Below are 56739 nucleotides of genomic sequence, written 5' to 3'. Positions count from 1 at the left end.
GCTGTACCAGCCTTTCCATATAGGCTATATCCTTGGGTTCGATAGAAAAGGCGAATTCCACCCAATCTTCGGTGATATCCATCAGCTCTGCCCGCGTCAGCTGCAATACTCGCTGACGCGCCTTTAACATCGCTCTGACGCCGTTGAGTTTCGGTTTCATCGTGTCGATAAAGGTGCGGGTAGTCTGGTAGCCCTCGCCCGGCTGGAACAGCCGATCGACCAACCCTCGCGTTTCGAACCATTCCGCCGAATGCGACTCTCCTTCGCAGATCAGCTCTTCCGCCAGCTTCATGCCCGAACGCCGGGCCACCAGCGAATAGCCGCCCATGCCCGGAAACAGGTTGAACGCAATTTCCGGGAAGCCCATGCGCGCCGTGTCCTGCGCCAGGATAAAGTGGTGCGCCAGCGCGGCCTCAAAGCCGCCGCCCAGCGCGCTGCCCTCGATCATGGCGATGGTCACCGCGCCGGTATCAAACCCGCGCGCCGCCGCATGAATGCAGTCCACGCAGGCGCGCGCGTAGGCCCGCAGCGCTTCACGACGCCCGTTTTTAATGCATTCCACAAAAAATCCGAGGTCGCCGCCCGCATTAAACATCGTCGGCACCAGCGAGCCGGTTACCCAAAAGTCGATGGGCAAGCCGGAACGCTGCGCGGCATAGCTAAGGTTCATTATCTCTTCGATAAGCTCATGGTTAAAGCTGGGGCGCGGCTGCGCGCGTAGCATCATCCATAACGTGCGTCGTCCTTCTTCGTAGTAGGCGGAAAGCTGAGTGGTTTGTCCAGCTTCGCTAAACAGCCGGCAGGTGGTCTGATTAATTACGGTCATATTCTCATCCTCTGTTTATGGGTGCGCTTAAGCGCGCTCCAAGCGTAATGCAGAGTGCGAGACGGCTGTACTTTCGTTTGATTTTAAAGGTAAATTATTTTCACCCCGCTGGCCTGAAAGCCAGCGAGGCGCTAATAACTGACGGTTTTTACCGCAAAGACCGGTGGAGGGAAATAACGTTATGATTTCTGATTAAATTATTTTATCTGACCATACCAGGCATTGCTACCGTGCTTGCGTAAATAATGGCAGTCCAGCAGCGGCTGCTGAATGGCGGGCAGCGACGGCGTTAACAGCTGGCTGTAAATGCCCATATAGGCGACTTCTTCCAGCACGACCGCCGAATGCACGGCTTTTTCCGGCGTTTTTCCCCAGCAAAACGGGCCGTGGGAATTGACCAGAACGGCCGGCACAGCCAGCGGATCCAGATCTTTTTCACGGAAAGTTTCGATAATCACCTGCCCCGTTTCCCACTCATAGCGGGAGCCGATTTCTTCCGGCGTCATCTGGCGACTACAGGGAATGGCGCCGTAAAAATCATCGGCGTGGGTAGTGCCCCAGGCGGGGATCTCTCTGCCCGCCTGCGCCCAAATGGTGGCATGGCGGGAATGCGTATGGACAATGCTGCCTACCTCAGGCCAGGCCAGATAGAGCGCGCGGTGCGTGTCGGTATCGGAAGAAGGCCGCATATTGCCTTCCCGCACCTCGCCGCTGTGCAGATCGACCACGACCATATCTTCGCGTTTCATCGCCTCATAGCTGACCCCGGAAGGTTTAATCACTATCAGGCCCTGCTCACGATCGACCGCGCTTACGTTACCCCAGGTGAACACCACCAGACCGTGGCGAGGCAGCGCCAGATTGGCTTCCAACACCTGTTGTTTCAGTTCTTCCAGCATTTGGTTTCTCCCACTTTTTTCTACATTGTCCCCGCTGGCCAGCCATCAGGGTATGGAGGCAATCGCTGGATGCGTGGCAGAAATTAGCTGGGTGACGGTAAAAAGCGTGGGAAATTAAGATTTTTTACCTGTGAAGACGATCGTCTATGCTTAGAATACGTGCCAGCAATACCTTTACAGAAATAAGTCTGAAACTTAACAAATGTGTAAGTGTTGCTTCACGAGTACGGTAAGAACGACGTGATATATGATGGCAATGTTTTATTTACGTGAGATAAATCGCTAAGAAACGGGCGTATCCGGGCCAAAAGGCAAGGTAAACCTCTATACTTATAGCGTTATTCCTGCAGCAGCAATGATGGAGAAGTGACTATGTCAGTAACAATTAAACGTATTACCGCTGGCCTGCTGGCCGCCACTCTGGTGCTTTCCTTAAGCGGATGCTCAAACTGGTCGAAACGCGATCGCAATACCGCTATCGGCGCGGGCGCGGGTGCTATCGGCGGGTCTATTCTTTCTAACGGCAGCGGTCTGGGCACCGTCGGCGGTGCCGCTGTGGGCGGGATCATCGGTCATCAGATCAGCCGTTAACGGCTGACCGTTAAGCAAAGAAAGCACAAGGCCGCGACAAAACGCGGCCTTTTTGCTTCAGCCGCCCGCCAGCTTCACTTTCAGTCCTTTAGCTTCCAGCAGCGTTTTCAGCAGATCGCGCTTGTCGCCCTGAATTTCAATCACGCCCTCTTTAACCGATCCGCCGCAGCCGCATTTTTTCTTCAGCTCGGCCGCCAGCTTTTCCAGACCGGCATCCGGCAGATCGACGCCCGTGACCAGGCATACGCCCTTGCCTTTACGGCCGCTGGTTTGCCGCTGTATGCGCACGATGCCGTCACCTTTTGGCCGCTGTACCGCCGCTTTGGGTTCATCGATGCGTCCGGTTTCGGTGGAATAGACCAGACGGCTGTTGTTATCGGCCATTATGCCTCCTGAAGTGATGCGATGATGTTATTCAACGCGGCTGCCGGGTCAGCGGCCTGGGTGACGGGACGACCAATCACCATATAATCCACCCCGGCCTGTAGCGCCTGCTGCGGAGTCATAATGCGCCGCTGATCGCCCGCCTCGCTGCCCGCAGGACGAATGCCCGGCGTGACCAATTTAAAGTCGCTGCCCAGCGTCTGTTTGAAGCGCGCCGCTTCCTGCGCTGAGCATACCACCCCGTCCAGGCCGCACTGCTGCGTGAGCCGCGCCAGCCTTTCAGCATGCTCCGCTGGCGAAAGCTCGATGCCAATCCCGCGCAGATCCTCCGCTTCCATACTGGTCAGTACGGTCACGGCGATCAGCAACGGCGCGTCTTTACCAAAGGGCTTTAGCGCCTCACGAGCGGCCGTCATCATTCGCGCGCCGCCGCTGGCGTGGACGTTAACCATCCAGACGCCCAAATCGGCCGCCGCCGCAACGGCATGTGCGGTAGTATTGGGGATGTCATGGAATTTCAGGTCCAGAAACACCTCAAAGCCGCGCTGCTGTAGATCCCGCACCAGCTGGGGGCCAAACAGCGTAAACATCTCTTTGCCGATTTTCAGGCGGCAGCTGCGCGGATCGATACGGTCAACAAAGGCCATGGCGCTGGTATGATTAGCGTAGTCCAGCGCCACCAGGATCCGGGAGCCGTGAGATGATTGCATGTTGAAACCCTCTGAAATAGCGCACCGCAGGGTGCAGGAGATAAACGGCAAGCATTCTACCTGCGACGTCGTTAAATTCACAGTTTAGCGGCAAGTTTTCCCTTTTCGCCTGCCAGACCATGCGGCTCTCATTGCTGCTGAAACCCTGATATGAAGTTTACTCATTAGTATGTTGTAACTATTTTTCACCTGTTAAAAAAGCCAGCGCTCCACAACAGGAGCCGCTGGCCGGTTTATTGCCCGTCCAGGCCGCGGATAGGTTTAACCGAGGACCAGGCGCGACAGGAAGGACAGTGCCAGTAAAGCGCATGGGCGGTAAAGCCGCACTTGTGGCAGCGGTAGCGCGGCTTGGTGCGGATCTGTTCGCCGACCATATCCCGCAGCACCATCAGGCTCTCTTTTGCCCTACCGTCTTCCGCTTCATGCAGGTGGTAATCCATCAGGCGATGGAAAACGCGCATGGTAGGATGGCGCTGCAGCTGGCGATTAATATAGATCTGCGCCACTTCGCCGCCCTCGTCTTTTTCAATGACGTCAGAGAGGTAAAGCTCGGCCGCCGCGCCGGTATTTTCCTCAACGCAGCGCTTCAGATACTCGGCCCAGGCGTTGGGCTGTTGCAGCTGTTGATAGCAGGTTTCCAGCATCGCCAGCGTTTCGCTGACCAGCTCTTTATCCTGTTCTATCACGCGCTGTAAAAACCCAACCGCTTTTGCATAGTCGCCTTTCGCCATGTGGATACGCCCCATCATGATCGAGACGCGGGCGCTCTGCCTGTCGGCGGATTCGCCTTTTTTCAGCAGGCCCATAGCGCGATCCAGATCGTCGCTGCCCATCGCCTGGAGCGCCAGCTCGCAGTAGAAATGCGCAATTTCCATACGCTGCTTTTCTTTGCCCAGCTTTACCAGCCGTTCGGCCACCTCGATGGCTTTTGGCCAGTCGCTGGTCGCCTGATGAATAAGCAGCAGCTGCTGCAGCGCGCCGACGCGGAAGTCCGTCTCATCGGTCAGCTGGCTGAACATTTCTTCCGCCCGATCGTAAAAACCCGCGGCCATATAGTCGCGGCCCAGCTGCTGCACGGCCAGCAGGCGCTGATCGTAGGTCAGCGAAGCGCTTTCCATCAGGGCCTGATGAATGCGGATAGCCCGGTCAACCTCGCCTCGCGAGCGAAACAGGTTACCCAACGTCAGATGCGCCTCTACCGTGCCGCTGTCTTCCTTCAGCATATCCAGAAAGAGATCGACCGCTTTATCCTGCTGATTGGACAGCAGGAAATTGACGCCGGCGACGTAATCGCGCGACAGGCGGCTCGCTTCCTGTTGCTTATCCTGCTGCGCGCTCCTGCGCCCCATATACCAACCATAGGCAGCGGCAACAGGCAGCAACAGAAACAGCAGTTCCAACATAGGGGATTATTCCTTAACGGCAGGCACGGCTGGCTGAGCCGCCGCTTCTTCTGCCTGCCCCAGCTTCTGCTGGAGACGTTTCAGTTTACGCTGGGAATTAGCCAGCGCCACGCGCAGACGGAGCCAGAACAGACCGCAAATCGCCCAGCCGATTAAAAAACCCGCAGCGAACAGCGTAGCCAACAGCGTCGAAACGCGATATTCGCCCTGCGCCAGCAGATAGTTAAAGGTAACCACCTGATCGTTATGCGCGCCAAGCGTAATAGAGATAATGAAAATCACTAAAACCAGTAAAAAAATCAGCAAGTATTTCACAGTCCGTCCCATAGTCTGGTGATAACCAGATGAATTATGCCAAAAAATTAGCCCTGTTGCTTGCCTGATGCGCGCAGGGCGCATGAAATGCCTGCCCAATCCTCAGGTTATGGGGGCAAACGGCGCGAACACAATCACGCCTCGTCGCGTTCGCTTATTTCCTGCTCTTCCGCCGGCGGAACGGTGAGCGGCCCGCTGTAGCGCTGCACCAGCCAGGTCGCCAGCGTGACCAGCACCCAGCTGATAAGCGTCGAGGTGATCAGGTCGCGCGGCCAGTGCATTCCCAGCACCAGACGGCTTGCCATCACGCCAATCGCCCAGGCCACCAGCACGCACAGCGTGACGATACGGCGGCGAGGCCATAACAGCCCTACCGCCAGCAGCGCCCAGCTGGCTGCAAACATGGTATGACCAGAAGGGAAAGCATAGCCGGTTTCAAATTCCCAGTGCGCCTTCAGCCAGTCAGGCAGGCGAGGATCTTCCGCAATCGCTTCCCGCACCATTACGCTGCGCTGCTTGCGGGTCTGCTCGTAAAAGTATTTTTCATCAAGCCCGTGGTTTTGCTCCAGCCACAGCACATAAGGGCGCGGCTCGCGTACCTGATCTTTAATAAACGTTTTGGTGTACTGCCCGAGCAGGATTGCCGACACCACGATCAGCAACAGAATAATTGCCGACTTAAGGCGATAGCGCAGGCACCACAGGAACCACGCGCAGAGGATCACGCTGGTTAAGGTTCCCCATGGACTGGTCACGGTTTCGGTCAGCCAGAACAGCAGCTGATGGCCCCACCCTGTTTCCACCGGCTGCCAGCGCCAGCCGGACAGCAGCACGCCGAACGGCATAATCAACAGCAACAGAGCACCCAGCGTGGTGCGTTTGGCGATCTCAAACATGGCTTTCCCCGGCGATTCAGTAAGGCATTGATTTATTTCTGATGACAACGTGATAAAAAATAATAACATATTGATTGAGATGGCGATAATTGTGCGGTATTAAAACAATCGCTCGAAGAGGTTAACCGCCCGACGCCCGATTGTGGCAAAATAGCTATTATGAATGGTCGGCGCAAAGGTTAGCGCAGCCCCTGATGTATCTGGAGAGTCACATGCAGCTTAAACGGGTAGCAGAAGCCAAACTGCCCACGCCGTGGGGAGATTTCCTCATGGTTGGTTTTGAAGAACTGGCAACCGGTCACGACCATGTGGCGCTGGTTTATGGCGATATAACGAACAGCGAGGCGGTGCTGGCGCGCGTGCATTCCGAGTGCCTGACGGGCGATGCTCTGTTCAGCCTGCGCTGCGACTGCGGTTTCCAGCTGGAGGCGGCGCTGAACCATATCGCGGAAGAAGGCCGCGGCGTTCTGCTTTATCACCGTCAGGAAGGCCGCAATATCGGTCTGCTGAATAAAATCCGCGCCTATGCCCTGCAGGATAAAGGCTACGATACCGTTGAGGCTAACCACCAGCTTGGCTTTGCGGCCGACGAGCGCGATTTTACCCTTTGCGCGGACATGTTTAAGCTGCTGGGCGTTAATGAAGTGCGTTTGCTGACCAACAATCCGCGTAAGGTCGAGATCCTTAGCGAGGCGGGGATTAATATCATCGAGCGCGTGCCGCTGATTGTCGGGCGCAATCCTGAAAACGCGCACTACCTTGATACCAAAGCCGAGAAGATGGGTCATCTCTTGCCAAAAGAGTAACGGATACGGGGCCGACAGCGTCCCGTTTTGTTTTTCCGCGCGGCGCTTTCCCCCTTCCGCGCAAAAAAATGCCCCTGAAAAGGGGCATTTGAGGTCGTTGACAAACTCATTCTCCGCCATCAAGTCGCTTTCAGGCCGGTGAAAAGCAGCAGAGGCAGATCGGAACACGGACACGCCGTGAATCCGTCCATGGAGGCTCGTTTCGCGCGTCCATGCGCGAAAACGGTCCGCTTATCCGCTCTGCCTCTGCCGCCGAGAAACAGCTGAGTTGCTGTAAAACGCCAGTATGCCTCGGCTATTTAGGTTCGTCAGCAGTCTGAAGGCCCCTGAAAAGGGGCATTTTTGTTTTAGCTCTCGACCAGCATGTTACGTATAACGTAGTGCAGGATGCCGTCGTTGCGGTAGTAGGTCAGCTCGTTGCCGGTATCGATACGGCAGCGCGTTTGCAGCGTTTCCTGACTGCCGTCCGCACGGGTCAGCGTGACTTTCACCGTGCCGCCGGGCTTCAGCTGGCTCAGGTTTTCCACGTCGATCTGCTCGTCACCGGTCAGCCCCAGCGTTTTACGCGTTACGCCTTCCGGGAACTCCAGCGGCAGTATGCCCATCCCAATCAGATTTGAACGGTGGATACGCTCAAAAGATTCGGCGATGACCACGCGCACCCCCAGCAGGCGCGGGCCTTTAGCCGCCCAGTCGCGGCTGGAGCCGGAGCCATATTCTTTCCCGGCGATCACCGCCAGCGGCGTCCCCTGCTGCTGATATTTCATCGCCGCATCGTAGATCGCCAGCTGCTCGTCGCCGGGCACGAAACGCGTCATGCCGCCTTCCACGCCCGGCACCATTTCGTTGCGGATGCGAATGTTGGCAAAGGTACCGCGCATCATCACTTCATGGTTGCCGCGTCGCGAGCCGTAAGAGTTAAAATCGCCCCGCTCGACGCCATGAGCAAGCAGATAGCGCCCGGCCGGGCTTTCCGCTTTGATACTGCCGGCAGGCGAAATATGGTCGGTAGTGACCGAGTCGCCCAGCATCGCGAGGATCCTGGCGCCCTTGATATCAACAACCGGCTTCGGCTCTTTTTCCATATCATCAAAGAACGGTGAAAGGCGAATATAGGTAGATCCTTCGTCCCAGTCGTAGGTGGCCGCTTCGCTAACGCTGATGGCCTGCCAGTCCGGCGTGCCTTCAAACACTTCCGCGTACTCTTTATGGAACATATCGGTGGAAACCAGCTGTACCGCTTCCGCAATCGCTTCTGGTGACGGCCAGATATCTTTCAGATATACCGGCTTGCCGGTCTTGTCAGTACCAAGCGGATCCGTTTCCAGATTAACATTCATATTGCCAGCCAGCGCATAGGCCACCACCAACGGCGGCGAAGCAAGCCAGTTGGTTTTGACATAAGGATGGATTCGGCCTTCAAAGTTGCGGTTGCCGGAAAGCACCGCGCCAACCGTCAGGTCGCCTTTTTTAATCGCGCTCTCGATAGCGTCAGGCAGCGGGCCGGAGTTACCGATACAGGTAGTACAGCCGTAGCCAACAAGGTTAAAGCCCAGCTTGTCCAGATAAGGCGTCAGTCGCGCCGCCGCCAGATAGTCGGAAACCACTTTGGATCCCGGCGCCAGCGACGCTTTTACCCACGGCTTGCGGTCCAGGCCAAGCATTACCGCGTTTTTCGCCAGCAGGCCCGCCGCCATCAGGATACTGGCATTGGAGGTATTGGTGCAGGAAGTAATGGCTGAAATCACTACTGCGCCATCTTCCAGCTGATGCTCCTTGCCCGTGGCGCTGTCGCGATAGCTGACCGACTGGTGCTGTTTCTGCGCCCGATTGACTTCCAGCTCGTTACTGGCCTGGAAAGCCTGCGGCACTTCGCCCAGCGAAACGCGATCCTGCGGCCGTTTCGGCCCGGCCACGCTCGCTTCAACGGTAGCCATATCCAGCGCCAGTGAACTGGTAAATACCGGCTCATCGCCGGGATTACGCCACAGCCCCTGCGCTTTGGCGTAGGCTTCCACCAGCGCCACCTGTTCACTGCTGCGGCCGGTAAGTTTCATATAGCCCAGCGTGACGTCGTCCAGGGGGAAAAAGCCGCAGGTTGCGCCATATTCCGGCGCCATATTGGCGATGGTAGCGCGATCCGCCAGCGGCAGGTCAGCCAGGCCATCACCATAGAATTCAACGAATTTCCCTACCACGCCGTGTTTACGCAGCATCTGGGTCACGGTCAGCACTAAATCCGTGGCGGTAATGCCAGGATTGAGTTTACCGTTAAGCTTGAAGCCAACCACGTCAGGGATAAGCATTGACACCGGCTGCCCCAGCATAGCGGCTTCCGCCTCGATACCGCCCACGCCCCAGCCCAAGACGCCCAGCGCGTTAATCATGGTAGTGTGCGAGTCCGTGCCAACAAGCGTGTCGGGATAGGCAACTTCCTCACCGTCCTGCATTTCATGCCATACCGCCTGGCCGAGATATTCCAGGTTGACCTGGTGGCAAATCCCGGTGCCCGGCGGCACCACGCTAAAACGGTTAAAGGCTTTCTGCCCCCAGCGCAAAAAGACGTAGCGCTCATGGTTACGCTCCATCTCCAGACGCACGTTTTCTTCAAAGGCGTCGTCGTCGCCGAAACGGTCAACGGTAACCGAGTGGTCGATAACCAGATCGACTGGCGAAAGCGGATTCACTTTAGCCACGTCCCCGCCCAGTCTTTTCACCGCTTCGCGCATAGCGGCCAGATCGACCACCGCGGGCACGCCGGTAAAGTCCTGCATCAGCACGCGGGCGGGCCGATAGGCGATCTCGCGGTCGGCATGCGCCTGAGCCAGCCAGCCTGCCAGCGCGCGGATGTCCTCATCGGTAACGGAATCTTCATCCTGCCAGCGCAGCAAGTTTTCCAGCAGCACTTTCAGGGATTTGGGCATACGGGAGAGATCGCCAAGCTGCCCGGCGGCTTTGGCCAGGCTGTAATAGTGATAACGTTGACCTTTAACTTCCAGCGCGTCTTTTGTTATTTCACGTAGGGTAGACGACATTACTCCTCCTTCGTTTATCTTCGCATAACCTGAATAAAAGCAGGGTTTGATTTAAAGATAGTACAAAGTTGGCGTAACGTTTTGATAACATCGATGAAGCATAAAAGAAAAACGCCCCGCTGATTGCTCAGCGAGGCGTCGTTAATATCTGTTTAAATATGCTTTATTAATGCATGACCATGCTCAGCCAGAGCAGGCTAGCCCAGAATAAGGCTGAAAACGTCCAGGCACTGAACCATGTCATTTGAGTTAAATTCATTTTTGCCCTCACTCAGGTCTTATAAGACCAAACGTATTACTTCAAAACCTCACGCCTTTGCGAGCAGGTTTTACCGTTTATCAATGGGTTGCCATTGTGGTTTCCCATCGTTGGGCCGACAGCGTGCCCTGACCAGAAATAGCTGGTCCGTTAAATAATGTTAATATTTATATTTGTCATGGTTAAAACAAAGAGTGAATATAAGCGTAAGGCTTAAGCTTTATTCGTTTTATCCGTCATAAAATCAATAAAGTTACGTTGCACTTCGCTCAGCCCCCAGCTTTCCGGGATGATGCTCTCTCTCGCTTTGCTTTTACACTCTACTTTTTTCAACTTAACAGCTTGCTGTGGTTTTTGATCCGAATACTGCAGGTGCATCGCTACCCCCATATCTGCCAAATCACGACTGCAACAGCTCCCCAAAACAGCGCCGATGCGGCGAATACCGCTAACCAGGCCTTGCGTCTCAGATTGCTGTTACGCTGAACCTTCAGAGCTTTGTGACCGAAGTCGGTTTCTACAGAAATTCTGCTAGCCATAGTTTTTGATAATCACTCTCATTGAAACGATTGTTTTGAGCAATCAGAAATTAGGAGGAATCCTAAACATTTTATGGCGTGAAATCCAGCTATTTTTATTACGCCGAACGATTAATAGTATTCATTAAAGTTTATGAAATCTATTGATCGTACTTAACCAAACTCGCGTTAACAAATTACCCTTTAAGCCAAATTTACTGACAATAGCTGTTTTTTCGCACCATTGATAAATCAGCATTTATTGAAACCTCCTTGCCGTTCGCGCCCTGTCGCGCCTTGATAACCAGAGTATGAGAATCATCCTGGAGGTGCGCAAAGATGCCCGCTGAAAAATGTGTACTGTTTCTCATTTAATGAATAACTTTGGAAAAACATGTGATGGGGGCGGCATTTACGTAAAAAGAATAAAAAGATTTTATCAATTGCAGTAACAGGCAGGACCAATGATTATCGCAGAGCCGCGTCGCGGCTCTGAATAGGGATGCAGGGGCGAAAAATTATTTGGCGGGTAATTTAATATCTTTAAACATTGCTTCAATATCTTCGTTCGAGCGCAGCCCCACGGCCGTATCGACGACGTCACGGGTCAGGTGCGGCGCGAAACGCTGAATAAAATCATACATGTAACTGCGCAAAAAGGTGCTGCGGCGGAAGCCGATTTTGGTGGTGCTGAAGCTAAAGACGTCCGTAGCTTCTATTCTGACCAGATCCGGATCCGAGACCGGATCGACCGCCATGCTGGCGATGACACCCACGCCCAATCCTAAACGTACGTAGGTTTTAATCACGTCCGCATCCGTCGCGGTGAAAACGATACGCGGCGTCAGGCCAGCCCGATTAAACGCCGTATCCAGCTCTGAACGTCCGGTAAAGCCGAAGGTATAGGTAACCAGCGGATACTCGGCTAACTCTTCGATAGAGACTTTTTCTTTGCCTGCCAGCGGATGATCCGGCGTCACCACGATGGCGCGATTCCAGTGATAGCAAGGCAACATAACCAGATCGTCATAAAGATGCAGCGCTTCGGTAGCGATAGCAAAATCCGCGTTGCCTTTAGACACCGCTTCTGCAATTTGCGTAGGCGAGCCCTGATGCATATGCAGCGAAACGCGAGGATAGCGTTCGATAAAGCCTTTAATCACGTTGGGCAGCGCGTAGCGGGCCTGCGTGTGCGTTGTAGCAACATACAGCGAGCCTTTATCCGGCCAGGTATGTTCCCCGGCGACTGATTTGATGGCTTCGACTTTTGACAGCACTTCGCGGGCGATACGGATAATTTCCTGGCCTGCGGGCGTGACCTGCGTCAGATGCTTGCCGCTGCGGGCAAAGATCTGGATACCCAACTCGTCTTCCAGCATACGTACTTGCTTACTGATCCCGGGTTGCGATGTATAAAGCCCCTCAGCCGTTGAAGAGACGTTCAGATTGTGATTGACCACTTCAACGATGTAACGCAGCTGCTGCAATTTCATGTTTGATCCGTCCAGTTTGGCGCCGCGCGCCGACGGGCTGTGCTGACAGAGCACAACGTATCGGCCTAATGCGATTTTATAATAAGGAAAGGTATATCTATAACAATCATATCAAAGATGGGTGGAATGTATAGCAGGGCTGAAGCCGCAGGAGAAAAACGGGCCAGCTGAAACGCCGGCCCGACAGGTTATTTCTTACTGGCTTTCGCCGCTTTTTCGGTGACGGCCCATTTGCCGTCGACGTAGAACGCCGTCCAGCCTGTAGCCTTACCTTCTTTTTCCGTACTGACGTACTGCTGCTTCGTTTTGCGGCTGAAGCGCACTACCGTCTTGTTGCCTTCATCATCGGCAACCGGCGCGTCGGCCAGATAGCGCAGCTTTTCCGGCAGGCGATCGCGGAAGCGTTGCAGCTCTTCCACCAGCGGCGCGCGCGTTTCCCTGGATTTAGGGAAGGTGTTAGCCGCCAGGAAAACGCCTGCCGCGCCGTCGCGCAGTACAAAGTAAGCATCCGATTTTTCGCACTGCAGCTCCGGCAGCGGAACCGGATCTTCTTTCGGCGGCGCAACATCGCCGTTACGCAGGATCTTACGGGTATTTTTACAGTCGTCGTTGGTGCAGGCCATGTACTTGCCGAAACGCCCCATTTTCAGGTGCATCTCCGCGCCACACTTTTCGCACTCTACGATCGGCCCGTCATAGCCTTTGATACGGAATTCGCCCTGCTCGATTTCGTAACCGTCGCAGCTTGGGTTGTTGCCGCACACGTGCAGTTTGCGCTGGTTATCGATCAGATAGCTGTCCATCGCCGTGCCGCATTTGCCGCAGCGACGGCGCGCGCGCAGCGCGTTGGTTTCCGCATCTTCGCCTTCGAGAATATTCAGTACTTCATTCTCTGGGATCAGATTGATGGTTTGTTTGCAGCGCTCTTTCGGCGGCAGCGCATAGCCCGAGCAGCCGAGGAACACGCCGGTGCTGGCGGTACGGATACCCATCTTACGCCCGCAGGTTGGGCAATCGATGGTGGTCAGCACCATCTGGTTCGGCTGCATGCCGCCCTCTTCCGGATCTTTATCCGCCTTTTCCAGCTGCTGGCTGAAGTCGGCGAAAAATTTATCCAGCACGCCTTTCCACTGCGCTTCGTTGTTGGCAACCTGATCCAGGCTGTTTTCCATATGCGCGGTGAAGTCGTAGTTCATCAGCTCGCGGAAGTTTTCTTCCAGCCGGTCGGTAACGATTTCGCCCATCTTTTCCGCATAGAAGCGACGGCTTTCCACGCGCACGTAGCCGCGATCCTGAATGGTCGAGATAATCGAGGCGTAGGTAGAAGGACGACCGATGCCGCGTTTTTCCAGCTCGCGCACCAGCGAGGCTTCGCTGAAGCGTGCCGGCGGTTTGGTAAAGTGCTGGCTTGGCTTCAGCTGCTGCAGCGCCAGCTCTTTACCCACTTCAACCGGCGGCAGCGTGCGATCTTCATCGCCCTTGCGCAGCGCAGGCATCACGCGGGTCCAGCCGTCAAAGCGCAGCGTGCGCCCTTTCGCCTTGAGTTTAAACTCGCCGGCGCTGACGGTCAGCGTCGTGGAGTCATACTGCGCCGGCATCATCTGACAGGCAACGAACTGACGCCAGATTAGCTGATACAGCTTCTGCGCGTCGGCTTCCATATCCTTCAGCTGCTCGGCCAGGACGGCGACGTCCGAAGGACGGATCGCTTCGTGCGCTTCCTGCGAGTTATCTTTGCTGGCATAGGCATTGGCGGCCTTCGGCAAATATTTTTCGCCAAATTCGTTTTCAATATAGCCGCGCACCATGCTGACCGCATCCTGACTCAGATTGGTCGAGTCAGTACGCATATAGGTAATGTGGCCCGCTTCATAGAGGCGCTGTGCCATCATCATGGTTTTTTTCACGCCGTAGCCCAGACGGGTACTGGCCGCCTGTTGCAGCGTTGAGGTAATAAACGGCGCGCCGGGCTTGCTGCTGGTCGGCTTATCTTCACGGTCGGTAACCTGATAGCGCGCTTTTTCCAGCAGGCTGACGGCGGCCTGGGTCTGCTCGCCGTTAACCGGACGGAAAGGCTTGTCGTGCTGATGAGTCACTTCCATCGGCAGCAGCGTGCCTTCCGGCGTATTCAGATCGGCATGCAGTTCCCAATACTCTTCCGGCACGAACGCTTTGATTTCGCGCTCGCGCTCCACCACCAGCCGCACGGCGACCGACTGCACGCGCCCGGCGGACAGTCCGCGAGCGATTTTCTTCCACAGCAGCGGCGAAACCATATAGCCCACCACGCGGTCCATAAAGCGGCGCGCCTGCTGAGCGTTAACCCGATTGATATTCAGTTCGCCCGGCTTGTCGAAAGCCTGACGAATAGCATTTTTGGTGATTTCGTTAAACACCACGCGGCTGAAGCGCGAATCATCACCGCCGATCACTTCCCGCAGGTGCCAGGCAATGGCTTCCCCTTCGCGGTCAAGGTCGGTTGCGAGATAGATGTGGTCGGCATTTTGCGCCAGCGCTTTCAGCTCGGAGACCACTTTCTCCTTGCCGGGAAGGATCTGATAGTTCGCTTCCCAGCCGTGATAAGGATCGACGCCCATCCGGCTGACCAGCGCGGCCTTCTCGTCCTTTTTCACCTTTTTGGTGGTCTTACTGGTTGTAGAGTCAGCGCTCTTTTTAACTGTTGATCCACTGGTCGGCAAATCGCGGATATGACCGACGCTGGATTTCACCACGTAGTCGTTTCCGAGATATTTATTGATTGTTTTGGCTTTTGCCGGGGACTCAACTATTACGAGAGCTTTGCCCATATTTACCTTTACCTGATTAAAACATCCGAGAGTAAATTGTGCCGAAAGCCTGCGGGCAATCCAGCGCGTTAAAACCTTCATGGCCGACGGCAGAATCCGGCACTTTCCCTGTTAACGCTTCCCGCTCAGGAAGCCAACTCACTGATTAACGACACCTTTTACAAACTGTTAAGCGCATCACTAACAAAGCGTAAAGCCAGTTTTACGCCCGGAACCCGAAACGCCCACACTCTACCTGATAAAATCTGTTACGCAACTTAATTAGCATCCACAACGGATTTACGCCAGAAAGTCATAAAAAAGCGTGCGGGCAGGCAAGCGCCCATCGGCATTGAGTTTTTGCGGCAGCGCGGCGTAATATACTGCTCATCTGCCGTCTCTATAAAGGAGAGAATTCTGTGAAGCATACCCAGGCTATTGATAAATCCGCACTCCTGCAAAAGGCGAACGAGCTCATCGCGGAGCACAAGGATTTTTTTCCCGGACTGAGCGCCACCGACGTGGAGCAGAAAGGCGACGTGCTGGTTTTTTGCGGCGACTATTTTCTGGACGAGCAAGGCTTGCCCGGCAGTAAAAGCACGGTGGTGTTTAACGTTTTTAAGTTTCTGGCCACGGAGCTGTCGCCGCTTTATCACTTGCAGGAATAGCGCCCGCCAGGCAGGCGCTAACAGGACTACAGCAGCGGCTTCTCGCCACGCTGCCACAGGCGCAGCAGCAGGCGTTCGACGCTGACGCTGGCGCTTTGCGTAAAGCGATCCATCATTTTTTTGCGCTTCACGTAGTGCACCGCAACCACTTCCCGCGCCTGCATCTGGTCGATAATCAGATCGTCGCTGGTGCCGATAGCGTCAACCAGGCCTTTTTCCAGCGCCTGGGTGCCGAACCAGTGTTCGCCCGTCGCCACGCTGTCGATGTCCAGCGTCGGACGCATCTGATGCACAAACTCTTTAAACAGCTGATGCGTCTCGTTGAGATCCTCGCGGAATTTTTCGCGGCCCTGCTCGGTGTTTTCGCCAAACAGCGTCAGCGTGCGCTTGTACTCTCCGGCCGTATGCAGCTCTACGTCAATTTCATTGCGCTTCAGCAGGCGGTTGAAGTTAGGGATCTGGGCAACCACGCCGATCGAGCCAATGATAGAAAACGGTGCAGCCACGATGCGATCGGCCACGCAGGCCATCATATAGCCGCCGCTCGCCGCTACCTTATCCACCGCCACGGTCAAACGGATGTTCTTATCGCGCAGCCGCTGAAGCTGGGAAGAGGCCAGCCCGTAGCCGTGCACCACGCCACCCGGACTTTCCAGACGCAGCAGCACTTCATCCTGCGGTCTGGCGACGGCCATAACCGCCGAGATCTCTTCACGCAGCGAGGCGACCTCGTGCGCGTCCATGCTGCCTTTAAAATCCATCACGTACAGCGTGGGTTTGCTTTCGGCTGGCTTAATACCTTGTTTCGCCTCGGCTTTAGCGGTTTTCGCCTCCAGCTTGTCCTTTTTTTTCTGCTCTTTATACCAGCGTTTTTTGTCATGCGGCTTCATGCTCGCCAGGCGCATTTCATCCTTTATCTCCTGATACGCCTCATTCAGCCGCGTCAGGCGCAGCTGGCCGCCCTGAGCGCGTTTACGCATGGCCAGATGCGTAATCAAAATAGCAATGGCCGCGATCGCCACGACCACCGTGACCGTCTTGGCCAGAAAAAGTCCGTAGTAAGAGAGTAGTTCCACGCATTCCGCCTTATTTAACATCCAATTAGATCAGCAGCTAGTGTAGCCGAGTCGCTGCCCGTCGTCGCCCGGATCCGTTGAGTACGCAAAGATAGCGCTGCGCAGAGACCAGGCATTCGGGCGGTTTACTGTTGCGGTCAATGGATTAGCGGCGTTACCCTGTTTCCCTTCCGCACTAAGCATCACCAGAGGCGCATCAATGAATTATCAACCTGCCAGTCAATTGCTCAACGATCGTATTATTCTTGTTACCGGCGCCAGCGACGGCATTGGCCGCGAGGCTGCTGTCACCTACGCTCGCTATGGCGCGCAGGTTATTTTGCTGGGACGCAACGCGCAGAAGCTGCAAAGCGTGGCGGATGAAATCGCCGCTGTCGGCAAGCCTTCGCCGCTTTTCTTTACGCTGGATTTGGACAGCGCCACGCCCGAAGCGTGCCGTCAGCTGGCCGATGAAATTTCCCGTCATGTCTCCAGGCTGGACGGCGTGCTGCATAACGCGGGCCTGCTGGGCGACGTGGTGCCCATGACCGAGCAGGATCCCGCCGTCTGGCAGCAGGTGATGCGCGTAAACGTTGACGCCACTTTCTTCCTGACTCAGGCGCTGCTGCCGCTGCTGCTGAAGTCACAGGCCGGCTCGCTGGTGTTTACCTCTTCCAGCGTGGGCCGCCAGGGACGCGCGGGCTGGGGCGCCTACTCCGTCTCTAAATTCGCCACCGAAGGCATGATGCAGGTGCTGGCTGAAGAGTATCGCGGCCAGCTGCGCGTCAACTGCATTAACCCCGGCGGCACACGCACCAAAATGCGCGCCAGCGCCTTCCCGCAGGAGAACGCAGGCAAGCTGAAAACCCCGGCGGATATTATGCCCACTTACCTTTACGTGATGGGCGATGACTGCACGGAAAGCGGCGTCAGCTTCGATGCGCAGCCAGGACGCAAACCGGGAGCAGCGGAATAATGGCCGACGATCGCCACCAGCAGCGTCAACAAAAGCTGAAGGAAAAAGTTGACGCGCGCATTGCCGCCGCGACCGAAACGCGCGGCATTCTGATGGTGTTTACCGGTAACGGCAAAGGCAAGACCACGGCCGCTTTCGGCACTGCCGCCCGTGCGGTGGGCCATCAAAAGCGCGTGGGCGTCATTCAGTTTATTAAGGGCGAATGGCCAAACGGCGAACGCAATTTGCTGGAGCCGCACGGCGTGGAGTTTCAGGTGATGGCCACCGGCTTCACCTGGGATACGCAGAACCGCGAAACTGATACCGCCGCCTGCCTTGAAGTCTGGCAGCACGGCAAACGGATGTTGCAGGATGCGTCGCTGGATCTGGTGGTGATGGATGAGCTGACCTATATGGTGAGCTTTGACTATCTGCCGCTGGAAGAGGTCATGGCGGCGCTGCGCGCCCGTCCGCCTCAGCAGAGCGTTATCATTACCGGCCGGGGCTGTCATCGCGATTTGCTGGCGCTGGCGGATACCGTAACCGAAATGCGTCCGGTTAAACACGCTTTTGATGCGGGGATCCAGGCGCAGCAGGGTATCGACTGGTAACAGGCCAAAAAAAAGGGCGAATCGCTTCGCCCTTTTCTGTTAACGCTTGCTGGTCGTACGGCGGTTGCCGCTGACCTGAGTGTGGCGCTTGACGGCGCGACGGATCTGATTGGCCTTGGTACGGCGACGATCTTTTTCCAACGCCACTTTGCTGGTGGTTTCCGGCGGCAGCCCAACCAGCTCGCGCAGATAGTTGGTCGGCGGCAGATCCAGCTCCGTCCAGCCGCCGCGCGGCAGCCCTTTCGGCAGCGTGATGTCGCCGTAGCGGGTACGGATCAGACGGCTGACCTGCACGCCTACCGATTCCCACAGGCGACGCACTTCGCGGTTGCGGCCTTCGGTCAGCGTAACGCTATACCACTGGTTGATGCCTTCGCCGCCGGTAAACTTCAGCGTTTTAAACGACGCCGGGCCATCTTCCAGCTGTACGCCACGGCTCAGCTGCTTCAGCTTATCGTCATCGACCTGCCCAAACACGCGTACGGCGTATTCCCTTTCCACTTCCCGGCTTGGGTGCATCAAACGGTTAGCCAGCTCGCCATCCGTTGTGAACAGCAGCAGGCCGCAGGTGTTAACGTCCAGACGCCCTACGGCGATCCAGCGTGCGCCACGCAGCTTGGGTAAACGGTCGAATACGGTAGGACGGCCTTCGGGATCGTTACGGGTGCAGAGTTCGCCTTCCGGTTTGTAATAGGCCAGCACGCGGCAAACTTCATTAGTGGATTCCGCTACCGAAACCAGATGGCCGTCGATACGGATTTTTAATGCTTTACTCGGCTCTACGCGGTCGCCCAGCGTGGCCATTTTGCCGTCCACGCTAACGCGTCCGGCAGAAATCATGGTTTCAATTTCGCGGCGGGAACCATGCCCGGCGCGCGCTAAGACTTTCTGTAATTTTTCGCTCATGGCGCTGCCTCTTTGTCGCCTTCCCAGGCGTCATAAAATGAATGGGCCGTTACTCAGGAGGCGGGGCTTTTTGTGGCTGAATGCACGCGACGCCCGCCCCATTTTCAGGGGAAGCGCATTCTACACTAAGTTATCGGCTATTGATAACGCTACCGGGCCGTTTGCCAGGGAAAAGATGCGCCATCCTGAAAAGCGGCAGCGTCGCCCGCTATCGACGGACGGTCACTCATTCCCTGCGCTTACCAAAGCGGTCGCCCTAAGCCAATTTAACGCCGGGCCGCGCCGCGTTATTTAAGGCAAATGTTATCGCCTTGTTGATATATATTTAGTTATTTTAAGTTAAATTAAAGTTAATGTATTTTCTGCCGATACTGCGCCGCGCCTGAATTTCACCCTGATTAAACCCAAATAGCCGCCTCAGCAGAAGGTGAATCCATTAAGCAAAATGTTTCTCCGATGTTAAAACCACTTTTTTACGCCAGGTCAGTGATTAAAGCTGACTTAACACAAATGACCAACGCAAATACTAAAGCCATCTCCAAACAAATAGCTTATCGCCATTTTAGATTGAGTTAATTCATCGTAATTGCGGTTTTAATTATTTTCGGCTGTTTATTTATTTGATCCACTAATTAGTTTGTGTAGAATTCACTCAGGCCAAAAAGAGCCTGCACAGTGAACTGTTAAACAGTCACAATAAAAATTTTAGTTAAGTCGTAAATTATTTTGCAGTAAACGTCAGTTAAAAAACAGAGGGGAGCACGACTCCCTGTATAACGCCGATTTCAATCGGCATCGGCCTTGCACGTCGTCAATCTTCACCAGGGATTTACTGACGTGTCCGACAAAGTGTAACTATTATGAAAAGAATAATGCCCCTCGCGGCGTTGGCTTTGCTGACGCTGACCGGCTGCTCTGTAGGTAAATATGAGTACAGCAGAGAAGCACTGAAACGTGTCGATATGAACTTTACCGGCATTCCTACCGTGCTGGGCGTAGGCTCGCTGGGTACCAGCATTCCGATTACGCCCGAGTACAGCCTGACTGCCGCTCACGTGGCTAAACTCTCCGTACAGCGCGTTAAGGCTTATCATCCTTACTGCGACCTGGCGATTATCTATCATAAAAACGACATGAAAACCCTGCCAAAATTCCGCCAGGGTGAAATTGGCGCGCCGGTAAAAATGTACGGCTACAGCTTTATTACCGCCATGCCGGTGGAATCTTCCGGCGTTAACCTGGCGCGGACCGGTATTCGCAACGAATGGAATAAACGTCCCTGCGTAGCGATGGCTTCCAATGCGGGCGTGGTGAAAGGCATGTCGGGCGGCGCGGTCTATAACGGCGATGATACAATCGGCGGCGTGATAGTCGGTTTTACCAATCAGATTAAGAGGCATAAGGCCGGTAGCGGACCGTTGAAAGATGTGTCACTTTATATTCCTTATGCGGACTTTAAAGACTGGCTGCAAAAAACAACGTCGTGAGAATAATATGCTCGCGTATTAATATCTGAAAAGTAATTATCTATGTTTATTTATTAAGGCTCGCCTTTTTGACGAGCCTGATATTATTCAGAGAAAAGGTTTAACGTCGCCTGCGCCTTCGCGCACGACCTGCGGCGTACTTTCGGTTAAATCGATAACCGTAGTAGGTTGCTGTCCCAGATAGCCGCCGTGAATAATTAAATCAACCTGCTTGCCGATCGTCTCCTGAATCGCTTCCGGATCGGATTCGGTAAAATCGTTGCCCGGCAGCATCAGCGAAGTGGACATCAAGGGTTCGTTCAGCGCCTCCAGCAGCGCCAGCGCCACCGGATTGGAAGGCACACGCAGACCAATCGTCTTACGCTTATCGCTCATCAGACGGCGCGGCACCTCTTTGGTCGCCTTCAAAATAAACGTGTAGTTGCCTGGCGTATTATTTTTAATCAGGCGAAACGCGGTATTGTCCACGTACGCATAGGTAGACAGCTCTGAAAGATCGCGGCAGACCAGCGTAAAGTTATGGTCGCTGTCCAGCTGCCTGATGCGACAGATGCGCTCCATCGCGTTTTTATCTTCCAGCCTGCAGCCCAGCGCATAGCCCGAGTCCGTAGGATAAACGATGACCGACCCTTTATGCAGCAGCTCTACGGCCTGTTTGATCAGCCGGGGCTGGGGGTTTTCCGGGTGTATATAAAAGAACTGACTCATAATCGACCTCATGCCTGTCGCGCGACGGGCGAACAGGATCAAATTTCAGGAAAGCGCAGCCAGACGGCTTCCACACCGGCCGGAAGCCATAATTTTTTTCCCAGCTCTATCCACGGACAGGGCTGATGGAAATCAGATCCCTGCGACGCGGCCAGCTGGTAGTCCTGCGCGTAACGCGCCAGCTGCGTGCGCTCGTTGGGCGCCTGCTGGCACTGTGCGACCTCCATTGCATCCCCCCCTTCTTCTTTAAAGTGGGCGATTAAACGCTTCAACCATTTTGCGGAAAGGCCGTAGCGGCCCGGATGAGCCAACACGGCACGCCCGCCAGAATGATGAATAGCATCAATGGCTTGTTTAATTGTACACCACTGTGGCGGCACGTAGCCGGTTTTGCCGCGCGCCAGGTAATTTTTAAAGACCTGCGCCATATTATCGGCCTTGCCCTGCGCAATTAAGAAGCGGGCAAAATGGCCTCGGGTGATCGCGCCGCCGTCGGCCAGCGCCAGCGCGCCTTCCAGCGCACCGGGAATGCGCGCTTTCTCCAGCCGTTCAGCTATCAGCTGCGCGCGAACCATTCGACGATCGCTCTGTGCCTGCAGAAACTGCTTCAGCACGGGATGCTCTTCTTCCACGCCCAGTCCGACAATATGAATTTCGTGATTTTCCCATAGCGAAGAAACTTCGACGCCCGCTATCAGCCGCAGCGGCAGCTGGTGTCTGGCGATGGCTTCGCGGGCAGGCTGCACGCCGTCAACCGAATCGTGATCGGTGATAGCAAGGACGCCGACGCGTTGCTCCACGGCTCTGAGCACCAGTTCTTCAGGCGTTAACAGGCCGTCAGAGGCGCGGGTATGGCTGTGTAAATCGTAGATGGGCCAGGGATTAAGCGGGGTTGCAGACAAAACGACTCCGGAAAGCGCTAAAAAGGTCGCTGCATGATACCCGCAATTGCGGGCAAGAGAAAAAGAGTATTGACATTTCCGCCACGAACCAGTTAACTAGTACGCAAGTTCACACACAAGGTAGCGAAAAATGAAAAACACAATGACAACGAACGGCTGGTGGCGTACTTCTTCCTGAACGGGCGGAGAAGTCGTGCACGCAGCTGTCGCTGTAACGCTACCCAGGCCCGCCGCAAGCGGGCCTTTTTTTTAGCCAAATTTGAGAACTGACCTTATGCAAACGCAAACTACAGTGAAGTTGATTACCGGCGCCGCGCCCTACCGTGAGGATCCGGCCGCGCTCTTCCACCAGCTCTGCGGCGCGCGTCCCGCTACGCTGCTGCTGGAGTCGGCGGACATTGACAGCAAACGCAACCTGAAAAGCCTGCTGATTATCGACAGCGCGCTGCGCATTAAGGCGCTGGACGATACCGTTACCGTCCAGGCGCTGTCGGAGAATGGCCGCGCGCTGCTGCCGCTGCTGGATGCCGCGCTGCCGGAGTCGGTTATCAATACCGTACGTCCCGACGGCCGCGAGCTGCGTTTTCCGCAGGATAATGCGGTGCAGGATGAGGATTCCCGTCTGAAGACGCTGTCGGTGTTCGACGCGCTGCGCCTGATCCCGCATTTGCTGAAAAGCCCGGCGGACGAGCGCGAGGCGATGCTGCTTGGCGGCCTGTTCGCTTACGACCTGGTGGCAGGATTTGAAGATCTGCCCGCGCTGGACAACGACCAGCGCTGTCCCGATTACTGCTTTTATCTGGCCGAAACGTTACTGGTGATCGACCATCAGAGCCAGAGCGCACGCTTACAGGCCAGCCTGTTTACGGCAGCGCCCGGCGAATTTTTACGCCTGCAGCGCCGTATCGAACAGCTGCACGGCCAGATGCTGCAGCCCGCGTCCGCTATTCCGGTGCAGCCGCTGGAGACAATGTCGCTTGCCGTCAGCCAGAACGACGAAGAGTATTGCGCCGTGGTGCGCAAGATGCAGGAAGCCATCCGCAGCGGCGAAATCTTCCAGGTGGTGCCGTCGCGCCGCTTCTCGCTGCCCTGCCCGTCGCCGCTGGCCGCCTACGACACGCTGAAGAACAGCAACCCCAGCCCCTATATGTTTTTTATGCAGGATCAGGATTTCAGCCTGTTCGGCGCCTCGCCGGAAAGCTCGCTGAAGTATTCGGCCGACAGCCGCCAGATCGAAATTTATCCGATTGCCGGAACCCGCCCGCGCGGTCGTCATGCCGACGGCTCGCTGGATCGCGATCTCGACAGCCGTATCGAGCTGGAAATGCGTACCGACCATAAAGAACTGGCCGAGCACCTGATGCTGGTCGACCTGGCGCGTAACGATCTGGCGCGCATCTGCGAGCCGGGCAGCCGCTACGTGGCCGATTTAACCAAGGTCGACCGCTACTCTTTTGTGATGCACCTGGTTTCCCGCGTGGTAGGCAAACTGCGTGAGGATCTGGATGTGCTGCATGCCTACCGCGCCTGTATGAATATGGGCACGCTGAGCGGCGCGCCGAAAGTTCGCGCCATGCGCCTGATCGCCGAGGCGGAAGGCACCCGGCGCGGCAGCTACGGCGGCGCGGTCGGCTACTTTACCGCCAGCGGCGATCTGGATACCTGCATCGTGATCCGCTCAGCCTACGTCGAGGACGGCGTCGCTACCGTTCAGGCCGGCGCGGGCGTGGTGCTGGATTCCAACCCGCAGGCGGAAGCCGATGAGAGCCGCAATAAAGCCCGCGCGGTGCTGCGCGCCATCGCCACTGCCCATCATTGCAAGGAGATTTTCTGATGGCTGATATTCTGCTGCTCGACAATATCGACTCTTTTACCTGGAACCTCGTCGACCAGGTGCGCGCTTTCGGTCATAACGTAGTGATCTACCGCAATAACGTGCCTGCCGACACGCTGATCGCCCGTTTGCAGGAGATGGACAATCCGGTGCTGCTGCTGTCGCCAGGCCCTGGCGCGCCGTCCGATGCGGGCTGTATGCCGGAACTGCTGCGGCGCCTGCGCGGACAGCTGCCGATTATCGGGATCTGCCTGGGCCATCAGGCAATTGTGGAAGCCTACGGCGGCCACGTCGGCCAGGCGGGCGAGATCCTGCACGGTAAAGCCTCAGCCATCGCCCATGACGAGTCGGCCATGTTCGCCGGGCTGAGCAATCCGCTGCCCGTGGCACGCTACCACTCGCTGGTCGGCAGCAACGTACCGATTGAGCTAACAATTAACGCGACTTTTAACGGCATGGTGATGGCGGTGCGTCACGACGCCGACCGCGTCTGCGGTTTCCAGTTTCACCCGGAATCGATTCTGACCAGTCAGGGCGCACGCCTGCTGGAGCAGACCCTGGCCTGGGCGCTGGCGAAATAAGGAGAGCATGATGAACGCAATACTGGAAAAACTGTACCAGGCGCAGACCCTGACCCGCGACGAGAGCCACCAGCTGTTCTCCGCCATTGTCACCGGACAGCTGGAGCCAACCCAGCTGGCCGGCGCGCTGATCGCCATGAAGATCCGCGGCGAACGGCCTGAAGAGATCGCCGGGGCCGCCACGGCGCTGCTGGCGGACGCCAAACCCTTTCCGCGCCCGGAGTACGCCTTTGCCGATATCGTTGGCACCGGCGGCGACGGCAGCAACAGCATCAATATTTCTACCGCCAGCGCCTTTGTGGCGGCGGCCTGCGGGCTGAAGGTGGCAAAACATGGCAACCGCAGCGTCTCCAGCAAATCCGGATCTTCCGATCTGCTGGCAGCATTCGGCATCAATCTGGCTATGCCAGCCGAACAGGCGCGCCAGGCGCTGGACGATCTTAACGTCTGCTTCCTGTTTGCGCCGCAGTACCATACCGGGTTCCGCCACGCGATGCCGGTGCGCCAGCAGCTGAAGACCCGCACGCTGTTCAACGTGCTTGGCCCGCTAATCAACCCGGCGCGGCCGCCGCTGGCGGTGATCGGCGTTTACAGCCCGGAGCTGGTGCTGCCGATTGCCCAGACGCTGAAAGTGCTGGGCTATCAGCGCGCGGCGGTGGTGCACGGCGGCGGCATGGACGAAGTGGCGTTGCACAGCACGACGCAGGTGGCGGAGCTGCGTGACGGCGAAATCACCAGCTATCAGCTGACGCCAGAAGATTTTGGCCTGAGCTATCATCCCCAGGAGGCGCTGGCGGGCGGCTCGCCGGAAGAAAACCGTGACATTCTGACGCGATTGCTCCAGGGTAAAGGCGAGCAGGCGCACGAAGAGGCCGTGGCCGTTAACGTCGCGCTGCTGCTGAAGATTTTCGGCCAGGAAGACTTACGGGAAAATGCGCAAAAGGCGCTGAAAGCGATCCGCAGCGGCCAGGCCTATGAGCGCGTGGTCGCGCTGGCAGCAAGAGGATAATATGGAAACCGTACTGAACAAAATTGTGCAGGATAAGGCGATTTGGCTGGCCGAGCGCCAGCAGCGCCAGCCGCTGGCCTCGTTTCAGAACGAGATCGAACCGGCGACCCGCAGCTTTTATCATGCGCTGTCAGGCGCCAGAACCGTTTTTATTCTGGAATGCAAAAAGGCCTCGCCCTCAAAAGGCGTGATCCGGGAAGATTTCGATCCGGCCGCCATTGCGGGCGTTTATAAAGATCACGCTTCGGCCGTTTCGGTACTGACCGACGAAAAATATTTCCAGGGCAGCTTCGATTTTCTGCCGGTGGTCAGCGCCGCCATTACCCAGCCCGTGCTGTGCAAAGATTTTATTATTGATCCGTATCAAATTTATCTGGCGCGCTACTACCAGGCAGACGCGATCCTGCTGATGCTTTCCGTAGTGAATGACGAGCAGTATCGCCAGCTGGCCGCCGTGGCGCACAGCCTGAATATGGGCGTACTGACTGAGGTGATCAGCGACGAAGAGCTGGCGCGCGCCACCGCGCTGGGCGCCAAAGTGGTTGGCATCAATAACCGCGACCTGCGCGATCTCTCTATCGATCTCGACCGCACGCGTCGTCTTGCGCCTAAAGTTGCCCATGGCGTAACGGTGATCAGCGAATCAGGCATCAATAACTATGCTCAGGTTCGCGAGCTGAGCCACTTCGCCAACGGCTTTTTAATCGGCTCCGCCCTGATGTCGGAGGCGGATCTTTCCGCCGCCGTGCGTCGGGTCATTATTGGCGATAACAAAGTGTGCGGCCTGACCCGCGCCGGGGATGCGCGGAGCGCGCTGGAAGCCGGGGCGGTCTACGGCGGCCTGATTTTCGCCGAAGGCTCGCCACGCAAAGTGACGCCGGAGCAGTCGAAAACAGTGATGGCGGGCGGCGCGCTGAAATACGTCGGCGTGTTCCGTAACAACTCCCTTAGTGACGTTGTCACTATCAGCCGCGAGCTGGGCCTTTCTGCCGTACAGCTGCATGGTGATGAAGATCGGGATTTTGTCGCCGAGCTACGCCGTCAGCTGCCGGATGAGGTAAAAATCTGGAAGGCGTTCAGCATTCGTTCCGCGCTGCCTGCCCGCGACTGGCCGCACGTCGATCGCTACGTCTTTGACAACGGCAGCGGCGGCACCGGCAACCGTTTCGACTGGGCACTGCTGGAAGGCGAAAAGCTGGATAACGTGCTGCTGGCGGGCGGCCTGGGCGCCGACAACTGCGTCAGCGCCGCCCGGCTTGGCTGCGCCGGCCTGGATTTTAACTCCGGCGTCGAAAGTGCACCCGGCCTGAAGGATGCGGACAAAATCGCCTCGGTGTTTCAAACGCTGAGAGCCTACTGACCGTCTGGCGTCGCTACGGCGGCGCAACTGCGAATAAGGAAGCGAAATGACTTTATTAAATCCCTGGTTTGGCGAGTTCGGCGGTATGTACGTGCCGCAGATCCTGATGCCCGCGCTGCAACAGCTGGAAGAGGCCTTTGTCAGCGCCCAGCGCGATCCTGAGTTTCAGGCGGAATTCGTCGGCCTGCTGAAAAATTACGCCGGTCGCCCCACTGCGCTGACGCTGTGTAAGAACCTGACCAAAGGCACCAAAACCCGTCTTTACCTGAAGCGTGAAGATCTGCTGCACGGCGGCGCGCACAAAACCAATCAGGTGCTGGGCCAGGCGCTGCTGGCGAAGCGCATGGGCAAAACCGAAATTATCGCGGAAACCGGCGCGGGCCAGCACGGCGTCGCTTCGGCGCTCGCCAGCGCCCTGCTGGGTCTGAAGTGCCGCATCTATATGGGCGCCAAGGATATCGAGCGCCAGTCGCCCAACGTGTTCCGCATGAAGCTGATGGGCGCAGAGGTGATCCCAGTGCACAGCGGCTCCGCCACGCTGAAAGATGCCTGTAACGAGGCGCTGCGTGACTGGTCGGGCAGCTATGAAAACGCCCACTATATGTTAGGCACGGCGGCGGGCCCGCATCCTTTCCCGACTATAGTGCGCGAATTCCAGCGCATGATCGGTGAAGAAACTAAAGTGCAGATCCAGGAGCAGGAAGGTCGCCTGCCGGATGCGATTATCGCCTGCGTGGGCGGCGGCTCCAACGCTATCGGCATGTTCGCGGACTTTATCGATGAGGCTTCCGTCGGGCTGATTGGCGTGGAGCCTGCCGGTCACGGTATTGAAACCGGCGAGCACGGCGCGCCGCTGAAGCATGGCCGCGTCGGCATCTATTTCGGCATGAAAGCGCCGATGATGCAGACGGAAGAGGGTCAGATTGAGGAGTCCTATTCGATTTCCGCCGGTCTGGATTTCCCTTCCGTGGGGCCGCAGCACGCGCATCTGAACAGCATCGGCCGCGCCGACTACGTTTCCATTACCGATGACGAAGCGCTGGACGCGTTTAAAACCCTTTGCCGCAGCGAAGGCATTATTCCCGCGCTGGAGTCTTCCCACGCGCTGGCTCACGCCCTGAAAATGATGCGTGAAGCGCCGGAAAAAGAGCAGCTGCTGGTGGTGAACCTGTCCGGCCGCGGCGATAAAGATATTTTCACCGTGCACGAGATTCTGACAGCGAAGGGAGAGATCTGATGGAACGTTATGACCAGCTTTTTCAGCGGCTGAACGCGCGTAAGGAAGGCGCCTTTGTGCCTTTCGTCACCCTGGGCGATCCCACGCCCGAGCTGTCGCTGCAAATTATCGATGCGCTGATCGCGGGCGGCGCCGACGCGCTGGAGCTGGGGATCCCCTTCTCCGATCCGCTGGCCGACGGCCCGACCATCCAGAACGCCACGCTGCGCGCCTTTGCCGCCGGCGTGACGCCCAGCCACTGCTTTGAGCTGCTGGCCGCCGTCCGCCAGAAGCATCCGACCATCCCGATCGGGCTGCTGATGTACGCTAACCTGGTCTTCGCCAACGGCATCGACAACTTTTATGCGCGCTGCCAGCAGGCGGGCGTGGATTCCGTGCTGATTGCAGACGTGCCGGTCGAAGAGTCCGCGCCGTTCCGCCAGTCGGCAATGCGGCATAATGTTGCGCCGATCTTTATTTGCCCGCCGAACGCCAGCGACGATCTGCTGCGCGAGATCGCTTCACACGGGCGCGGCTATACCTATCTGCTTTCCCGCGCGGGCGTAACCGGCACGGAAAGCCGTGGCGTCAGCCAGTCGTTGCATCATCTGGTGGACAAGCTGACCGAATACCACGCCGCGCCGCCGCTACAGGGCTTCGGGATTTCTGAACCGTCTCAGGTGAAGGAAGCGCTTGCCGCTGGCGCAGCGGGTGCGATTTCCGGCTCCGCTATCGTCAAAATCATCGAGCGTCATCACAATGAACCGGCCACGATGCTGGCCGAGCTGGAAGCTTTTGTCGCGAAGCTGAAGGCCGCCACGCGCTAACCGTCCGCCCTGTCGCTCTGGCAGGGCTTTGCCCCTCCTGTACTTTTATTATTTTTGCGGCTCAGTCGTGATTGCTGAGCCGTTACGCCCGCCCGATCGAGAGCAGGCCAGCCGCGTAGCCTCAGGCAGCAGCTTTACCGCCCCGTAAACAAGTAACACGCTCTTTTTGCGCTGTTTTGTGGAAAATTCGCCGCCCAGGTCTACGCTTCTTTTACAGAGCGAATCTGTAATCACGGCCCAGGCCATTCGGAAATAACAGGGAGATTTACCATGAAGCTGTTTAAAATGTTGACGGGTATGGTTATCGCAGCCGTTGTGGCTGTTTCAGTTAGCGCCTGCGCGCCAACGGCAAAGCAGGAAGGCACAGGCGGCTATATTGACGACACCGTCATCACCACCAAAGTTAAAACGCAGCTGCTGAACGATGAAGCGCTGAAGTCCCGTGAAATCAACGTGGAAACCTTTAAGGGCCGCGTACAGCTCAGCGGTTTCGTCAGCTCGGCCCAGATGGCCAGCCGTGCCGTGCAGGTGACCCGCAGCGTGAAAGGCGTGAAGTCCGTAGTAAATAATATGCAGATCAAATAACGCTTTTCGGGCGTAACAGGATCGACAAAAGGCGCAGCGTATGCGCCTTTTTGCTGTCTGACGGCGGCGATCAGAAGCGGTAACCCGCGCCAAAGAAGAACACGAACGGGTTGATATGAGTGTCGATACTCTGGCGGCCTGCGCCCGCCGCGTCAAAGCGCACTTTGGTATTAATATCCATGTACCACAGCGAGGCGTTCAGCATCCACTGCGGCGTTAGCTGATAGTCCAGGCCGACCTGGCCCGCCACGCCCCAGCTGTTTTTTACGCTCAGGTTGCTCAGGCCCGCATCGCGGCCGGTCTGGTTAAAATCGGTGTCATAAAACATGGTGTAGTTCACGCCGATACCGGCATAGGGCTGCAGCTTGCTGTTGTTATCCATGAAATACCACTGCGCCATCAGCGTTGGCGGCAGCTGATGCACGGTAGCCAGCGTGCCGGTAGAGGCCAGCCCGACCTTGTGACGGAACGGCGTGGCGCCCAGCAGCTCAACGCCGACATGATCGGTCAGCATATAGGTAAACGTCAGGCCCAGCTGGGTATTGTTGTTGATGTCGAATTCGCCCAGTCCCAGGACGTTATCCGAGCCGCCGGTTGGACGCACGGTCGCGGAACCCGCACGCATAAAGAAATCGCCGGCCTGATGTGCCGAAGCGGCTACCGGCGCGCAGGCCGCGACCAGCAAGGCCAATACTGAAATTTTCATAATCACTCCTGTGTACATAGAAAAAAGCGCAAATTGTCACCCTTATTTTTAATGCGCTGATTTTATCTTTATTTTCAGAAAGCTCACCCTCACAGAAACACAATAAACGGCAAATCCACTAAAAATTGATCTGGATCAAAACCACCTTTATTTCATAAAGAAAAATTAAGTTAAAAAGTGATCTGATGCGGGTTTATTGGCCAGATAGTGTTATATGAAGCGTGCAGGCGGTGTACGTCAGACGGCACGAGAAATCGCCAAAGCGAAAGTTGTGTAAGCCAGGGTGCCAGGTTGGCTTAAGACCATGTACAATCGCCGGATCGCTAAATTCGGCTCTCAAGGAGTGTACATGTCATTCACGGCGGCTTCGTTATACCGTGACACGGGAAATTTCTTTCGCCATCAGTTTGTTACCATCGTACTGATCGCGCTGTTAACCTCTTTTATTACGGTACTGATCGGCCATGCGCTGACGCCTGATATTTCCGGGCTGGCGGATGGCAACAGCGGCTCAATGAGCCTGATGGAGTGGATCCGTACCATGACGCCAGAACAGCAGCAGCTGCTGCTGCACGCTTCCGCTGCGGGTACGCTTGCCTCGCTGGTCGGCAATACGCTGCTGCTGGGCGCGATGCTCTGCCTGATCCCTATGGTTACCGCCGGCGAGCGCGTCAGCGCCCTGCGCGCCATGGGCGCTTCCGCGCCGATGCTGCTGCGACTGCTGCCGCTGGTGTTTTTTATGACGCTGATTATTCAGCTCGGCTTTATGGCGTTGATGGTGCCCGGCATTATTTTCGCTATCATCCTGTCGCTGTCGCCGATGATCATGACGGCGGAAAAAGTCGGCATTTTCGCCGCGATGCGCGCCAGCACTCGGCTGGTGTGGGGACATGTTAAGGTGGTGGCGCCCGCTATCCTGGGCTGGCTGCTGGCGAAGGTGCTGGTGCTGCTGATGGCCTCGTCGCTGACCGTGCTGCCGGCCAACGTCACCTCGGTGCTGCTGAACGCGCTAAGCAATCTCGTTTCGGCGCTGCTGATCATTTACCTCAGCCGCCTGTATATGCTGTTACGTTAATCAGTCGCTGCGCGCTTCACCGGCGCGCAGCCGATGTGTTGATCTGATAACCGGAAGCCCTTATGAAGCAGTTACTCGATTTTCTTCCTCTCGTGGTCTTTTTCGTTTTTTATAAGCTCTACGATATTTTCGTCGCCTCGGGCGCGCTGATCGTCGCCACCGCGCTGGCGCTGGTAGCCAGCTGGCTGCTTTATCGCAGGCTGGAGAAGATGACCATCGTCACTTTTGTGCTGGTCGCCGTTTTCGGCACGCTGACGCTGGTTTTTCATAATGACGAATTTATTAAATGGAAAGTCACGGTTATCTACACGCTGTTCTCTGCCGCGCTGCTCTACAGCCAGTTCTGGATGAAACAGACGCTGATCCAGAGCATGTTGGGTAAAGAGCTGACGTTACCGCAGGCCGCGTGGCGCAGGCTGAACGTGGCCTGGGCGATATTCTTTCTGGCCTGTGGCCTGGCCAATATCTACGTCGCCTTTTGGCTACCGCAGGATTTCTGGGTTAACTTTAAAGTGTTTGGCCTGACCGGCCTGACTCTGCTCTTCACCCTGCTCAGCGGCGTCTATATCTATCGCCTGATGCCGCAGGAAGAAAAATAATTCAGCGCCGGATACGGCGTTTTTATGCGGAAGCAAGATAATGAGCGACGAACAACGACAGCCTGAGGGCGAAATGGTGCTGCGCACGCTGGCTATGCCTGCGGATACTAACGCCAACGGCGATATCTTCGGCGGCTGGCTGATGTCGCAAATGGATATGGGCGGCGCCATTCTGGCAAAAGAGATCGCGGGCGGCCGCGTGGTGACGGTGCGGGCTGACGGCATGACCTTTCTGAAGCCGGTTGCGGTAGGTGACGTGGTCAGCTGTTATGCGCGCTGCATTCGTACCGGCAGCAGCTCGATTACGATTAACGTAGAAGTCTGGATTAAGAAGGTGTCTTCAGAACCGATTGGCCAGCGCTACTGTACCACCGAAGCGGTATTTATCTACGTTGCCGTTGACAGCGAAGGCAAATCGCGACCGCTGCCACCGGAAAAAAGCCATTTTAGCGAAGCGTAACGGCATAAAAAACGGGAGCAAAATTTGCTCCCGTTTTTTTATGATGGGCAACATCACCCGTTACTCAATGCTGCTGCCGCCGTTGATTTTAAAGACAACGTTCATTTTCAAATCCTTGCCCGGCTTGCCCGCCTCATAGCGCCACTTACGCATGGCGTTTTTCACTTCACGCTCGAACATATTGCGCGGCTCGGCCTCGAGAATGCGGATATTTCCCACCTGCCCCGAGCTGTCCACGTCAAATTGCACGCGAACATGCCCTTCCAGACGCAGCGCAAAGGCGCGTGACGGATAGGCCGGTTTGCCAATGCTCATCGCTTTCGGGCCGGAAGAGACGGCCGTTGAAGGCGCTGCCGATGTTTTCGGCGCGGTAGAAGGTTTGGTCGCGGTAGCCGTACGATCGTTATTCAACGGCGCGGCCTGGCGAGGCTCCTCGCGCGGCTTCACCTCTTTCTTCGGCTTCACCACTTCCTTTTTAGGCTTAGGTTTGGGTTTAGGCCTGGGAACGGGTTTCGGGATCGGCACCGGTTCCGCTTTAGGCGGCTCCGGCTCCGGCACGGGTTCAGGTTCGGGTTCAGGCTCCGCTACCGGCTGCGGCGCGGGCTGGGGCGCTGGCTGTGGCTCCGGCTGCACTTCCGGCGCGACCAGAGAGACGCTGATAGGCTGAGACGCTTTTGGCACTTCCACGGTCTGGTGAAAAGAAGCATAAAGTATTCCGCCAATCACCACGGCGTGCAGACCCACGGAAAGCAGGGTCGGTAGCGAAAGTCGGCGAGGAAATGAAGTTTCTGTCAGCGTCGTCATAATCTTTCTGCTGTAAAAGTTGAGGCGTAAGTTTAAATGCAAATAGCAATCAGTTTCAACAACTCGCCTCTTTTCAGGCGTGAATTTGTCAGAAAATCGGTTAGCCTTACGCGCCGCGCCTGCAAGAGCATCTTTCATTTGCAGAATAGCGAACGATGCCTTAACGTGATCGCCAATCATTAGCGATGGACAGGAGTTAACGTGCTCTACGTAATTTATGCAGAAGATAATGCGGATTCACTGACAAAGCGGCAGGCGGTTCGCCCCGCGCATGTGGCACGTTTGCAGCTGTTACAGGATGAGGGACGCCTGATTATCGCCGGGCCGATGCCGGCGGTGGACAGCAACGAACCTGGCGTGGCGGGCTTTACCGGCTCTACCGTGATCGCCGAGTTCTCGTCGCTGGAAGAGGCGCAATCCTGGGCGCAGGACGATCCTTATATCGCCGCGGGCGTGTATAAGCAGGTTGCCGTTAAACCATTTAAGCGCACGTTTTAACGCCTTCCGCCTGGAACCCTGATGAAAATTGGCTATCTTTTCCCGGCCGCGGTCGGTATAGCAGGCGCGGCGCTGCTGATATGGTTTATCGCCAGCGGCGCCTGGATGCCGGGCGCCTGAGGCGCAGGCAGTAAAAGAAACCCGGCGCAAGGCCGGGTATTTACGCTCAGACCAGCTGGGTAATAAACAGAATAGAACGACGCTGCTGTTGGCTTAGCTGATGGCGAATGGCGTGCATCCGTCCGTAGCGTCTCGACTGCCCTTCCAGCCAGCGCGCCCGTCGGCGCTGAATTTGACGCGACATGCGCCAGCGTGCGACTTCATTTCTACTCCGTCTCATATTACCCTCTTCGCTTGCAAAAACTCGCGCCGCATTATAAAGACTTCTGTCTCTACGCCAAGTCCGATGACTTGAGGAAAAGGTTTCGTCCGCTCCGATCTGCACGTAAACTCCTGTAATCAGAGGTGAACAGGACTTCCGCTTTTATGACGACTTTTTATACTTTAATGAGCTGGCTGCTGCTGTTTGGTTACTGGCTGCTAATTGCCGGGGTCACGCTGCGCATTCTGATGAAGCGCCGCGCGGTGCCTTCGGCGATGGCCTGGCTGCTGATTATTTATATTCTCCCTCTGGTAGGCATCGTCGCCTATCTTTCCTTTGGCGAGCTGCATCTGGGGAAGCGTCGTGCCGAACGCGCCCGCACCATGTGGCCTTCCACCGCCAAATGGCTGAACGATCTGAAATCCTGTCACCATATTTTTGCCCGTGATAACAGCGACGTGGCGCGCTCGCTGTTTCAGCTTTGTGAAAACCGTCAGGGTATCGCCGGGGTAAAAGGTAACCAGCTACAGCTGCTCACCTCTACGGACGATACGATGCAGGCACTGATCCGCGATATCCAGCTGGCTCGCCATAATATCGAGATGGTGTTTTATATCTGGCAGCCCGGCGGCATGGCGGATGAAGTGGCGGAAGTGCTGATGGCGGCGGCGCGGCGCGGCGTTCACTGTCGGCTGATGCTGGACTCCGCCGGCAGCGTGCAGTTTTTCCGCAGCGACTGGCCCGCGATGATGCGCAACGCGGGCATTGATGTCGTGGAGTCGTTGAAAGTCAGCCTGCTGCGCGTCTTTTTACGCCGCATGGATCTGCGCCAGCATCGCAAAGTGGTGCTGATCGATAACTATATTGCCTATACCGGCAGCATGAACCTGGTCGATCCGCGCTTTTTTAAACAGGATGCGGGCGTGGGCCAGTGGATTGACCTGATGGCGCGCATGGAAGGCCCGGTGGCAACCACCATGGGCATCATCTACTCCTGCGACTGGGAGATTGAAACCGGCAAGCGCATTCTGCCGCCGCCGCCGGACGGCACTATTATGCCTTTCGAGCAGGAAAGCGGCCACACCATTCAGGTTATCGCCTCCGGGCCGGGCTTTCCTGAAGATCTGATTCACCAGGCGCTGCTGACCGCCGTCTATTCGGCGCGCGAGCAGCTGATTATGACCACGCCCTATTTCGTACCCAGCGACGATTTGCTGCACGCTATCTGTACCGCCGCGCAGCGCGGCGTCGAGGTGAGCATTATCGTGCCAAGACATAATGATTCACTGCTGGTAGGCTGGGCGAGCCGCGCTTTTTTTGCGGAACTGCTGGAAGCGGGCGTCAGAATTTATCAGTTTGAAGAAGGCCTGCTGCATACCAAGAGCGTGCTGGTTGACGGGCAGCTGAGCCTCATCGGCACGGTTAACCTGGATATGCGCAGCCTGTGGCTCAATTTCGAGATTACGCTGGTGATTGATGATGACGGTTTCGGCGGCGATCTGGCGCGCGTACAGGATGATTATATCGCCCGTTCGCGGCTGCTGGATGCAAAACAGTGGACGCGGCGCGCCTGGTGGCAGAGGATTGTCGAACGACTGTTTTATTTCTTCAGCCCGCTGTTGTAAAACGAGCGGCATTGCACAGCCCTGACGGGCATTATGGGAAATTTTATGGATTTAAATAACCGCCTTACCGAAGATGAAACCCTGGAACAGGCCTACGATATTTTTCTGGAGCTGGCGGGCGATAATCTCGATCCGGCCGATATCCTGCTCTTTAATCTTCAGTTTGAAGAGCGCGGCGGTGCAGAGCTGCACGATCCCGCCGAGGACTGGGCCGAGCATGTGGATTTCGATCTGAACCCGGACTTTTTTGCCGAGGTGGTGATTGGCCTGGGAGAAAACGACGGCGACCCGGTGACCGATATCTTCGCTCGCGTCCTGCTGTGCCGCGAAAAAGACCACAAGCTCTGCCATATTCTGTGGCGTGAATAAACCGCAGCCGCATCCCGTCGCCGGGATGCGGTCTGGTTTTTATAACGGATCGACCTTCAGGCAGGAGACCGCATGACGGAAGCTGCCTTCCAGCAGCGGACGCGTTTTGGCACACTCCGGCCCGGCTATCGGACAGCGGGTGCGAAATACGCAGCCCGACGGCGGATCGATCGGCGAAGGCAGCTCCCCTTCCAGCAGCTGGATAACCTTGTTTTTCTCCAGATCGGGATCGGGGATCGGCACGGCGGACATTAAAGCCCTGGTGTAAGGATGCTGCGGGTTCTGATAAACCTCATCATAGGTGCCCAGCTCTACCGCATGACCCAGATACATCACCAGCACGCGATCGGAGATATGTTTTACCACCGCCAGATCGTGGGCGATAAAGATCAGCGACAGCCCCATCTCGCGCTGTAGCTGCTGGAGCAGGTTGACCACCTGCGCCTGGATAGAAACATCCAGCGCGGAAACCGGCTCGTCGCAGATAATCAGTTTGGGCTCCAGAATTAACGCCCGGGCAATGCCGATGCGCTGGCACTGGCCGCCTGAAAATTCGTGCGGGTAGCGGTTAATCAGGTTCGGCAGCAGCCCCACCTTCATCATCATTGTTTTGACCCGCTCTTTGACTTCCTGACGCGCCATTTTGGGATGATAGGTACGCAGCGGTTCAGCAATAATATCGCCGATGGTCATACGCGGATTCAGCGAGGCCAGCGGATCCTGAAATATCATCTGGATATCGCTACGCGCCCTGCGCCACTCCTCTTCGCTTTGCCCCAGCAGGTCGCGGCCCAGCCAGGCGACGCGCCCTTCCGTGGCCTTGACCAGCCCGATGATGGCGCGGGCCAGCGTTGATTTCCCGCAGCCGGACTCGCCCACCACGCCCAGGGTTTCGCCTTCGTACAGGCGCAGGCTGACGCCGTCCACGGCCTTCAGCGTTTTCGGCGGCTGCCAGAACCACTGCCCGCTGTCTTTGATCGCGAAATGCACTTTCAGATCGGCGATTTCCAGCAGAACGTTCTTTTCTGTCGTGCTCATACCAGCTCCTCCGCAGGTTTAAAGCAGGCGCGCAGCCGCTCCTGTCCAAACGGCTCCAGCGGCGGCATCGTGGCGCAAATTTCCATCGCGTGGGGGCAGCGAGGCTGAAACGGACAGCCTTTTGGCAGCCGCAGCAGGTTGGGTGGATTGCCGGGAATGGTGGTCAGGGATTCGCCCTCCGCGTCGAGGCGCGGCACGGCGTTGAGCAAACCAATCGAATAAGGGTGCGTTGGCTGATAGAAGATATCGCGCGCTTTGCCGTACTCCATCGTACGTCCGGCATACATCACCAGCACGCGATCGCAGATGCCCGCCACCACGCCCAAATCATGGGTGATCATAATAATCGCGGTGTTGAACTCTCTTTTCAGATCGTTGAGCAGCGTCATAATTTGCGCCTGCACGGTGACGTCCAGCGCCGTGGTCGGTTCGTCGGCAATCAGCAGCTTAGGCCGACACAGCAGCGCCATCGCGATCATCACGCGCTGCCGCATCCCGCCGGAGAACTCGTGCGGATACATCTTCATGCGCTTGCGCGCCTCGGGCATTTTCACCGCATCCAGCATCCGCACCGATTCTTCAAAAGCCTGCGCGCTGCTCAAGCCTTTATGCAGCTGCAGCACTTCCATCAGCTGCTCGCCCACCCGCATATAGGGATTCAACGAGGTCATGGGATCCTGAAAAATCATCGCGATCTGCTCGGCCCGCAGCCGGTTAAGCTGCTTTTCCGGTAGATTAAGGATCTCATTACCGCGAAAACGCGCCGAGCCGCCGATGCGCCCGTTGCCCGCCAGCAGCCCCATCAGCGCAAAAGCCGTCTGCGACTTGCCGGAGCCGGACTCGCCGACGATGCCCAGCGTTTCGCCCGCCCGCAGGTCAAAATTAAGGTCGTTAACGGCGGTCACATCGCCGTCCGGCGTGGTGAAAGTCACGCGCAAATCTTTTACCGACAGCAGCAGTTCGCTTCCCGCCTGCGTGGCCATCGCTGGCTGTAATTGTGTAACGTTCATCGGGAAACTCCTTAGCGATCTTTCGGGTCGAGGGCATCACGCAGACCATCGCCGATAAAGTTGAAACAGAACAGCGTCACCACCAGAAAACCGGCCGGGAACAGCAGCAGCCACGGCGAGACTTCCATCGAGTTGGCGCCGTCGCTGAGCAGCGCGCCCCAGCTGCTCAACGGCTCCTGCGTGCCCAGGCCTAAGAAGCTGAGGAAGGATTCAAACAGGATCATGCTCGGCACCAGCAGCGAGGCATAAACCACCACCACGCCCAGCACGTTAGGCACGATATGGCGCAGCACGATGCTGGCGGTAGAGACGCCGCCGACATGCGCCGCCTCGATAAACTCTTTGCGCTTCAGGCTCAGCGTCTGGCCGCGCACGATACGCGCCATATCCAGCCAGGAAACCAGCCCGATCGCCACGAAAATCAGCAGGATATTACGGCCAAAAAAGGTCACCAGCAGGATCACGAAGAACATAAACGGAAAGGAGTTAAGGATTTCCAGCAGGCGCATCATCACCGAATCGACTTTGCCGCCAAGGTAACCGGCCAGCGAGCCGTAAAGCGTGCCCACCAGCACCGCCACCAGCGCGGAAGCGATGCCGACCATCAGCGAGATCCGTCCGCCGATCGCCACGCGCACCAGCAGATCGCGTCCCGACGAGTCCGTGCCGAAGTAGTGCTTAGACACCATATCCGGCGCGCTGGACATCATGCCCCAGTCGGTATCATCGTAGGTGAACGAGGAGAGCATGGGCGCGAAGATCACAAAGAGCGCAATCAGCACCAGCACGCTCAGGCTGGCCAGCGCCGCCCGGTTATGAATAAAGCGACGGCGGGCGTCCTGCCACAGGCTGCGGCCTTCGATCTCCAGCTTTTCGCTAAAGGCGTCGAGAGCTTCGCTGTTTTTCTTACTCAGTATCATGGCGAACTCCGCGATTAATAACGAATTTTTGGATCGATAACCGCATAAAGCACGTCAACGATCGCGTTAAAAAGAATGGTCAACACGCCGACCAGAATGGTCAGGCTGAGCACCAGCGAGTAGTCGCGGTTCAGCGCGCCATTCACGAACAGCTGCCCAATGCCCGGCAGGCCGTAAATGGTTTCGATAACCATTGAACCGGTAATAATGCCGACAAACGCCGGGCCAAGGTAGGAGAGCACCGGCAGCATCGCAGGCTTCAACGCGTGGCGCAGAATAATGCGGCGCATCGGCAGCCCTTTCGCGCGCGCCGTGCGGATAAAGTTGGCGTGAAGCACCTCGATCATCGATCCGCGCGTGATGCGGGCGATACTGGCGATATAGGCCAGCGACAGCGCCACCATCGGCAAAATCATGTACTGGATAGCCCCGCCGTTCCAGCCGCCGCCCGGCAGCCATTTCAGCACGATGGCGAACACCAGCACCAGCAGCGGCGCCACCACAAAGCTGGGGATCACCACGCCGGTCATCGCCACGCCCATCACCAGGAAATCCCATTTGCTGTTCTGCTTCAGCGCGGCTATTACGCCCGCCGTCACGCCCAGCACAATCGCCAGGATAAAAGCAGCAAAACCCAGTTTGGCCGATACCGGAAAGGCGTGTCCGACCAGGTAGTTGACCGAATAGTCTTTGTATTTAAACGACGGCCCAAAGTCGCCGCGCGCCAGCTGGATCAAATAGTCCAGATACTGTTTCCAGATGGGATCGTTTAAATGATATTTGGCTTCGATGTTCGCCATCACTTCGGGCGACAGCGTACGCTCGCCGGTAAAAGGGCTGCCGGGTGCGAGGCGCATCATAAAGAAAGAGATAGTAATCAGGATCAGTAACGTCGGAATCGCTTCCAGAAAACGACGAAAAATAAATTTTAACATTGCCCGTACCTGCTGGCCTGTGCTTCAGCACTGCTCAAAAGAATTACATGGGGGAAGCGTTCCTTCCCCCGATTTTTTTAGTGTTTGATGATGTAGAGATTTTTATCGTACAGATAGTTCAACGGATCTTTGCCGGTATAGCCGCCGACGTAAGGCTTAACCAGGCGCGTATTGGCGTAGTAGAACACCGGCGCGATGGTCGAATCTTTATCCAGCTGCTGCTCCGCCTGGGTATAAGCTTTGCTGCGGGCCGCTTCGTCGCTGGCCGCCATGGCCGACGCCATAATTTTGTCGAAGGCTGGCGATTTATAGTGCGAGGTATTGTTGCTGCTGTCGGAGAGCATGGTGTTCAGGAACGAGGTCGGCTCGTTATAGTCCGCACACCAGGCGGCGCGCGCCACGTCAAAATTGCCCTGATGACGGGTATCCAGGAAGGTTTTCCACTCCTGGTTATTCAGCTTGATATTGACGCCCAGGTTTTTCTTCCAGATCGACGAGACGGCGATAGCCAGCTTCTTATGCAGATCGGAAGTGTTATAAAGCAGCTCGAAGGTCAGCGGCTTGTCGGCAGTGTAGCCCGCTTCCGCCAGCAGTTTTTTCGCCTCTTCGTTACGCTTCTCCTGCGTCCAGCTCATCCATTCCGGCTTGACTAAATCGGCGCCGTCAATGGCCGGCGGTGTATAGCTCCAGGCGGGCTGCTGACCCTGCGCCAGCACTTTGTTGACCATGATATCGCGGTCCAGCCCCAGCTTCAGCGCGGTGCGGACTCGAGGATCGTTAAAAGGCGCTTTCTGATTGTTGAGTTCGTAATAATAGGTGCAGAGATAAGGATCGACGCGCAATTCCTTCGGATTCTCTTTTTGCAGCTTTTTAAACAGCTCGATCGGCAGGTTGGTGTAGGTCATATCGCTGCCGTTGCTGCTGAAGTAGCGGTTAACGTCGTTAACTTCAGAAGGGATCGGCAGGAAGGTAACCTTATCGAGCACGGTATGCGCGTTGTCCCAATACTGCGGGTTGCGCACCACGACGATGCGCTCGTTAATAATGTGTTCCTGTAACTTATAAGCGCCGTTGCCGACCCAGTTTTCCGGCTGCGTCCACTTTTCGCCAGCCTTGTCGATAGCGGGTTTATAAACCGGCGACATGGATGGATGGATCAGCAGCTTATAAAAATAAGGCACCGATTCGGTCAAAGTGACCTGAAGCGTGTGCGCATCAAGCGCCTTTACGCCCAGCTGGTCGGGCTTCTGCTTGCCCGCGATAATATCGTCGATATTGGCCAGATGCCCGTATTGCAGGTAGCTGGCGTAAGGCGATGCCGTTTTAGGATCGGCCAGGCGCTGCCAGCTGTAGACGAAATCCTGTGCGGTGACCGGCTCGCCGTTAGACCATTTAGCGTTGTTGCGCAGATGGAAAGTCCAGACTTTGCCGTCCTTGTTTTCCCAGCTTTCCGCCACGCCCGGAATGGGATGGCCGTTGGTGTCGTTGATCAGCAGCCCTTCCAGCAGGTCGTAGCTGACGTTAGATTCCGGCACGCCTTCAATTTTATGGGGATCCAGCGACTGCACTTCGTCGCCGTTGCCTTTAATCAGCTCCTGCTTAGCGGCAAGCTGCACGCCTGCGGGCACCGTAGCGGCCGATGCCATGCCGGTCAGCGCGCTCAGAATACCCAGCGCCAGCAGGCGCTTTTTCGTGATGTTGGTCATTTTGCTACTCCAGTTTTTATTATTACCGGGACGCTTTAGCTATCCCTCTTTGCCGGGCCACGGCTCATGACGGGGAACGAATACGTCACGGCCGTTTTTTATTTGCCCTGGCTGCTGTCATCACTAGCTATTACCTTCCTTACAAATCAATGCTTTATAATATATAAATATTTTATATCCGGCTGATCCTGCGGATCTTTACCGGTAAAACCGCCAACCCAGGGCTTGATCAACCTTGCGCTGACGCGGTAATAGACGGGAACGATAGCGGAATCGCGATCGAGCTGCTGCTCGGCCTGCTGATAAAGCGAGGCGCGCTGTGCGGCATCACCAGCCGACAGCGTTTTTGCCAACAGCTTGTCGAATTTATCGCTTTTATAAAACGCCGTGTTGTTGGAAGACTGGCTCTGCATGGCGTTAAGAAAGGTGGAAGGCTCGTTGTAGTCGGCGCACCAGGTAGCGCGAGCCACCTCAAAATCGCCCTGATGCCGGGTATCCAGCATGGTTTTCCACTCCTGATTATCCAGCGTGACCTGCGCACCCAGGTTTTTCTGCCACATTGAAGCCGCAGCGATAGCCTGCTTTTTATTTAAATCGGACGTGTTATAAAGCAGCCGGAAACGCAGCGGTTTTTCCGCGCTGTAGCCTGCCTCGCTCAGCAAGGCCTTCGCCTGTTCGTTGCGCTGTTGCTGCGTCAGCTTCATCCAGGCCGGTGGAGGTAAGTCCGCGCCGTCAATAAAAGGCGGCGTAAACCCGCCCGCCGGGATCTGCCCCTGCCCCATAATCTTGTTGGCGATAATATCGCGATCCAGGGTCAGCTTGACCGCTGTACGCACGCGCGGATCGTTAAACGGCGGTCGCTTATTATTCAGTTCATAATAGAAGGTGCACAGCAGCGGGCTGACGCGCACCTGAGTGCCCAGCGTTTTCTTCAGCATGGGGAAAAGCTCGGGCGGCAGCACGCTGTTGGTCATATCGATTTCGCCGCTGCGATAGCGGTTAACATCGGTCGCTTCAGACGTTATGGGCAGAAAGGTGGCCGTTTCGATAGTGGTCTGCGCATTGTTCCAGTAGTGAGGATTGCGCTTCATCACGATTTTTTCGTTGATTACCCAGTCGCTGAGGGTATAAGCGCCGTTGCCGACGTAGTGCGCAGGCTGCGTCCACTTCTCGCCCCACTGTTCGACGGCTTTACGGTTTACCGGCTTCAGTGCCGCGTAGGCCGCCAGCGCGATAAAATAAGGTACCGGCTCGCTCAGCACTATCTGTAGATGAGTGTCGTCAACCGCGCGGATGCCAAGACTTGTCGGTGGTTTTTTTCCGGCCAGGATCTCGTCAATGTTTTCAATATGCGCGTATTGCAGATAGCTGGCATAGGGTGAAGCCGTATGCGGATCGGCCAGGCGCTGCCAGCTGTAAACGAAATCCTGTGCGGTTACCGGCTCGCCGTTGCTCCACGTGGCCTTACGCAGCGTAAAATTCCAGACCTTGCCCGCCTCGCTGTGCCAGCTCTCGGCCATACCCGGCACGATATGGCCATTGTTGTCGGTCGCCACCAGCCCTTCCAGCAGGTTGATCACCACGTTGCTTTCCGGCACGCCCTCAATTTTTTGCGGGTCGAGCGTGGAGACTTCGCCGCCGTTATTAATCGTGATGCTTTGCTGCGGGGCCAGTGCAATGCCTGCGGGCGCAGCGCTCAGGGAGGAAGCGGTCAACGCGCTACAGACAGCGACGGCCAGCTTCAGAGGCTTCAGCAATAATCTCATTAAACGATTTCTACCTCTGTACGAAAATTTCTGACGTAAACGTTGCCTGACAGGCTTTGCACATCTGATGCCAGTTTTGTCCGCTGCAGCAAAACCTATCAGATGCCGACTTTTCGCGCCAAGGTAAAATAACGAAAATGTTAACCAATTCGCTTTTATTACGCAGAAGTTAACGAATACATAACTTATTTTGAACAAAAAACAAAAGGCAACCCTTTGATTTGGAAATAATTTCTTTAAAAATCCGCTATTTCTTGCCGTTATTTGTATGTTGCAGCAGAGATGAGGCTTTAACCCCTATTTCTCAGCATAAAATAATAGATGAAACCTTTATCATGACATTTACTGTGTGATGCACGCATCATAACAGCGATAAAATTTGTTATTGAAATAACATTTTCTGATGAGCTTCTGAAAAAAGGTTATTTTTCAGTAATTACATTAATAATCTGCGCAGCTGGTTAAGCCAGAAGAATACTCGCACCAAAAAAGGTCAGCGCGGCACTCTTTTGCACAATTTTGGGGCGCCATTTTATTGCATCGGTGAATTAAGCGCAGATTATGCCTCTACAGGCCCGTTTTATAGTGAGGAGTTTTATCCCACCAGCCCCGGAAACAGCGCCCTGACGCCGGTGACGATAAATTCGATACCCAACGCCATCAGCAACAGCCCCATAATACGGGTGATAACGTTGATTCCTGTCTGCCCCAGCGCCCTGACCATCAGCGGTGCCGCGCGAAACAGCAGCCAGCAGCAGACGGCGAAAAGCGCAATCGCCACGCTAAAGCCAAGCAGGTTTACCCAGCTGTGATAGCGGGTGCTCCAGACAATGGTCGAGCTGATGGCGCCAGGCCCCGCCATTAAAGGCAGCGCCAGCGGCACTACGCCCACGCTTTCGCGCACGGCGGTTTCTGTTTTTTCCTGCTTGTTCTGTTTATCCTCGCCCAGCTTGCCGCTGATCATCGACATCGCGATAGTCACCACCAGTATTCCGCCCGCAATGCGGAAAGAATCAATCGAGATACCGAACAGATGCAGAATGGCGTCGCCTAAAAATAGCGAGGTCCAGAGAATAATGGCGACGGAAAGGCTGGCCGTCAGGTTGGTTTTGTTACGGGCTGCCGGCAGCTGATAGCTGGTCATACTGATAAAGACGGGAATAATGCCGACCGGGTTTACCAGCGCAAAAAGCCCGACGAAAAATTTTATATAGCCTGAAAGATCGAGGATGGTCGGGTTCACGCTTTACTCCAGTAAGGGGGATGTCGCTTAACGCGTCGGTCAAGCCCGGGCTGCCGTAGATTTGCTCCCTCCGACAGCTGTTTAAGCAGTTAATTACTCTAATAATTCATATATTAGCAAACTATAGCGCTAATAATTTAGCCTGTTCGGCAAATGTAGCCTATTGAAAATTCAGGTAACAGGCCGCAAGGCTGATGCTGAAAGGTGTCAGCATGAATGCTTCTTGATCTACATCAAAATCATCGGCCAGACCTGTGCGTACTATTGTACTCAGTAAACGGAATTACCCGCAGATTCACCGCCTGTAACGGTAATGATGCGTAGACTCTTTTAGTAAACCTGTAGAACCTGGAAACCAAAAAGCCAGCACGTTTCGGTAACAACCAGGCGCCCTTGTCTATAATTGACAGTTCTGACTTGTTTACTAACAGAGTTTAACTTTCATCAGGAGAGCATTATGACCGTTACTAACGTTGCTGAGCTTAACGCACTGGTCGAACGTGTAAAGAAAGCCCAGCGAGAGTACGCGAATTTCACTCAGGAACAGGTCGACAAGATTTTCCGCGCTGCCGCTCTGGCTGCTGCCGACGCCCGCATTCCTCTGGCTAAAATGGCCGTAGCGGAATCCGGAATGGGGATTGTTGAAGATAAAGTCATCAAAAACCATTTTGCCTCTGAATATATCTATAACGCTTATAAAGATGAGAAAACCTGCGGTATTCTCGACACTGATGACACCTTCGGCACCATCACTATCGCCGAACCTACCGGCCTGATCTGCGGCATTGTACCCACCACTAACCCAACGTCCACCGCTATTTTTAAAGCGCTGATTAGCCTTAAAACCCGCAACGGTATTATCTTTTCTCCGCACCCGCGCGCTAAAGACGCCACCAACAAAGCGGCGGACATCGTGCTGCAGGCAGCTATTGCCGCCGGTGCACCAAAAGATATTATCGGCTGGATTGACGCGCCTTCCGTGGAGCTTTCCAATCAGCTGATGCACCATCCGGATATTAACCTGATCCTTGCGACCGGCGGGCCAGGCATGGTGAAAGCGGCCTATAGCTCCGGTAAACCGGCTATCGGCGTCGGTGCCGGTAATACTCCGGTCGTGATTGACGAGACGGCGGATATCAAACGCGCCGTAGCTTCCATCCTGATGTCTAAAACCTTCGATAACGGCGTAATCTGCGCCTCTGAACAATCTGTTATCGTGGTGGATTCCGCCTACGACGCCGTACGCGAACGCTTCGCCAGCCACGGCGGCTATCTGCTGCAGGGCAAAGAGCTGAAAGCTGTACAGGATATCATCCTGAAAAACGGCGGTCTGAACGCGGCGATTGTGGGCCAGCCAGCGGTGAAAATTGCCGAAATGGCAGGTATCAGCGTACCGTCCAGCACTAAGATCCTGATTGGCGAAGTGAAGCTGGTCGATGAGTCCGAACCTTTCGCGCATGAAAAACTTTCCCCTACGCTTGCCATGTACCGTGCAAAAGATTTTGAAGACGCGGTCAGCAAAGCGGAGAAACTGGTGGCGATGGGCGGTATCGGTCACACCTCCTGCCTGTACACCGATCAGGATAACGAGCGTGAGCGCGTTAACTACTTCGGCGACAGAATGAAAACCGCGCGTATTCTGATTAATACCCCGGCTTCGCAGGGCGGCATCGGCGACCTGTATAACTTTAAACTTGCTCCGTCACTGACGCTCGGCTGCGGCTCCTGGGGCGGCAACTCTATCTCCGAGAACGTAGGACCTAAACATCTGATCAACAAGAAAACCGTGGCCAAGCGAGCAGAAAATATGTTGTGGCATAAACTTCCTAAGTCTATCTACTTCCGCCGCGGTTCCCTGCCTATCGCCATGGAAGAAGTGGCGACCGACGGTGCCAAACGCGCCTTTATCGTTACCGACCGTTACCTGTTTAACAACGGCTATGCGGATCAGGTGGTATCGGTATTGAAATCTCACGGCCTTGAAACCGAAGTGTTCTTTGAAGTCGAAGCCGATCCGACGCTGAGCATCGTGCGTAAGGGCGCGGAGCAGATGAACTCCTTCAAACCAGACGTGATTATTGCTCTCGGCGGCGGTTCGCCAATGGATGCGGCAAAAATTATGTGGGTGATGTACGAGCATCCCGAAACCCATTTCGAAGAGCTGGCGCTGCGCTTTATGGATATCCGTAAACGTATCTATAAGTTCCCGAAAATGGGCGTGAAGGCGAAGATGATTGCCATTACCACTACGTCCGGCACCGGTTCAGAAGTTACGCCTTTTGCGGTGGTGACCGATGACGCGACCGGCCAGAAATATCCGCTGGCTGACTATGCGCTGACGCCGGATATGGCTATCGTTGACGCCAACCTGGTGATGAACATGCCGAAGTCACTGTGCGCTTTTGGCGGTCTGGATGCCGTGACCCACGCGCTGGAAGCCTATGTTTCCGTGCTTGCTAACGAATATTCCGACGGCCAGGCGCTCCAGGCGCTGAAGCTGCTGCAGGAAAATTTACCGGCGAGCTATCGTGACGGCGCGAAAAACCCTGTTGCTCGTGAGCGCGTCCATAACGCCGCGACCATCGCCGGTATCGCTTTTGCCAACGCCTTCCTTGGCGTCTGCCACTCCATGGCGCACAAGTTAGGCTCTGAGTTCCATATTCCACACGGTCTGGCTAACGCCCTGCTGATCAGCAACGTTATCCGCTACAACGCTAACGATAACCCAACCAAGCAGACGGCGTTCAGCCAGTACGATCGTCCGCAGGCTCGCCGCCGCTATGCTGAAATAGCCGACCATTTGCGTCTTAGCGCGCCTGGCGACCGCACCGCGCAGAAAATTGAAAAACTGCTTGCGTGGCTCGAAGGAATGAAAGCGGAACTGGGTATTCCTAAATCGATTCGCGAGGCTGGCGTACAGGAAGCGGACTTCCTGGCAAAAGTGGATAAGCTGGCGGAAGATGCCTTTGACGATCAGTGTACCGGTGCTAACCCGCGCTATCCGCTGATTGCCGAGCTGAAGCAAATTATGATGGATACCTTCTACGGTCGTGAATACGTAGAGCCTTTCGATTCCGTAGCCGAAGCCCTGGTGGCGCAGCCGGTCGAAATGCGCAAGAAAGTGAAAAAATAATCTAACCTGACTGAAACCCGCCGCAAGGCGGGTTTTTTTTATCCTTAAGCCGGGCTAATCATCCTGCGCACATCAGGCGTTAAGAACCGCTCTGGTTTTGTCGCATCGCCTTTCCCCTTTTCAGGCTGGCTTGCGGCCTTTTTCCCCGTAAACCGCCTCCAGCGAGTGCTGCTCAAGCGCCGCCTTATAATGCTTACGGCAGACCGAGACGTAGCGCTCGTTGCCGCCGATCACTACCTGCTCGCCCTCATCGTAAGGCTCGCCGTTTTCATCGACTCTTAATACCATTCCCGCTTTTCTTCCGCAGTGGCAAACTGTTTTCAGCTCGACAAGCTTGTCGGCCCAGGCAAGAAGATAGTGGCTACCGCTAAATAACTCCCCGCGAAAATCGGTTCGCAAACCATAACAGAGAACCGGGATATCCAGATTATCCACCACGTCAGATAACGCTTTTACCTGCTCTCTGGTCAGAAATTGCGATTCATCTATCAGCACGCAGTGAACCGGTTCCATTTGCTGTTCTGCTTTTATCTCATCAAAAAGTGCCGTGTCGTTATTATACAATTTTGCTGGAGAAGAAAGGCCAATACGCGAACTCACTTTGCCCGATCCAAAACGATTATCAATTTCTGCTGTATAGACCAGCGTGCGCATCCCGCGCTCATGATAGTTATATGAGGACTGCAATAGCGCAGTCGATTTACCTGCATTCATTACGGAATAATAAAAATAAAGCTGAGCCATCTGGCCTTGCTCCGAATTAAAGTTTAACGGGTTAAGATTATTGTATCACACTCATCAAAGACCAGGATGACCCTGCGGCGCGCCTTTTTCGTGCAGTATTGCGTAGCCGCTGGCGTAAAGACTGTACTAATGGACAGGCGAAATCGCCGGCCCCTTTTCGCAACGGGTTTTACCGCGGCTATTTTTATCGCATTTAACGATTAAAAAAAGGATTGTGATCTTGCTATTATTCACTGCGTTTTCTGTGGGTTAGCTTTGAACACCATTTAGCAAAACAAGCCTACAACTTTGATTATAATTCCAGGCGTTGGGGTAAGCTGAAGTGGTTATCTGTTGCAACAATCAATCTTTTATTCATCTTAAGCCTATTTGTCCAGGGCTTAATAAGGGATTGTCAGCGTCGAAAGATAAACACATTTCTTTCCCTTACAAAATTAGCTATTGCAGTTCATTATGACGCACTCTATTATTATCAGGCAGAACATTCCCCCATTATAATTTTTGAGATTAGAACAATGAGCGAAGCACTTAAAATTTTGAACAACATCCGTACTCTGCGTGCACAGGCCAGAGAATGCTCGCTGGAAACTTTAGAAGAGATGCTGGAGAAGCTGGAAGTTGTTGTGCACGAACGCCGTGATGAAGAGAGCCACGCTCAGGCTGAAATCGAAGAGCGTACCCGTAAACTGCAGCAATATCGTGAAATGCTGATTGCCGACGGCATCGATCCTAATGAACTGCTTGCTACGCAGAACGCTGCAAAAAGCGTGGGTAAAGCCAAGCGCGCTGCCCGTCCTGCCAAGTATAAATATGTGGATGAAAATGGCGAAACGAAAACCTGGACCGGCCAGGGTCGTACGCCAGCCGTAATCAAAAAAGCTATCGAAGAACAGGGTAAAAAACTCGAAGATTTCATGCTGTAAATTTCTTCAGCGGATGAATTTTCATCCGGGCTACATAAAAAAAGGAAGCCGAAGCTTCCTTTTTTTATTACCGTTATACCTGATAGAAAGTGCGATACCAGTTAACAAATCGACTTACGCCTTCCTCTACACCAGTCTGTGGCTTAAATCCAATCGCCTTATAAAGCGCCGTGGTATCCGCGCTGGTCTCCAGCACGTCGCCTGGCTGCATAGGCAGCATGTTTTTCTCGGCGGTCATGCCTAACGCTTTCTCCAGCGCCTCGATATAAGCCATTAACGTCACCGGGCTGCTGTTGCCGATATTATAGACGCGATACGGCGCCGAACTGGTCGCCGGGCTGCTGCTTTCTACTGTCCAGCTGGCGTCTGGCTGAGGAATAACGTCCTGCAGACGTACGATGGCCTCGGCAATATCGTCGATATAGGTGAAGTCGCGGCGCATCTGGCCATTGTTATATACGTCAATCTTTTCACCCGCAATCATGGCGCGGGTAAACTTAAACAAGGCCATATCAGGGCGTCCCCACGGGCCGTAGACGGTGAAAAACCGCAGGCCAGTAGTTGGGATGCCATAAAGATGAGAATAGGTATGAGACATCAGCTCATTGGCTTTTTTAGTCGCCGCATACAGGGAAACCGGATGGTCTACCGTATCGTCGGTTGAGAACGGCATTTTGCGGTTCAGGCCATATACGGAGCTGGAAGAAGCATAAAGCAGATGACCGACTTTATTATGGCGGCATCCTTCCAGAATATTTAAATGTCCGATGAGATTGGCATCGGCATAGGCCAGCGGGTTTTCCAGCGAATAACGAACGCCTGCCTGCGCGGCCAGGTGAATAACGCGGTCAAAACCTTCGGCGGCAAAAAGCGCGGCCATCCCTTCCCTGTCGGCAAGGTCAAGCTCAATAAAAGTGAAGTTTGAAAAAGGTTTGAGTAAATCCAGGCGGGCGAGTTTGAGTTTTACATCATAATAGTCATTCAGGTTGTCGAGACCGACAACCTGGTGACCGGCGCCTGACAGGCGTTGTGCGACATGAAAACCGATAAAGCCTGCTGCGCCGGTAACCAGATATTTCATACTTCCCTCGTTAATTATGCAATTTGGATAGAAGCTCCGCGGCCGATTGCATAATAAACGAAACCGCGTTTGCTGACTCTTTCTGGATCATACAGGTTACGACCATCAAAAATCACGGGTTCTTTCAGCGCATTTTTAATGACATCAAAATCCGGCGCGCGGAAGTTTTGCCATTCGGTGCAGATAACCAGGCCATCTGCGCCCTGCAATGCCGCTTCTTTGGTGCCCATCAGCTTAAGATCGCTGCGGTGACCATAGATGCGCTGCGCTTCGTCCATCGCTTCCGGATCGAAAGCCTGAACGGAAGCCCCGGCCTGCCACAGTGCTTCCATCAGCACGCGGCTTGACGCTTCACGCATATCGTCGGTGTTTGGCTTAAAGGAGAGTCCCCACAGCGCAAAGGTTTTGCCCTGAAGGTTGTCGCCAAAGTGACGCTTGATAAAGTCCGGCAGCTTGTGCTTCTGCGAGTCGTTAACGTCTTCCACAGCCTGCAGCAGACGCGGCTTATAGCCAATCTGCTCGGCGGTGCGGATCAGCGCCTGCACGTCTTTCGGGAAGCAGGAGCCGCCGTAGCCGCAGCCAGGGTAAATAAAGGAGTAGCCGATACGGGAGTCGGAACCAATACCCTGACGCACTTTCTCGACGTCCGCACCCAGGCGTTCAGCCAGGTTGGAGATCTCGTTCATAAAGCTGATTTTTGTTGCCAGCATGCAGTTAGCCGCATACTTGGTCAGCTCGGCGCTGCGGATATCCATCAGGATCATACGATCGTGATTGCGGTTGAATGGCTCATACAGCTCGCGCAGCAGGTCTACTACCGCTTCGTTGTCGGTACCTACCACAATACGCTCAGGACGCATACAGTCGTTGACCGCCGCACCTTCCTTCAGGAATTCCGGGTTAGATACCACATCGAAAGCGATCTCTTTGCCACGCGCCTTCAGCGTTTCTTCCATCACGCCGCGCACGCGGTCAGCCGTTCCTACCGGTACGGTTGACTTGTCGATAACCACTTTATGATCGTTCATATGTTGGGCAATCGTACGCGCTACCGCGGTGACATATTTCAGATCTGCAGAGCCATCCTCATCCGGAGGCGTGCCCACAGCGATAAACTGCATAATGCCGTGGTTAACACCCTCTTCCGCATTGGTGGAGAACTTAAGGCGACCGGCCTCATAGTTCTGCATCACCAGCGGCGTCAGGCCTGGTTCAAAAATTGGAATGATCCCTTTCTTCAGATTCTCGACTTTGTTTGCGTCGACATCGATACAAAGAACGTCATGTCCGACTTCGGCCAAAACCGCAGCCTGAACCAGACCCACATAGCCGATACCAAATACGGTGACTTTCATTGAATTGTCCCGGTTAAAAAATTAATCTTATTTCTCGTTGCCAACGGTGCTTTCAAGCCATGCTTTGAAATCTGCACCCAGCGTATTATGACGCACGCCGTATTCGACGAATGCCTGCATGTAGCCCAGTTTGTTACCGCAGTCGTGGCTGATGCCTTTCAGGTGGTAAGCTTCAACGGTTTCTTTGTCCATCAGCATAGCGATAGAGTCAGTCAGCTGGATTTCATCACCTGCGCCTGGAGGCGTTTTCGCCAGCAGAGGCCAGATATCCGCAGACAGCACGTAACGACCCACAACCGCCAGGTTAGATGGCGCTTTATCTGCTTTAGGCTTCTCTACCACACCGACCATCGGCGCGCTTTCGCCCGCTTTCAGCTCTGCGCCCTGGCAGTCAACCACGCCGTATGCGGTCACGTCTTCTACAGGCTCTACCATGATCTGGCTGTGGCCGGTTTCATCGAAGCGACGCATCATGTCGGCCAGGTTGTCCTGAGCCAGGTTAGATTCGTACTCGTCGATGATAACGTCAGGCAGGATAACCGCTACCGGCTCGTTACCGACAACCGGATAAGCGCACATTACCGCGTGGCCCAGGCCTTTCGCCAGACCCTGACGTACCTGCATGATGGTCACGTGAGGCGGGCAGATAGACTGGATTTCTTCCAGCAGCTGACGCTTAACGCGTTTTTCCAGCATCGCTTCCAGCTCAAAGCTGGTATCAAAATGGTTTTCGATAGAGTTTTTAGATGAGTGCGTTACCAGCACGATCTCGGTGATACCAGCAGCGATACACTCGTTAACGACATACTGAATTAACGGCTTATCAACCAGCGGCAGCATCTCTTTAGGAATTGCTTTGGTGGCAGGTAACATACGGGTTCCCAGACCAGCAACAGGGATAACCGCTTTTTTTACTTTGGACTTATAGGCAGACATCTAAGTACCTCTCTTTAGGCCGTTCAAGTTATTACTTGATATGTCGAGTTAAAAAACGAAGTGAGTATATCAGCTGAACCCGGATGGATTTATCCTGGTTCATTCATTTCCACGCAATTTAAGACTATTACCTAAGTGTAAAGCTTATCGCTGGTCCTGTCCCTGGCACGCAGCGATAAAAAGGAAAGGGACGTTTAATCGGTGGACAACATCAGGCGCAGCCTGCCGCCGGCGCCCCACACCTGACACTGCCAGGCATCGCAGCGCTGGCTGATTTGATTAAGATGCGTACTGCCCAGCGTGCCAAGCGGAACGCCATTACTCAGCTGTATTTGATGAGAATGAATATTCAGAGTGGCGTTTAAACCAGCAGAAACCAGGATAAGGTTTTTTAATCCCTGGTGATAATAGCCGACCAGCAATGGAAATTGCCCCTGAAGGTTGGCCTGGCGTAAAAGTAAATTAACCTGTTTCAGCAAACTATTTAGCTCGGGCAGACGTTGCGCCTGACCCGAAAGCTGATCCTGAAGCAGGCCGTTAAATAATGCCCTTAATAATAACGCGGCCAACACGCCGTTATCGCCCGCGCGCGTAACGTCCAGACAATAAAAAGCCAGGTCTTTATCAGAAAGCGCCGCGACGTCGAGCACCAGGCCCGGCTGTTCCGCCATCGTCAGCTGACGATAGTTAATGCGGCAGTTAGCGATTTCCTGCTGTACCGGCGGCTGCAGCTGCTTTAACAACTTTGCCGCCGCCTGGGGATCGCGCACCAGGGCGTCCCAGTCCTGAAAGAGCTGCTCGTCCTCTTCGACTTTGGAAGTAAACATAGAGGGATAGAGGCATTCGTAAACCGCCTCGCGCAGCCTTTCCAGATCTTTTAACGGCTTCAGCAGCACATCCTGCACGCCAAGGCGCAGTACGTGTGCGATATCAGACATGTTTTCAGTGGCGGAAATCACCAGGATCGGCACGGGGTTGCCCCGGGTCCGCAGATGTTCAACCAGCTTGATACCGTTCATGCGCGGCATAGCCAGGTCGCATATCATCAGGTCAAAGACCTGGTGCTGCATACTTTCCAGAGCCTGAACGCCATCATCGGCAAGCGAGGTAGTGGCGCCCAGCGCGCTCAGAAAATTATCCAGCAGAGAACGGAAAACCACTTCGTCTTCAACTATCAGGATCTGTTTTCCGCTTAATGGCTTCTCCATTGTCCCCCCTTGTGCGCCAGATAAGTCAATAGTGGCTCAAAAACCACAATTGCGCCTCTCAGATTTGCCCGAAGTCTGTTCATTTCTCTTCCGGCATTGCGTACTGACGGACCAGCGGAAGCAATTCATCCATCTTTTTCTCTACGGCAAGCCTGCCTGCCTCAATGGCCTCTTCCGCCCGATGAAAATCCAGGGTGGAAATCTGCGGGCAGAAAGGCTGTATCAGCACATCCGGCGGATCGCCGGCCATCCGGTTGCGCTTGACTCTGTTTTCGAGCACCTGAATCGAGGTAGTCATAATTTCCATCGCTCCCGGCGTTTGATTAACTTTTTTCTGGGCTATCTCGCTCAGTTTTTGTCGCAGCTTGCCGCGCCAGCCATCGGCAGCAGCGGGCAGCTTCACGGTTTGTGGCGTAACGGAGAGTAAGTTTTGCTGCATCAGATGCGCGTCGTGCTGTAAATCGACGGCGATAACGATATCGGCGCCCAGCGCACGGGTTAAAGAAATGGGCACGGGATTGACGACGGCACCGTCCACCAGCCAGTAGCCGTTCCAGGCGACCGGCGAAAGCAGACCCGGCATACTGCATGAGGCGCGAATGGCCTGATGAAGATCCCCTTCCGTCAGCCAGAGTTCGCGTCCGGTACTGAGATTGGTGGTGACGGCGCCAAACGGCAGGCTGCAAGCCTCAATATGCGTATGCGGCAGCAGGCGACGTACATGGCTGAACACGCGCTCGCCGCGCAGCAGGCCGCCACGCTGCCAGGAGAAGTCCATCAGGCGCAGCACTTCCCAATAGCTGAAACCCTGCACCCAACCGGCGAGAAGAGGAAGACGTTGACTGGCATAAGCGGCGCCGACAAGCGCTCCCACGGAGCAACCTGCCACCACATCAATCCTGATGCCGGCTCGTTCCAGCGCCTCAATCACGCCGATATGAGCCCACCCTTTGGCTGCACCCGATCCCAGTGCCAGCCCAATCTTAACCTGTCTCATTCCACCTCTGGTGTTTGCTTAACGAACCAATGGCGCCACTCACACAGCTCGGTTACCATGACGCCCAAAACTCACTCTGCTTTTTATTATCCTCTGGAGACAACGTGTCTGAATCCTGCCCATGCTGTAGCGGATTGGAGTATAGCTTATGTTGCCAGCCCTGGCTCAATGGTGACGGCATTCCCCCTACGCCGCAAGCATTGATGCGCTCGCGCTATACCGCTTACGCCAAAGGCGATGCCGATTACCTGATTGCCACCTGGCATCCTGACTGCGATGCCGCGCGCTTCCGCGAGAGCCTGGAAGAGAGCTTTGCCGTGACCAGATGGCTTAGTTTACATATAGTTGAGGCACAAGCACCAGGGGATAATGCAGAAGGCTACGTCACCTTCTTCGCCCGTTTCTCTGAAAATCAGCGCAACAGCTTTATTCATGAGCGTTCGCGCTTTCTTCGTCTGGCGCAACGCTGGTATTATGTTGACGGAACCTTCCCCGAAACAGGGCGAAACGACCGATGCCCGTGCGGCTCCGGAAAAAAATTTAAAAAATGTTGTGGCCAGTAATGGTCCCCCGCATTCCCTCAGAATTGCTTTGACAGGATTACCATCGCAATGCAAGCGCAAACACTACAACGAAAAGTTTTACGAACCATTTGCCCTGATGCCAAAGGCCTGATCGCCAAAATTACCAGCATTTGTTACCAGCACGAGCTGAACATCGTGCAGAACAATGAGTTTGTTGATCATCGCACCGGCCGCTTTTTTATGCGCACCGAGCTGGAAGGCGTTTTTAACGATGCCACACTGCTGGCCGAGCTGGACAACGCCCTGCCTGCCGGATCGTTCAGAGAGCTGAACGCTGCGGGCCGTCGCCGCGTGGTGATCCTGGTGACGAAAGAAGCGCATTGCCTGGGCGATCTGTTAATGAAGAGCACCTATGGCGGTCTGGATGTTGAAATCGCGGCGGTTATCGGCAACCACGAAACGCTGCGGACGCTGGTCGAACGCTTTGATATTCCGTTTATTCTGGTGAGCCATGAAGGCCTGACGCGGGAAGATCACGACAATAACATGGCGGCGGAGATTGACCGTTTCCAGCCTGATTATGTGGTGCTGGCCAAGTATATGCGCGTGCTGACGCCTGCTTTTGTGCAGCGCTATCCTAATCAGATTATCAATATCCACCACTCGTTCCTGCCTGCCTTTATCGGCGCGCGGCCTTATCACCAGGCCTACGAGCGTGGTGTGAAGATTATCGGGGCTACCGCGCACTACGTTAATGACAATCTGGACGAAGGCCCGATTATCATGCAGGACGTCATCCATGTGGATCACACCTACACGGCGGAAGATATGATGCGTGCGGGACGTGACGTAGAGAAAAATGTGCTGAGCCGCGCGCTTTATCAAGTGCTGGCGCAGCGCGTATTTGTCTACGGCAATCGCACTATCATTCTGTAAAGGTTAAAGACTGCTGTTTTGTCGGACAAAGCAGCAGTCAGAATAAAAAAGCGGCAAACGCGTTATAATCGCTGAATCCGGGCTTTACAGCGGGCCAGCATTTGATATGATGCGCCCCGCTTCAGCAAGCAGGAAGCAAGGCCAGTGGTGGGGTTCCCGAGCGGCCAAAGGGAGCAGACTGTAAATCTGCCGTCATCGACT

At 55.3% G+C, this 56739-nt stretch carries 54 protein-coding genes and 1 pseudogene (1 of these 55 only partly in view); 23 read left to right on the top strand and 32 right to left on the bottom strand.

All coding sequences use genetic code 11. The annotated features are described in order from the left end of the window. A protein-coding gene (locus QCD69_RS08055) for a crotonase/enoyl-CoA hydratase family protein (protein WP_253453851.1) crosses the window boundary here: on the bottom strand, positions 1-826 show its 5' portion. The gene continues 44 nt to the left of window position 1, outside the view; 826 of the gene's 870 nt are visible here — the first part of the coding sequence; the start codon lies at positions 824-826; its stop codon lies beyond the left edge, outside the window. A 197-nt stretch (positions 827-1023) separates the two neighbouring features. After that, positions 1024-1725, bottom strand: coding sequence for an L-ribulose-5-phosphate 4-epimerase (locus tag QCD69_RS08050; protein WP_253453849.1), 702 nt, complete (start codon positions 1723-1725; stop codon positions 1024-1026). Positions 1726-2097: 372 nt separating this feature from the next. On the opposite strand from QCD69_RS08050, the gene osmB reads away from it, so the two are divergent. Continuing rightward, positions 2098-2316, top strand: coding sequence for an osmotically-inducible lipoprotein OsmB (gene osmB, locus QCD69_RS08045; RefSeq protein WP_125287704.1), 219 nt, complete (start codon positions 2098-2100; stop codon positions 2314-2316). A gap of 57 nt (positions 2317-2373) precedes the next feature. Here the strand turns inward: osmB and yciH are convergent, their stop codons facing one another. The 5 genes from yciH to pgpB form a co-directional block, all read right to left on the bottom strand. Beyond that, the gene (gene yciH, locus QCD69_RS08040) at positions 2374-2700 is read right to left on the bottom strand and encodes a stress response translation initiation inhibitor YciH (protein WP_301251646.1); all 327 of its coding nucleotides are present in this window, start codon (positions 2698-2700) and stop codon (positions 2374-2376) included. Then, the gene (gene pyrF, locus QCD69_RS08035) at positions 2700-3461 is read right to left on the bottom strand and encodes an orotidine-5'-phosphate decarboxylase (protein ID WP_441004978.1); all 762 of its coding nucleotides are present in this window, start codon (positions 3459-3461) and stop codon (positions 2700-2702) included. Before pyrF ends, yciH begins: the two co-directional genes overlap by 1 nt. Positions 3462-3643: 182 nt before the next feature. Beyond that, complete coding sequence (gene lapB, locus QCD69_RS08030) at positions 3644-4813, bottom strand: lipopolysaccharide assembly protein LapB (protein WP_253453843.1); 1170 nt, start codon at positions 4811-4813, stop codon at positions 3644-3646. A 6-nt stretch (positions 4814-4819) separates the two neighbouring features. After that, positions 4820-5128: a LapA family protein gene (locus QCD69_RS08025; RefSeq protein ID WP_253453841.1), complete on the bottom strand. Its 309-nt coding sequence runs from the start codon at positions 5126-5128 to the stop codon at positions 4820-4822. A 134-nt stretch (positions 5129-5262) separates the two neighbouring features. Next, positions 5263-6024 carry a phosphatidylglycerophosphatase B gene (gene pgpB, locus QCD69_RS08020; protein ID WP_253453839.1) on the bottom strand — a complete coding sequence of 254 codons (762 nt, stop codon included), beginning with the start codon at positions 6022-6024 and terminating at the stop codon, positions 5263-5265. 212 nt (positions 6025-6236) lie between these two features. Between pgpB and ribA the strand changes: the two genes are divergently transcribed. Next, positions 6237-6830: a GTP cyclohydrolase II gene (gene ribA / locus QCD69_RS08015; RefSeq protein WP_125287710.1), complete on the top strand. Its 594-nt coding sequence runs from the start codon at positions 6237-6239 to the stop codon at positions 6828-6830. A 347-nt stretch (positions 6831-7177) separates the two neighbouring features. Here the strand turns inward: ribA and acnA are convergent, their stop codons facing one another. From acnA to topA, 5 genes are all read right to left on the bottom strand, one after another. Next, positions 7178-9865, bottom strand: coding sequence for an aconitate hydratase AcnA (acnA, locus tag QCD69_RS08010; protein ID WP_253453837.1), 2688 nt, complete (start codon positions 9863-9865; stop codon positions 7178-7180). A gap of 472 nt (positions 9866-10337) precedes the next feature. Then, a complete protein-coding gene (locus QCD69_RS08005) occupies positions 10338-10502 on the bottom strand; it encodes a hypothetical protein (RefSeq protein ID WP_253453836.1) in 165 nt (54 codons plus the stop codon). A 2-nt stretch (positions 10503-10504) separates the two neighbouring features. Further along, the gene (locus tag QCD69_RS08000) at positions 10505-10663 is read right to left on the bottom strand and encodes a YmiA family putative membrane protein (RefSeq protein WP_125287712.1); all 159 of its coding nucleotides are present in this window, start codon (positions 10661-10663) and stop codon (positions 10505-10507) included. A 497-nt stretch (positions 10664-11160) separates the two neighbouring features. Further along, the gene (gene cysB / locus QCD69_RS07995) at positions 11161-12135 is read right to left on the bottom strand and encodes an HTH-type transcriptional regulator CysB (RefSeq protein WP_253453834.1); all 975 of its coding nucleotides are present in this window, start codon (positions 12133-12135) and stop codon (positions 11161-11163) included. A 188-nt stretch (positions 12136-12323) separates the two neighbouring features. After that, on the bottom strand, positions 12324-14942 hold the full coding sequence (gene topA, locus QCD69_RS07990; RefSeq protein WP_301251642.1) for a type I DNA topoisomerase: 2619 nt from the start codon (positions 14940-14942) through the stop codon (positions 12324-12326). A gap of 398 nt (positions 14943-15340) precedes the next feature. On the opposite strand from topA, the gene QCD69_RS07985 reads away from it, so the two are divergent. Further along, on the top strand, positions 15341-15589 hold the full coding sequence (locus QCD69_RS07985; protein WP_253453830.1) for a DUF2498 family protein: 249 nt from the start codon (positions 15341-15343) through the stop codon (positions 15587-15589). A gap of 26 nt (positions 15590-15615) precedes the next feature. On the opposite strand, the gene sohB is transcribed toward QCD69_RS07985, so the two are convergent. Next, positions 15616-16665, bottom strand: a complete 1050-nt coding sequence (sohB, locus tag QCD69_RS07980; protein WP_125287716.1) for a protease SohB — start codon at positions 16663-16665, stop codon at positions 15616-15618. 199 nt (positions 16666-16864) lie between these two features. On the opposite strand from sohB, the gene QCD69_RS07975 reads away from it, so the two are divergent. Next, a complete protein-coding gene (locus QCD69_RS07975; RefSeq protein WP_301251640.1) occupies positions 16865-17620 on the top strand; it encodes a YciK family oxidoreductase in 756 nt (251 codons plus the stop codon). Beyond that, positions 17620-18210, top strand: a complete 591-nt coding sequence (gene cobO, locus QCD69_RS07970; protein WP_253453826.1) for a cob(I)yrinic acid a,c-diamide adenosyltransferase — start codon at positions 17620-17622, stop codon at positions 18208-18210. The genes QCD69_RS07975 and cobO overlap by 1 nt, the downstream gene beginning before the upstream one ends. 39 nt (positions 18211-18249) lie before the next feature. On the opposite strand, the gene rluB is transcribed toward cobO, so the two are convergent. Further along, positions 18250-19116, bottom strand: coding sequence for a 23S rRNA pseudouridine(2605) synthase RluB (gene rluB, locus QCD69_RS07965; RefSeq protein WP_253453824.1), 867 nt, complete (start codon positions 19114-19116; stop codon positions 18250-18252). A gap of 860 nt (positions 19117-19976) precedes the next feature. Here rluB and QCD69_RS07960 point away from each other — a divergent pair. Then, a complete protein-coding gene (locus QCD69_RS07960) occupies positions 19977-20603 on the top strand; it encodes a serine protease (RefSeq protein WP_301251639.1) in 627 nt (208 codons plus the stop codon). An 87-nt stretch (positions 20604-20690) separates the two neighbouring features. Here the strand turns inward: QCD69_RS07960 and QCD69_RS07955 are convergent, their stop codons facing one another. Both QCD69_RS07955 and rnm read right to left on the bottom strand, forming a co-directional pair. Further along, entirely contained in the window at positions 20691-21311 is a 621-nt protein-coding gene (locus QCD69_RS07955) for an L-threonylcarbamoyladenylate synthase (protein WP_253453820.1), read from the bottom strand. 38 nt (positions 21312-21349) lie between these two features. Beyond that, positions 21350-22213 carry an RNase RNM gene (rnm, locus tag QCD69_RS07950; RefSeq protein WP_301251638.1) on the bottom strand — a complete coding sequence of 288 codons (864 nt, stop codon included), beginning with the start codon at positions 22211-22213 and terminating at the stop codon, positions 21350-21352. A 274-nt stretch (positions 22214-22487) separates the two neighbouring features. Here rnm and QCD69_RS07945 point away from each other — a divergent pair, with 274 nt between their 5' ends. The 6 genes and pseudogenes from QCD69_RS07945 (at position 22488) to QCD69_RS07920 (ending at position 29625) form a co-directional block, all read left to right on the top strand. Then, positions 22488-24047 (top strand): anthranilate synthase component 1, encoded by a 1560-nt coding sequence (locus QCD69_RS07945; protein WP_301251636.1) that lies wholly within the window; start codon positions 22488-22490, stop codon positions 24045-24047. After that, positions 24047-25637 (top strand): annotated as a pseudogene (gene trpD, locus QCD69_RS07940) (bifunctional anthranilate synthase glutamate amidotransferase component TrpG/anthranilate phosphoribosyltransferase TrpD). Before QCD69_RS07945 ends, trpD begins: the two are co-directional and overlap by 1 nt. Position 25638: 1 nt before the next feature. Then, a complete protein-coding gene (gene trpCF, locus QCD69_RS07935) occupies positions 25639-26997 on the top strand; it encodes a bifunctional indole-3-glycerol-phosphate synthase TrpC/phosphoribosylanthranilate isomerase TrpF (RefSeq protein ID WP_301251634.1) in 1359 nt (452 codons plus the stop codon). Between the two features lie 46 nt (positions 26998-27043). Then, a complete protein-coding gene (trpB, locus tag QCD69_RS07930) occupies positions 27044-28234 on the top strand; it encodes a tryptophan synthase subunit beta (protein ID WP_301251632.1) in 1191 nt (396 codons plus the stop codon). Then, positions 28234-29040: a tryptophan synthase subunit alpha gene (gene trpA, locus QCD69_RS07925; protein WP_253453811.1), complete on the top strand. Its 807-nt coding sequence runs from the start codon at positions 28234-28236 to the stop codon at positions 29038-29040. Before trpB ends, trpA begins: the two co-directional genes overlap by 1 nt. A gap of 270 nt (positions 29041-29310) precedes the next feature. Further along, a complete protein-coding gene (locus QCD69_RS07920; RefSeq protein WP_125287728.1) occupies positions 29311-29625 on the top strand; it encodes a BON domain-containing protein in 315 nt (104 codons plus the stop codon). A gap of 70 nt (positions 29626-29695) precedes the next feature. Here QCD69_RS07920 and ompW read toward each other — a convergent pair whose 3' ends face one another. Continuing rightward, positions 29696-30331 (bottom strand): outer membrane protein OmpW, encoded by a 636-nt coding sequence (ompW, locus tag QCD69_RS07915; RefSeq protein WP_253453809.1) that lies wholly within the window; start codon positions 30329-30331, stop codon positions 29696-29698. Positions 30332-30680: 349 nt separating this feature from the next. Here ompW and QCD69_RS07910 point away from each other — a divergent pair, with 349 nt between their 5' ends. The 3 genes from QCD69_RS07910 to yciA all read left to right on the top strand — a co-directional run bounded on the left by QCD69_RS07910 (position 30681) and on the right by yciA (position 32465). Continuing rightward, positions 30681-31406, top strand: a complete 726-nt coding sequence (locus QCD69_RS07910) for a YciC family protein (protein WP_253453807.1) — start codon at positions 30681-30683, stop codon at positions 31404-31406. A gap of 62 nt (positions 31407-31468) precedes the next feature. Continuing rightward, complete coding sequence (locus tag QCD69_RS07905) at positions 31469-32005, top strand: septation protein A (RefSeq protein WP_253453805.1); 537 nt, start codon at positions 31469-31471, stop codon at positions 32003-32005. 40 nt (positions 32006-32045) lie between these two features. Next, a complete protein-coding gene (gene yciA, locus QCD69_RS07900) occupies positions 32046-32465 on the top strand; it encodes an acyl-CoA thioester hydrolase YciA (protein WP_253453803.1) in 420 nt (139 codons plus the stop codon). Between the two features lie 60 nt (positions 32466-32525). On the opposite strand, the gene tonB is transcribed toward yciA, so the two are convergent. Continuing rightward, on the bottom strand, positions 32526-33269 hold the full coding sequence (tonB, locus tag QCD69_RS07895; RefSeq protein ID WP_301251630.1) for a TonB system transport protein TonB: 744 nt from the start codon (positions 33267-33269) through the stop codon (positions 32526-32528). Between the two features lie 201 nt (positions 33270-33470). Here tonB and QCD69_RS07890 point away from each other — a divergent pair, with 201 nt between their 5' ends. Then, positions 33471-33767, top strand: a complete 297-nt coding sequence (locus QCD69_RS07890) for a YciI family protein (RefSeq protein WP_253453799.1) — start codon at positions 33471-33473, stop codon at positions 33765-33767. Between the two features lie 21 nt (positions 33768-33788). Further along, a complete protein-coding gene (locus QCD69_RS07885; RefSeq protein ID WP_148101246.1) occupies positions 33789-33887 on the top strand; it encodes a YoaK family small membrane protein in 99 nt (32 codons plus the stop codon). Between the two features lie 46 nt (positions 33888-33933). On the opposite strand, the gene QCD69_RS07880 is transcribed toward QCD69_RS07885, so the two are convergent. Continuing rightward, positions 33934-34107 carry a YciY family protein gene (locus QCD69_RS07880; RefSeq protein ID WP_125287735.1) on the bottom strand — a complete coding sequence of 58 codons (174 nt, stop codon included), beginning with the start codon at positions 34105-34107 and terminating at the stop codon, positions 33934-33936. Between the two features lie 146 nt (positions 34108-34253). Between QCD69_RS07880 and cls the strand changes: the two genes are divergently transcribed. Both cls and QCD69_RS07870 read left to right on the top strand, forming a co-directional pair. Continuing rightward, the gene (cls, locus tag QCD69_RS07875) at positions 34254-35714 is read left to right on the top strand and encodes a cardiolipin synthase (RefSeq protein ID WP_253453797.1); all 1461 of its coding nucleotides are present in this window, start codon (positions 34254-34256) and stop codon (positions 35712-35714) included. Between the two features lie 45 nt (positions 35715-35759). After that, on the top strand, positions 35760-36083 hold the full coding sequence (locus QCD69_RS07870) for an HI1450 family dsDNA-mimic protein (protein ID WP_125287737.1): 324 nt from the start codon (positions 35760-35762) through the stop codon (positions 36081-36083). A gap of 39 nt (positions 36084-36122) precedes the next feature. On the opposite strand, the gene oppF is transcribed toward QCD69_RS07870, so the two are convergent. The 7 genes from oppF to QCD69_RS07835 all read right to left on the bottom strand — a co-directional run bounded on the left by oppF (position 36123) and on the right by QCD69_RS07835 (position 44701). Next, positions 36123-37121, bottom strand: coding sequence for a murein tripeptide/oligopeptide ABC transporter ATP binding protein OppF (gene oppF, locus QCD69_RS07865; RefSeq protein WP_253453794.1), 999 nt, complete (start codon positions 37119-37121; stop codon positions 36123-36125). Next, positions 37118-38131 (bottom strand): ABC transporter ATP-binding protein, encoded by a 1014-nt coding sequence (locus QCD69_RS07860; protein ID WP_253453792.1) that lies wholly within the window; start codon positions 38129-38131, stop codon positions 37118-37120. Before QCD69_RS07860 ends, oppF begins: the two co-directional genes overlap by 4 nt. 11 nt (positions 38132-38142) lie before the next feature. Beyond that, on the bottom strand, positions 38143-39051 hold the full coding sequence (gene oppC, locus QCD69_RS07855) for an oligopeptide ABC transporter permease OppC (protein WP_125287740.1): 909 nt from the start codon (positions 39049-39051) through the stop codon (positions 38143-38145). 14 nt (positions 39052-39065) lie between these two features. Then, on the bottom strand, positions 39066-39986 hold the full coding sequence (gene oppB / locus QCD69_RS07850) for an oligopeptide ABC transporter permease OppB (protein WP_253453790.1): 921 nt from the start codon (positions 39984-39986) through the stop codon (positions 39066-39068). Positions 39987-40063: 77 nt separating this feature from the next. Beyond that, a complete protein-coding gene (gene oppA, locus QCD69_RS07845; RefSeq protein ID WP_253453788.1) occupies positions 40064-41692 on the bottom strand; it encodes an oligopeptide ABC transporter substrate-binding protein OppA in 1629 nt (542 codons plus the stop codon). A 146-nt stretch (positions 41693-41838) separates the two neighbouring features. Continuing rightward, positions 41839-43458 (bottom strand): ABC transporter substrate-binding protein, encoded by a 1620-nt coding sequence (locus QCD69_RS07840; protein WP_301251625.1) that lies wholly within the window; start codon positions 43456-43458, stop codon positions 41839-41841. A gap of 595 nt (positions 43459-44053) precedes the next feature. Continuing rightward, a complete protein-coding gene (locus QCD69_RS07835) occupies positions 44054-44701 on the bottom strand; it encodes a YchE family NAAT transporter (protein WP_125287744.1) in 648 nt (215 codons plus the stop codon). A 457-nt stretch (positions 44702-45158) separates the two neighbouring features. On the opposite strand from QCD69_RS07835, the gene adhE reads away from it, so the two are divergent. Beyond that, positions 45159-47834 (top strand): bifunctional acetaldehyde-CoA/alcohol dehydrogenase, encoded by a 2676-nt coding sequence (gene adhE, locus QCD69_RS07830; RefSeq protein WP_301251624.1) that lies wholly within the window; start codon positions 45159-45161, stop codon positions 47832-47834. A gap of 120 nt (positions 47835-47954) precedes the next feature. Here the strand turns inward: adhE and tdk are convergent, their stop codons facing one another. Beyond that, on the bottom strand, positions 47955-48578 hold the full coding sequence (gene tdk, locus QCD69_RS07825) for a thymidine kinase (protein WP_125287746.1): 624 nt from the start codon (positions 48576-48578) through the stop codon (positions 47955-47957). A gap of 515 nt (positions 48579-49093) precedes the next feature. On the opposite strand from tdk, the gene hns reads away from it, so the two are divergent. After that, positions 49094-49501, top strand: coding sequence for a histone-like nucleoid-structuring protein H-NS (gene hns, locus QCD69_RS07820; protein ID WP_253453780.1), 408 nt, complete (start codon positions 49094-49096; stop codon positions 49499-49501). A 73-nt stretch (positions 49502-49574) separates the two neighbouring features. Here hns and QCD69_RS07815 read toward each other — a convergent pair whose 3' ends face one another. The 5 genes from QCD69_RS07815 to rssA all read right to left on the bottom strand — a co-directional run bounded on the left by QCD69_RS07815 (position 49575) and on the right by rssA (position 55078). Then, a complete protein-coding gene (locus QCD69_RS07815) occupies positions 49575-50582 on the bottom strand; it encodes an NAD-dependent epimerase (RefSeq protein WP_301251623.1) in 1008 nt (335 codons plus the stop codon). A 14-nt stretch (positions 50583-50596) separates the two neighbouring features. After that, entirely contained in the window at positions 50597-51937 is a 1341-nt protein-coding gene (locus QCD69_RS07810) for a UDP-glucose dehydrogenase family protein (RefSeq protein ID WP_253453776.1), read from the bottom strand. A 27-nt stretch (positions 51938-51964) separates the two neighbouring features. Continuing rightward, a complete protein-coding gene (gene galU / locus QCD69_RS07805; RefSeq protein WP_125287750.1) occupies positions 51965-52873 on the bottom strand; it encodes a UTP--glucose-1-phosphate uridylyltransferase GalU in 909 nt (302 codons plus the stop codon). 194 nt (positions 52874-53067) lie between these two features. Beyond that, positions 53068-54081, bottom strand: coding sequence for a two-component system response regulator RssB (rssB, locus tag QCD69_RS07800; protein WP_301251621.1), 1014 nt, complete (start codon positions 54079-54081; stop codon positions 53068-53070). Positions 54082-54160: 79 nt separating this feature from the next. Continuing rightward, positions 54161-55078: a patatin-like phospholipase RssA gene (rssA, locus tag QCD69_RS07795; protein WP_253453773.1), complete on the bottom strand. Its 918-nt coding sequence runs from the start codon at positions 55076-55078 to the stop codon at positions 54161-54163. A gap of 104 nt (positions 55079-55182) precedes the next feature. Between rssA and QCD69_RS07790 the strand changes: the two genes are divergently transcribed. After that, positions 55183-55641: a YchJ family protein gene (locus QCD69_RS07790; protein ID WP_253453771.1), complete on the top strand. Its 459-nt coding sequence runs from the start codon at positions 55183-55185 to the stop codon at positions 55639-55641. 48 nt (positions 55642-55689) lie between these two features. Then, entirely contained in the window at positions 55690-56538 is an 849-nt protein-coding gene (purU, locus tag QCD69_RS07785; RefSeq protein ID WP_125287754.1) for a formyltetrahydrofolate deformylase, read from the top strand. Positions 56539-56739 lie beyond the last annotated feature (201 nt).

It is taken from the genome of Erwinia sp. PsM31, from assembly GCF_030433775.1.
Lineage (GTDB): Bacteria > Pseudomonadota > Gammaproteobacteria > Enterobacterales > Enterobacteriaceae > Erwinia > Erwinia aeris.
Note: the sequence above shows the minus strand (reverse complement) of the source record. Positions and strands in the feature narration are given on the sequence as shown.

Bases quoted from the DNA above. Each gene is read 5' to 3' on its own strand.
- QCD69_RS08050 (WP_253453849.1), bottom strand. From the start codon at position 1,725: ATGCTGGAAGAACTGAAACAACAGGTGTTGGAAGCCAATCTGGCGCTG.
- osmB (WP_125287704.1), top strand. From the start codon at position 2,098: ATGTCAGTAACAATTAAACGTATTACCGCTGGCCTGCTGGCCGCCACT.
- yciH (WP_301251646.1), bottom strand. From the start codon at position 2,700: ATGGCCGATAACAACAGCCGTCTGGTCTATTCCACCGAAACCGGACGC.
- lapB (WP_253453843.1), bottom strand. From the start codon at position 4,813: ATGTTGGAACTGCTGTTTCTGTTGCTGCCTGTTGCCGCTGCCTATGGT.
- pgpB (WP_253453839.1), bottom strand. From the start codon at position 6,024: ATGTTTGAGATCGCCAAACGCACCACGCTGGGTGCTCTGTTGCTGTTG.
- ribA (WP_125287710.1), top strand. From the start codon at position 6,237: ATGCAGCTTAAACGGGTAGCAGAAGCCAAACTGCCCACGCCGTGGGGA.
- acnA (WP_253453837.1), bottom strand. From the start codon at position 9,865: ATGTCGTCTACCCTACGTGAAATAACAAAAGACGCGCTGGAAGTTAAA.
- QCD69_RS08005 (WP_253453836.1), bottom strand. From the start codon at position 10,502: ATGCACCTGCAGTATTCGGATCAAAAACCACAGCAAGCTGTTAAGTTG.
- QCD69_RS08000 (WP_125287712.1), bottom strand. From the start codon at position 10,663: ATGGCTAGCAGAATTTCTGTAGAAACCGACTTCGGTCACAAAGCTCTG.
- cysB (WP_253453834.1), bottom strand. From the start codon at position 12,135: ATGAAATTGCAGCAGCTGCGTTACATCGTTGAAGTGGTCAATCACAAT.
- topA (WP_301251642.1), bottom strand. From the start codon at position 14,942: ATGGGCAAAGCTCTCGTAATAGTTGAGTCCCCGGCAAAAGCCAAAACA.
- QCD69_RS07975 (WP_301251640.1), top strand. From the start codon at position 16,865: ATGAATTATCAACCTGCCAGTCAATTGCTCAACGATCGTATTATTCTT.
- cobO (WP_253453826.1), top strand. From the start codon at position 17,620: ATGGCCGACGATCGCCACCAGCAGCGTCAACAAAAGCTGAAGGAAAAA.
- rluB (WP_253453824.1), bottom strand. From the start codon at position 19,116: ATGAGCGAAAAATTACAGAAAGTCTTAGCGCGCGCCGGGCATGGTTCC.
- QCD69_RS07960 (WP_301251639.1), top strand. From the start codon at position 19,977: ATGAAAAGAATAATGCCCCTCGCGGCGTTGGCTTTGCTGACGCTGACC.
- QCD69_RS07955 (WP_253453820.1), bottom strand. From the start codon at position 21,311: ATGAGTCAGTTCTTTTATATACACCCGGAAAACCCCCAGCCCCGGCTG.
- QCD69_RS07945 (WP_301251636.1), top strand. From the start codon at position 22,488: ATGCAAACGCAAACTACAGTGAAGTTGATTACCGGCGCCGCGCCCTAC.
- trpCF (WP_301251634.1), top strand. From the start codon at position 25,639: ATGGAAACCGTACTGAACAAAATTGTGCAGGATAAGGCGATTTGGCTG.
- trpB (WP_301251632.1), top strand. From the start codon at position 27,044: ATGACTTTATTAAATCCCTGGTTTGGCGAGTTCGGCGGTATGTACGTG.
- trpA (WP_253453811.1), top strand. From the start codon at position 28,234: ATGGAACGTTATGACCAGCTTTTTCAGCGGCTGAACGCGCGTAAGGAA.
- QCD69_RS07920 (WP_125287728.1), top strand. From the start codon at position 29,311: ATGAAGCTGTTTAAAATGTTGACGGGTATGGTTATCGCAGCCGTTGTG.
- ompW (WP_253453809.1), bottom strand. From the start codon at position 30,331: ATGAAAATTTCAGTATTGGCCTTGCTGGTCGCGGCCTGCGCGCCGGTA.
- QCD69_RS07910 (WP_253453807.1), top strand. From the start codon at position 30,681: ATGTCATTCACGGCGGCTTCGTTATACCGTGACACGGGAAATTTCTTT.
- QCD69_RS07905 (WP_253453805.1), top strand. From the start codon at position 31,469: ATGAAGCAGTTACTCGATTTTCTTCCTCTCGTGGTCTTTTTCGTTTTT.
- yciA (WP_253453803.1), top strand. From the start codon at position 32,046: ATGAGCGACGAACAACGACAGCCTGAGGGCGAAATGGTGCTGCGCACG.
- tonB (WP_301251630.1), bottom strand. From the start codon at position 33,269: ATGACGACGCTGACAGAAACTTCATTTCCTCGCCGACTTTCGCTACCG.
- QCD69_RS07885 (WP_148101246.1), top strand. From the start codon at position 33,789: ATGAAAATTGGCTATCTTTTCCCGGCCGCGGTCGGTATAGCAGGCGCG.
- QCD69_RS07880 (WP_125287735.1), bottom strand. From the start codon at position 34,107: ATGAGACGGAGTAGAAATGAAGTCGCACGCTGGCGCATGTCGCGTCAA.
- cls (WP_253453797.1), top strand. From the start codon at position 34,254: ATGACGACTTTTTATACTTTAATGAGCTGGCTGCTGCTGTTTGGTTAC.
- QCD69_RS07870 (WP_125287737.1), top strand. From the start codon at position 35,760: ATGGATTTAAATAACCGCCTTACCGAAGATGAAACCCTGGAACAGGCC.
- oppF (WP_253453794.1), bottom strand. From the start codon at position 37,121: ATGAGCACGACAGAAAAGAACGTTCTGCTGGAAATCGCCGATCTGAAA.
- QCD69_RS07860 (WP_253453792.1), bottom strand. From the start codon at position 38,131: ATGAACGTTACACAATTACAGCCAGCGATGGCCACGCAGGCGGGAAGC.
- oppC (WP_125287740.1), bottom strand. From the start codon at position 39,051: ATGATACTGAGTAAGAAAAACAGCGAAGCTCTCGACGCCTTTAGCGAA.
- oppB (WP_253453790.1), bottom strand. From the start codon at position 39,986: ATGTTAAAATTTATTTTTCGTCGTTTTCTGGAAGCGATTCCGACGTTA.
- oppA (WP_253453788.1), bottom strand. From the start codon at position 41,692: ATGACCAACATCACGAAAAAGCGCCTGCTGGCGCTGGGTATTCTGAGC.
- QCD69_RS07840 (WP_301251625.1), bottom strand. From the start codon at position 43,458: ATGAGATTATTGCTGAAGCCTCTGAAGCTGGCCGTCGCTGTCTGTAGC.
- adhE (WP_301251624.1), top strand. From the start codon at position 45,159: ATGACCGTTACTAACGTTGCTGAGCTTAACGCACTGGTCGAACGTGTA.
- tdk (WP_125287746.1), bottom strand. From the start codon at position 48,578: ATGGCTCAGCTTTATTTTTATTATTCCGTAATGAATGCAGGTAAATCG.
- hns (WP_253453780.1), top strand. From the start codon at position 49,094: ATGAGCGAAGCACTTAAAATTTTGAACAACATCCGTACTCTGCGTGCA.
- QCD69_RS07815 (WP_301251623.1), bottom strand. From the start codon at position 50,582: ATGAAATATCTGGTTACCGGCGCAGCAGGCTTTATCGGTTTTCATGTC.
- QCD69_RS07810 (WP_253453776.1), bottom strand. From the start codon at position 51,937: ATGAAAGTCACCGTATTTGGTATCGGCTATGTGGGTCTGGTTCAGGCT.
- galU (WP_125287750.1), bottom strand. From the start codon at position 52,873: ATGTCTGCCTATAAGTCCAAAGTAAAAAAAGCGGTTATCCCTGTTGCT.
- rssB (WP_301251621.1), bottom strand. From the start codon at position 54,081: ATGGAGAAGCCATTAAGCGGAAAACAGATCCTGATAGTTGAAGACGAA.
- rssA (WP_253453773.1), bottom strand. From the start codon at position 55,078: ATGAGACAGGTTAAGATTGGGCTGGCACTGGGATCGGGTGCAGCCAAA.
- purU (WP_125287754.1), top strand. From the start codon at position 55,690: ATGCAAGCGCAAACACTACAACGAAAAGTTTTACGAACCATTTGCCCT.